Consider the following 41,931-nt stretch of genomic DNA (forward strand, 5'->3'; position numbering starts at 1 on the left):
ACCCCGTCCGTCGGGGGGGGGGGGCGGGGGGCCCCCCCCCCCGCCGCTCTCTCTTCGCCCGGACTCCCGGCTCAGAACTCCCGCAGCCGCCGCTCCAGCCGCCCGATGGCCGCGCGGACCCCGCCCCCGTAGCCGTCGTCGGCCCCGTCGTCCGCGAGAACGCCGGAGGCGTCCCTCGCCCGGTCCAGATGGACGCGGGCCGCCGCGGGACGCTGGAGCTTGACGTAGTCCGCCGCGAGGTTGAGGTGGAGCGACGGGTAGAAGGCACGCACCGCGAGGGCGTCGCGGTGTTCCGCCACCCGCTCGTCGGTGAGCGCCTGAGCGGCGGTCAGCGCCCGCAGGTCCCAGGCCAGCTCGTCCCCGGGATCGTCCTGCGTGTCCGCCATGTAGTGCGCGAGAGTGCACCGGTGCAGGGCGTCACCGTCCTCGCCGATCTCCGCCCAGAGCAGGCCGAAGCGGTTGCGGGCCTCCTCCCGGTCGCCGCCGTGCAGCAGCATGATCGCCTGGCCGATTCTGGTCATGACGACGTCCGGCGACGCCTCCTGCTGCTCCGTCACTGCGGTCTCCCTCGCACCCGTCCACCTGCGCCCGGCCGGATCCGACGGTTTCCGGACGGTTCCGGATGGTTCCGGCCGGTTCGACGCTAACCGCCGCGACGCCCAATCGCACTCAGGCTCCGGCGCGCCATCAGCCCAGGTCGGGGATGCGCCAGTCGATGGGCTGGTGCCCCTGCGCCGCGACGGCCTCGTTGATCCGGGTGAACGGGCGGGACCCGAAGAACTTCCTGGCCGAGAGGGGCGAGGGGTGCGCGCCCTTCACCACCACATGGCGTTCCTCGTCGATCAGCGGCAGCTTCTTCTGCGCGTAGTTGCCCCAGAGCACGAAGACCGCGGGATCCGGGCGGGCGGCGACCGCGCGGATCACCGCGTCGGTGACCTTCTCCCAGCCCATGCCCTTGTGCGAGTTGGCCTCACCGGCGCGCACCGTCAGCACGGCGTTGAGGAGCAGCACTCCCTGCTCGGCCCAGGGCATCAGATACCCGTTGTCCGGGACCGGCAGGCCGAGCTCCTCCTGCATCTCCTTGTAGATGTTCCGCAGGGAGGGAGGGGTCTTCACGCCCGGCCGGACGGAGAAGCACAGCCCGTGCCCCTGGCCCGCGCCGTGGTACGGGTCCTGCCCCAGCACCAGCACCTTCACCCGGTCGTACGGGGTGGCGTCGAGCGCGGCGAAGACCTCCTCGCGCGGCGGGTAGACCGGCCCGGCGGCCCGCTCCTCCTCGACGAACTCGGTGAGCTCCTTGAAGTACGGCTTCTGCAGCTCTTCGCCGAGGACGCCGCGCCAGGACTCGGGCAGCAGGTCGGTGTCGGTCACTTCAACAACCTCCGGTAAGCAATTGGTTCCTGACCTCAGAACCTACCGTCGGCCACTGACAGCGGGCCCGGGAGCCCGCTCCCTACCAGCTCGCCTTGCGGTACAGCTCCCACATCTGCATGACCGTCTGCGGGTCCAGCGCCCGCTCGCCGCCGCCGATGTCCTCGCCCGCCGCCACGTACAGCTTGCCCTGCCACAGCGGCAGCAGCCGGACGTCGTCGACGAGTGCCTTCTGCGCCACCTCGAACTGCTGGCTGACCGCGCCCCGGTCGCTCTCCTTGCGGGTCTGGGGCAGCACCTGCTTCGTGATCTCGTCCTTCACGTAGGGCATGCCCGTGATGCTGTCCTTGCCGACGAAGGGGGCGATGAAGTTGTCCGGGTCCGGGAAGTCCGGGAACCAGCCTCGGCCGAAGACGGGGTACTCCCCCTTGGTGAAGCCCTCCTGGAACTTGTTCCAGGGCCGGCTCTTCAGAGTGATCTTGAAGAGACCGGAGGCCTCCAGCTGGCGCTTGAGCTCGTCGAACTCGGGAGCCGTCGAGCTGCCGTACCGGTCGGTGGTGAACCAGAAGGTCATCGAAACGGGCTTGTTGATACCCGCGTCGGTCAGGATCTTCTGGGCCTTCTTCCTGCTCGGATCGCCGAAGGTGTCGAAGAAGCTGGTCGTGTGCCCGGCGATGCCCTTGGGCACCATGGAGTACAGCGGCTCGGAGGTGCCCCGGTAGACCTTGGCCACCAGCGCGTCCCGGTCCACGAGCTGGGCGATCGCCCGCCGCACGGCCGGGTTCCCCGCGGCCGGGTCCTTCGGGTTGAAGACCAGGAAGCGGATGTCGGCGCCGACCGTCTCGACGAGCTGGAGGTCGCTCTTCTTGTTCTGGTTGTCCTCCAGGCTGACGACCTCCTCGGCGGACAGGCCCCGGTAGGTGGCGTCGATCTCCTTCTTCTCCAGCGCCTTCACCATGGCGCCGGACTCCTTGAAGTACCGAATGGTCACGGCGTCGTTCTTGCGGTCGGCGAACCCCTTGTAGTCGGGGTTCTTCACCAGCACGGAGCGGTCGCCCTGCTTGTACGAGTCCAGCAGGTACGGACCGGAACCGGTGACCTTGCCGTCGTCGCGGATCTTGTGTTCCGAGTATTCGCTGGGCGCCACCAGTGACATGGCGGGGGTGGCCAGCACGAACGGGAAGGTGGCGTCCGGCTTGGTCAGATGGAAGATGACCTCGCTGTCCCCCTTGGTCTCCACCCGGTCGAGCGAGCCGAGCATGCCGTTGGGCCCGCCCTTGACCGCGATCGTCCTGATCCGGTCTATGGAGTACTTCACGGCCTCGGCGTCGAGCTTGTCGCCGTTGGAGAACTTCAGACCCTCGCGGAGCGTGCAGCGGTAGGCGGTGCTGGTGGTGTCGGTGAACTTGCAGTGGTCCGCGGCGTCGGGCTCGGGGGTCGTACTTCCGGTGGGGAAGCTGACCAGGGTCTGGAACACGTTGCGCATCAGTTCCCAGGAGCCGTCCCACGCCGCCGCCGGGTCGAGGGTGGAGGGTTCGCTGGTCGTCCCGACAGCTAGCTTCTGCTCCACATCCGAACCGCTGTCGGACAACAGACCGCAGCCGGCCAGCAGAGACAGGGAAGCAAGGGCTGCAGCAGCCTGCAGACTGGCCCGGTAGAACACGTGCACGCTCCTCGATCAGCCATGGGTCGGCAGACCATACCGCAGCGCCCCGCCGGGTCAATCCAGAGGCCCGACGGGGCACTTGACTCAATCAGGGCCAAACCGGCTCAGGCCGTTCTCAGCCCACGCCCGCGTTCAGGAAAATGCCGCCGTCGACGACGAGGGTCTGCCCGGTGATCCAGTCGGACTGGTTCGAGGTGAGGAAGGCGGCCGCGCCGCCGATGTCCTCGGGGACACCGAGCCGGCCGAGCGGGTAGGAGGCGGCGGCCTCCGCCTCGCGCCCCTCGTACAGGGCCTGGGCGAACCTGGTCTTCACGACCGCGGGAGCGATCGCGTTGACCCGTACGACCGGCGCGAACTCGTGCGCCAGCTGAAGGGTCAGGTTGATCATGGCGGCCTTGCTCATTCCGTACGCGCCGATGAACGGCGAGGCGGAGACGCCCGCGACGGAGGCGATGTTCACGATCGCCCCGCCGTTCTCCTTCTGCCAGGCCTTCCAGGTCTGCTGCGCGAAGCCGAGCGCCGAGACCACGTTCGTCTCGAAGACCTTGCGGGCGACGTTGAGGTCGAGTTCGGCGATCGGGCCGAAGACCGGGTTCGTACCGGCGTTGTTCACCAGGAAGTCGACCCGACCGAACGCCTCCATGGTCCGCTCGACGGCCGCGGCCTGGTGCGCCTCGTCGTGCGCCTTGCCCGCCACGCCGATGACCCGGTCGGACCCGAGCGCCTCGACGGCCTCCTTCAGCGCGTCCTCGCCGCGTCCGGTGATGCACACGCGGTCACCGCGGGCCACGAGCGCCTCGGCGATGCCGTAGCCGATGCCCCGGCTCGCGCCGGTGATCAGCGCGACCTTTCCACTGTCCTGCACAGTCATGATGTCCGCAGCCCTTCGGGTCAGTTGAGCGGTCCGCCGGCGACGTACATGACCTGGCCGGAGACGAAGCCGGCGTCGTCGCCCGAGAAGAAGGCGATGGCGTTGGCGATGTCCTCGGGGAAGCCGACGCGCTGCACCGGGATCTGGGTGGCGGCCGCGGCCTGGAACTCCTCGAAGCCCATGCCGACCCGGGCCGCGGTCTGCGCGGTCATCTCGGTGACGATGAACCCGGGCGCGACGGCGTTGGCGGTGATGCCGAACTTGCCGAGCTCCTTGGCGAGGGTCTTCGTGAAGCCCTGCAGACCCGCCTTGACCGCGGCGTAGTTGGCCTGGCCTCGGTTGCCCAGCGCGGAGGACGAGGACAGCGAGACGATCCGGCCGAACTTCGCGTCCACCATGTGCTTCTGGACGGCCTTCGCCATCAGGAACGCGCCCTTGAGGTGCACGTTCATCACGGTGTCCCAGTCGGACTCGCTCATCTTGAAGAGCAGGTTGTCGCGGAGCACACCCGCGTTGTTGACGAGGATCGTCGGGGCGCCGAGTTCGGCGGCGACCCGCGCGACGGCGGCTTCCACCTGAGCGCTGTCCGACACGTCACAGCCGACGGCGAGGGCCTTGCCCCCGGCGGCGGTGATCTTCTCGACGGTGTCCTTGCAGGCCGCCTCGTCCAGGTCGAGTACGGCTACGGCGCGGCCCTCGGCCGCCAGACGTACCGCGGTGGCGGCACCGATGCCCCGTGCCGCTCCCGTCACGATGGCTACGCGCTGCTCGGTGGTGGACATGCTTGGTTCTCCTCGCCCTTGGATCGCGGCTCAGCGGACGTCAGGCACATTCCCTGCGAATGATCCCCGATAACTGAGCAACCGCTTAGTACCTTCAGCAGTCGAGACGCTAGAAGGCCTGGCACCCGGTGTCAACGGCCCACGGACGCAGCGTCGCATGTCACACCCGGCGCCGCCGCCGCCGGAGACACGGCGGCAACGGCACACGGGCCGCGATCAGCGCACCAGCAGGTCGAGCAGCCGCTCCACCTCGGCGGCCGGGTCGGTCGTGAGGCCGCTGTGCACGGGGCTCGGCTGGATGACGGTCGAGCGCGGGGCGATCAGCCAGCGGAAGCGCCGTCCGGCGTCGTCGCCCGCGGCCTGGCCCGCGTCGCGGCCGCCGAGACAGATCCCCTCGACGGCGTGCAGCGCGGCCCGTACGCCGGTCACGTCGGCGGCCGGGTCCAGCGCCTTCAGCTTTCCCTCGTCCAGGTCGGTACGGGCGGCGACGAATCCCTTCGCGCGGCAGTAGACCACCACGCCGGCGTTGAAGAACTCGCCGCGCTGGACCCTCGGCACCACGCGCAGCAGGGCGTACTCGAAGACAACACGTTCACTCACGGCCGGCCACCCTTGTCGCTGTTCTCGGTGTCGTGCCGCGGGGCGAGGCGCTCGACGAGCCAGCCCGGGGCCTGGGACGGCTTGTCCGCGGTGGGGGCGTCCAGGGTGATCCGCTCGTGGATGGTGGCCGCCCGCGGCAGCAGCGCCTCCACGTAGGCACGCCGGAGCTGATCGGTCGAGTCGAAGCCGGGCTCGTCCACCAGCCACTCGTCCGGCACGTCGGCCGCCACCTCGGTGAGCAGCTCCTCGGTGACGAGCGGAGCGAGTTCGGCGGCGGCCGCCGCGACATCGGGGGCGAACGGGGCCAGTGCGTGGTCCGACGCGTTGTACGGCTTGGCGGCGGAAGCCCGGGCGCCCGGCCAGTTGTGGTGCCAGATCATCGTGGCCCCGTGGTCGATGAGCCAGAGGTCGCCGTGCCAGATCAGCATGTTCGGGTTGCGCCAGGACCGGTCGACGTTGTTGATCAGCGCGTCGAACCAGACGACACGTCCGGCCTCGCGCGGATCCACCCGGTAGGCGAGCGCGTCGAAGCCGAGGGAGCCGGGCAGGAAGTCCATCCCGAGATTGAGGCCGCCACTGGCCTTGAGGAGCTCCTGCACCTCCTGGTCGGGCTCGGAAAGACCGATGACCGGATCCAGCTGCATCTGCACGAGTTCGGGGACGCGCAGCCCGAGCCGACGGCCGAGCTGCCCGCAGATCACCTCCGCGACCAGCGTCTTGCGGCCTTGCCCGGCACCGGTGAATTTCATGACGTACGTACCCAGATCGTCGGCCTCGACGATCCCGGGGAGTGAGCCGCCCTCACGCAAAGGCGTGACATAGCGAGTCGCTACGACCTCTTTCAACACTTTCCTAGGCCACCGATCTATTCAGCCTTGCAATCCATGGACGACCGCTATGGGGCGTAGAGACAGGGATCACCGGTCAACCGCGCTGGGGAGAACCTGGGGAGTTCCGGCCAGCGAGTCGGCACCCGCCCTCCGAGCAGACCGTCGATGACGCCGCGCACCTTGCTACCGGCTTCCGGCATGAAGTGAGCATAGTAACCGAGGGTGATCACCGGCGAGGAATGTCCGAGCCACCGAGCCAGTCACGAGCATGGAGCCCCGGGGCGTGCTCTCGCGTCACGGCAACGACCGTGTGAGCCAGACCACTTCACCGTTGTCTTCCGTGGAAACGTGATCCCGCTCGAACCCGAGCTTCTCAAGGACACGGAGGGACGGTGTGTTCCACGCACGGACGGTCGACCAGAGCCGTTTCCGCCCGGTTGCGATAGCGGCACCGAGCACCGCGCCGGCCGCCTCGGTGGCGTAACCACGCCCATGCACCCGCTGGAACAGCTCATACGCGATTTCAGGCTCCTCCACGGTGGAGCGGCCGATGATCAGCCCGCAGTAGCCGATGAAGTCGCCTTCGTCACGGCGCTGGATGGGCAACAGGGCGATGCCCGTAGTCGCCGTCGCAGTGAGCAGCTCCGCGATGGACGTCCGGATGTGCTCAACCGTGGGGGTCCCCTTGCCGCGTTCGGAGAGGAGGGCGCAGAACTCAGCAGCGTCCGACTCGTCCCACGGCCGCAGCATCAGCCGCTCGGTCTCAAGGTGGAACGACATCGTCTCGTACGTAGCCATGCCCCCACTTTGCCCCACGGACCATCGCGACTACAGCTGGAGTATTCGGACACCAGTGGCCAATCGGCTTGGGCCAGGCAGGAAGCCGCAGCCGGAGAAGGCGGCCCGCATCCTGGCGAAGGCAGCATCGCCAGGCGTTCCTTCTCCGACGCCCCCGCGCGGGGCTGATCAGCCGGTTCGCCATCAGCACCGCGAACAGGTCCAGCGCGTCGTTGACGGGCTGAGATCACGTTTCCCCCCGCGGGTGGTCCCGTTCTCCCGGCGTTCCCGCGAACTCGGGCGCCAGGTCTGGTCGAACGACTCTCAGGGACGACAGATGTCGGGTTCGAGGAGGGGCTATGAGGCAGCAGCGTGTCCCGCTGCGGAGAGGAGCTGGGCGGAGTAGGGGTTGAGTTCGATGGGTTCGTCCTCACCGACGAGGACGGTGCCGCCGAGGTGGGCGAGGTGGCGGTTGTAGGCGTAGTTCGGCTCGAAGGCGAAGCTCATGCCCGATACGAGCGTCATCTCGGCGAGGAACGCGGGGTAGTCGAAAACGCGCGGGTATCCCTCGGTGCCGGGGAGGGTACTGAAGACTCCTCGGCCCTTGCCTACCGAGAGGCCCGGGTTGAGCGAGTGGACGGCGATGAGGAAGGGCCATCCGTCGGCAGCGTCGATGGGCTCGTGCATGGCCTCGACGACGTCGCCGAAGGTACGGCCCGGTCGCAGGGCGCTCAGCCCTGCGTCGTAGGCGGCGCGGGCGACGTGGCCGGCGTGGTGGAAGTCCTCGTGCACCTCGCCGACGGTGATGGTGACCTGGCTCTGGGCGTGACGCCCGCCGAAGTTGGAGAACACCTCGGCGTAGATGACGTCGCCCTCGGCCAGGACGCGCGGCGTCTCGGGCCGTTGTCCCCACGACGGGATCCCGGCGGCAATCACATCCGGACCGGACCACAGGTGCATCGCCGGTGGCATCGAGCCTTTCCGGTAGCCCTCGGCCATGCCCGCCGCATAGACGTGGCTCTCCGGGACGCCGGGCGCCGCAGTTGCGACCATGGCCCGCACCATGGCGTCACCGATCTGGGCGGAGTGCCGGAGCACGGCGATCTCCTCTTCGCCCAGGGGCATGATGAGCTGCCCGAAGGCGAGGTCGATTGGCCGGAACTCCGCTTCGGGGAACCGATCGAGGACCCGGCTCCACTGACCGTGCGGGATGATCCCCTCCGGGTTCCACGGCAGGTGCGCGCCGAGGCCGACGACTCCGATGACAGCCTTTTGCAGGCCCAGTTCGGACAGCGTCTCGATAATGGTGGAGGAATGGCGGGTGCCACGCAGGTTGCGTGGCGGGATCCACATCTTCTCGCCGCGCCGGGAGGCTTCGAGATGGTCCATCATGAACATGGGACCTGGCATGAGCGCGATCGGCTCACCGGCTTGCGGGAGGATGACGAGTGATCCCGGCCGGCTGTTGGTGAACCATGTGTCGTAGGCGACCGGCGCGGGGCCGGCGTCCTCGTGTTCTCCGTAGATCAGCAGTGCATCCAGCCCCTCGTCGGCCATGAAGGACCTCGCGAGTGCGTAGCGGCGGTCGCGCTCGGCCATGGAGAAGGCCGGTACCCCGGTGGTGGTCATACCTCTCGTGCCTCCTGGGTGGATGTGTCCGACACGGTGGTGGGGGGCGATGTGTGTCCGGGCGGCTGATCGTGGAGGAGACCGATCAGGAACCGCAGTCCTGCCCGGACATCGGTCCAGCCGGACCGGGATCGCAGTCGGCCGCTCGCATCGGCATCGATCAGGCCGTGGGCCGTCGCGAAAATGATGATCCCGAGGTTGTTGCTGGAGGACGATGGAAGGGCGCCGGCCTTCTGGCAGTCGACGACGATGTCGGAGAACACCTGCAGCGCCGTCTCGGCGGCCTCACCCAGGGTTCCGCCCTGCGCGGCGACGTCGGGCGTGCCGAAGAGCAGCCGGTAGCGCGCTGGATGCTCCGTGCTGAACCGGATGACGACATCAAGCGCGTCGAGCAGGCGCTCCACCGGGTTCAGGGACGATTCCCCAATCGTTCTCCAGGACTCTGTGATCGCGGTGAAGTCGGCCGCGGCGACAGCGGCGAGCAGGTCGTCGCGGCTCGTGAAGTGTTTATAGGGTGCGTTGTGCGAGACCCCGGTCGCGGAGCCGACCGCGCGCAGCGTCACAGCCGCCTGCCCGCCCTCGTCGAGAAGTTCCGCCGCTGCCGCCACCAGCCGTTGCGCGGTGCTCATCGGACTCGGGCGGTTTCGTCGTCGTCCGCCGTTTGCGCGACGAGCCGCTCCGAGTCCTCCCACAGCTTCTTCGCACGCCGCCTGTCATAGGTCAGATGGGCGGAGCGGACGGAGGACAAGGCTCCGTCGTTGGCTTGGAAGTACTCACCGGAGCGGTCTCCGTACTCCGGTGAGCATGCAAGCTCGGCCAGGGACGCGCCGGAGAACTCGACGTCGGAGACGACACCACCGATGCGCTTGGTCAGCCACGAGAACACCGAGGTGGCAGCGAACCACTGGACGGCCTTGGGCATGCCACGCAGGAACCCGGTCGTCGGCACGGAACCCGGGTCGTAGGCGATCGAGACCACCGTGCTCCCGGCACTGCGGAGACGGCGGTCCAGCTCGTAGGCGTACATGATCGTGCACAGCTTCGAGGTGGCATAGCGCTTACCGGCGCTGAGCGCCTTGCGGCCGCCCTTGCCGTCATTGGCCAGCAGGGCGGCGTCCGGCTCGACTGCGGCACCCACCATCCTGCCGTCCATCGAGTCCCGGTCGTGCGTGCCACTGGCGGTGAACACGATCCGGGCCGCCTCTCCCAGATACGGCAGCAGTAGATCGACGAGCAGGAAGTTCCCGAGGTAGTTCGTGGCGAACGTGGTCTCGTAGCCCTCGGGACTGTAGGTGACTTCGCCGTCGAAACGGCCCCCGGCGTTGCAGACGAGCGCGTCGAGCGATCCGACCTCGCCTGCCTTCCAGAGCTTGGCCACCTCGGCGGCGGCACCGCGAACCGACGCCAGCGACGAGGTGTCGAGCGCCAGCAAGGTCACCGATACCCCGTACTTCGCCGTGAGGTCGTCCTTGACCGGCTGCATTCGCTGCGCACTGCGTCCGGCCAGCACAAGGTCAGTTCCCTTGGCTGCGAGCTCACGGGCCGCAGCCAGACCGATGCCTGAGTGTCCGCCCGTAATGAGGATCGTGGACATGATCAATACCTCCTGGTTGACAATGTCAACCTACCGAGCGAGGTGTACACCGTCAACCAAAGCGGGTGCGGCTTGGCCGCGACGCGTTGGATGCGAACCGTCGCCCCCGTCGGGGGCGGAGGAGATCGAAGATCACCGCAGCGGCTTCTGGCCCGACCTGTGAACTCATGGTGGCGACGTGCGTACAGCTGCGGTGTCGTGCAGGGGAAGGCTGCGCAGGCCGGTGGCGCGGGCGGCCCGGATGCGGTCCTCGGTCCGGGCCCGCACCCGGTGGCGGAGCTCGGCGATCGGCCGGTCCGGGGTGTGGGGGGGCGAAACAGGTCAGCCGCCGCCCGCCCCCGCGCCAGTGATCCTCAACTGGGCTCCTGGATGGGGGCGTTCCCCGCGGATGATCAGCCATATGCCCATGGGCCGGCCGTCCTGGACGTCGCCGGGGAGTTCGACCACGCAGGCGCCGTCGCGGACCTCGCGGCTGCACTTCATGAGCCAACTCCCAAAGTCACGGCGAGTGCAACGAGTACAGCGAGGAGGGCGGCGTTGACCGTTCGGTGTTCCCAGAAGACCGCGACGAACTCCCGGATAGTGGCGCTCGGCCAGAAGTACGAAGCGGTGGGAGAGCCCAGCACCTGACCGCGCACGCCCTCCCGGCGAGCGGTCATGGCCGCGCGAAACGCATGGAAGTTGTTCGTCACCACCACGCACGCGTAGCGTTCGTCGGCCGCCGCCATCATCCTGCGGCTGAAGCGCAAGTTCTCCGACGTCGTACGGGAGCGGGGCTCCTCCAGCACGAGGTCCGGATCGGCGCCTTCGGTGATCAGCCAGTGGCGCATCGCCTCGGCCTCCGGCAGGTGTTCGTCGGGCCCTTGACCACCGGAGACCAGCAGCACCGGAGGAGCCGCGCCACGCGCCACCTGCTGCTTGTGGATGCTCAGCCCGGTCCGTAGCCGCGAGGCGAGCAGCGGGGGCACGCGTTCACCGCCGATGAGGCCCGAACCCAGCATGACCACGTAGTCCACGTCGCCGCGCACCCGGACACGCCCGTACAAGAACGCGTAGGCGAGAAAGCAGAGGAAGAGGAACGCGATGTAGCCGGTGACCAGCACGACGGCCAGGATGAAGGACCGATACGCCTTCGAGTCGCCGAAGTAGTCGGCTGTGGCAACCAGCGTGAGGATGGCGAAAATGCCCACCCCTGCCAGGCCGGACAGGAGGTTGGCGGGCCTGCGGCCTTCTTTGCGGATCATGGTGAGGGCGTTGGCGATGAGGAACCCGCCGAGGATCAGGATGGCGAAGGCGGGGACGAGGAAGACGAGCGAGTACACCAACAGGGCCAGTTTCTCCGGCAGCCGGTCCACCTGCGTGAGCAGGGCAAGGGAGAGGCTCAGCACGGTCAGGCCGAGCAGGACGGCGTTGCGGAACTGGCGGCGGTCCTGCCGTACGCCCCAGCAGAACGATAGGAGAAGGACGGCCGGCGGGGCGAAAGCGAGCACTGAGGACCTCGGGGGCGTCGGCCGCGTGGTGGCGGCGCGGTGCGGACGGGGTGGAGTTGAGGCTGCGGCGAGTGTGGCGCAGGCGACGGCTACTGCCCGGACTGGCGGTTGTCTTCGATCCAGTCCTTGTTCGTCTGCCAGGCGTACAGGATGTCGTTCTCCAGCGAGACGTAGTAGGAGCCGCAGTGGCTTGTCGCACGGTTCGCGGCGTCCGAGGGGAACCACGAGGCGCTGATCTCCGGGGCCGGGGCTGCTGAGCCGTTGAGTGGCTTGCACTGCGCAGGCAGTCGACTGTTGCCGAGTTCGACCTTCAGGATGCGTTCACCGCCGGTGGTCCGCATCGCGTATTTCACGGATGCAGCGTCGTCCGGCAGCCAGCGCGGCACGGATTCACGATCTTCCTTTGCCTCTTTCCCTGTGTCGTAGGAAGACGTCTGCCCATGTCGTCCGTCGTACCACTGTTCGGCCTCGGGTACGGCCACTGCGGCTGCGACTCCGACCACTGCCACGGCACCTACGACGCCTATCAGAACGGCACGCATGTTCTCTCCTTTTCGCATTCGCCTTCGCGTGGTGACACACGAGGGGATTGGTTCTTTACCCCTTCCATCCTTCCGCCCAACCAACGCACGATCGTCATACTCCAAGACGTTTATTCGTAAGCCTTTGGTCGCACGCACCCCTAAGGGGCGTACGCAACCAGTAGAGGCTGACAATACCCTCGCGTGAAAGAAGGTGCTCTCGAACCGATAGTCGCGCCGTGAATGCCACGGATAGCACGCCTTGATTTTGGATGATCACCCATCTGGGCACACCGCGGCTATCCGTCTGGGCATCTCAATGGGTGGTTACAGTCGAGTAGTGGCGCGACACGCCGATTCACGGCAGCCACACCCGACCGGGACGCCTCGTGAGCAGCGCCCTGTTGAAGGTCCCGCCCATTGTGCGAGTACGTGCGGTAAGGATGATGGCGCCGTCCGGCCCGCTGTCACCTTCTGACCCGGCGGGTCCTACAGAGCCAGGTTCGCCTTCGTCGCCCTTGGCTCCAGGATCACCCTTTCCCCCTTCTCACCAGAGAGGCCGTTCACGGTCCTACCCGGCAAGCCCTGCTTGCCGGGCTCCCCACGATCACCGTCAGGAGGCCACGTTCGGGTGGGGCGATGCGGCCGCGAAGTGGAACCGCTCCTGCGTCAGTCGCGTCTGCTGGTGTACGCGACGAAGGGCCTGAGATGGATCCAGCCTTACGCAATACGCGCCCTCCACCCCCTCCCTATCCTCCCCGGCCACCGGGGCGACCAGTCAACCCGCGCCCGTATGCACCGTTGCGGCGCGTGCTGCGTGAAGATGAGTGGCCCAGGTTGTCCGAACTGCTCCCGGGCCCTCGTCCCGGAAGCCTGCGTCCCACCGCTCTGGTGCTGTTGGTGCCGTGCATGTGGGGGGTGACCGTGGCTCTCGTAGTCTTCTACGAGGTTGCCAAGTCCGCCCGCCGGACAGCCCACCGCTTCTTTCCCCGGCGCCCGCGAGGACGCGTCCAGGAGGACACACTGCTGAGGGCACAGCGCCTTCGGGCATGGTCCGCCATCGCCGTATCGGGTGGACTACTGGCGGTCTACGGAGGAGTGTCGGATGCGCTGGACCAATTCGTACAACGGCTCTACCTCGCCCCGTGGTTGGCCCTGCTGAGCGCGGTACTGGTGGCGGGAGCACTGTACGGGGCCGCCCGGCGCCACAAGCGTCTGCTCATGCGGACACATTTCAAGAACGCAGGGCTGACCATCCTGGCGTACATCGGCGCCTGGATTCTCTTGCCGACGGTTTTCATCGGGACGCTCATGACCATGAGCATCATGCCGGACGCGATCTCCCACACGTCATTGCTTCTCGCTTACCTGGTCGGGCTGGCCCTCTGGACACCGTTCTGGTGGATAGTCCACTTCCTGTGTTTCGCCTCGGGACCTGCGGTACGCAACGCTTTCAGCCTCTCTGCCCTCCATCCCGCTCTGCCGGCCCTGACGACAAGTGTCGCGGTCTGGGTATTCACCCTCGTCAGCCAATACACAGGCAGTTTGCCCCCGTTCCCGGAACCGATAGCGGTCTGCGCAGTTTTCAGCGGACCGGCAACGGTAACCGCACTGGCCTGGTGGGAGATCCATCGTCTACGCCAACGCCATGGCATGCGCTGGCGTGGCTGAGCCGCCGATCCCACACCATCCGCCGCCCGCCCGAGGAGGAAAACTCGATGGTTGTCCTGTGTGCCATAGCCGGTTACATCGCCGTCTATTTCGCCTACCGCGAGGCCCGGGTACAGCGCGATCTGAAACGCAACGGAACCCTCGCCAGAGGAAGCGTGGTGCGCCACCACGCCGACTCTGTCGGGAGGGACAGCACGGCGGTCTTCGCCATCATCGAGTTCGCCGACGCAGATGGCGTCCTGCATACGTTCCAGGCCCAGTCATCAGGCGTCAAGCAACTCCCCGTGGGCGACGAGGTCCCCGTGCGCTACCGGGCCGACTACCCCACTATCGCCCGAATCGACCTTGCTGGGAAGAAGCTGGCAAATATCGCGATCCCCTTGCTCGTTGGCGCCCTGTTCTTCGGTGGCGCCGTGGCCGTATCCCTGGACCACGGAGGCAGCACCGCAGGGCACGGCCGTTGAGTGACGGTGGTGACGTCGCTGGTCGAGGACGCCGTGACAGCGCCGTCCACGCACAACACCCAGCCCTGGCACACGCAGGCGGGCTGCGCCTCGAGGAAGAGGGCCGGGTCCGGCTTGGCGGGCAGGCCCAGTCGTGCGGCCTCCCCGCCGTCGACGACCGCTTCGAAGAGACCGTGGATGCCGGCGTCGTACTGCGGCCCGCCCGACGCCACCCGTGCTGATCGGGTGTCCGCCGTGCGCCCGTACCGCTCCGGCCGCCCGGCCCCGAGTTCCGGAGGGCCGGGAAAGTCGCTGCTCATGGGTTCTCCTCGGTAGTGACCCAGGACTACCCGTCCACGGTCGCACCGAGTGACGGCCCACGAGGATGGGCCCTATGGTCCCGATCGAGGCCTGACGGCCCTCCCCGTGCGAGCGGCTGACGATTCCCGGATCAGGATCCGGCGCGCGTCCGGACTTCAGCGTTCGGATTTCCTCAGGGCCGCGGCGAGCGAGGTGATGGCTGCCGGATTACGCGGGCTCTCCACGAGATCCACGTAGTCGAGGACGACGATTCGGTCGTTCTTGATCGCTGAGACGTTGGCCAGCGGCGGATAGGACTTCAGGAACTTCCGCTTCTGTTCCGCACTCGTGTCGCCGTAGTTGTTGATGACGATCACCTCGGGGTCGCGATCCACGACCGTTTCCCAGCCCACCGTCGTCCAGGTGTCCTCGAGGTCCTTCATGACGTGATCGCCGCCGGCCCTGGTGATGATGTCGTGCGGGCCGGCATAGGCACCCGAGGTCAGAGGCTTGTCCCGGCCGTCGTCGTAGAGGAACACCCTGGGCCGGTCAGCTCCCTTCAGGGCAGCCGCTTGTGCCTGGGACACTTCCTTCCGGAACCGGGCGATGAGGGAGTCGGCGCGCTTCTCGACGTCGAATATCCTCCCCAGGTTCCGGAGATCGGTGTAGAGCGCTTCGAGAGGCGCCATCACCCCTCGTGCCTTGCCTCGCCCGTTGCGGCACGACTCGCTCAACAGGTACGAGTCGATGCCCACCTTCTTCAGGGCTGCCGGGGTGAAACCGTCCCCCTCGTTGAAGCCGTAGTTCCAGCCCGCGAACACCAGATCGGCGCGTGCGTCGAGGACGAGTTCCTTGCTTATCGTCTTCTTCGAGAGCCAGGTGGCTTTCTCGTAACCGCCCTTCCAGGGGACGGACGTCAGATCGCCCTTGTCGTCGGGCATCACGTAGCCCGCCATGTGGTCCTCGAGTTCCAGGGCGAACATGATCTCGGTGATGCCGACGTCGTTGGTGACCACGCGCTGTGGGGCTCTGTCGTAGGTCCTCTTCTCACCGCAGTTCTCCACGGTCACCGGGTAGTGGCCCCCGGCCGCGTGTGCCTTCGCTCCCTCTTCTCCGCTCTGTGGGGCGACGTTCGCTCCACAGGCGCTGAGGGCCATGACGGCGGTGAGCGCGAGGCCGAGTGCGGCGGGACGTATCAGGTTGGGCATGGTGGCAGTTGTTCCTCAGGAAGGGGTGACGGGGAGGAGACGGTCGAAGATCAGCTGTACCGCGCCGGTCTCCGGGTGCGGTACTCGATGCGCCCGTACGCCGAAGACCTCGGCCAGCAACTCGGGGGTGAGTACGTCGTGCGGAGCGCCCGAGGCGACAATCCGGCCACGGTCGATCACATGGAGGAGGTCGCAGTGGAGCGCGGCGAGATTGAGGTCGTGCAGAGCGGTGAGCACGGTCAGCCCGCTGGCACGGACCAGGGCCAGCACCTCCAACTGCTGCGCGATGTCCAGATGGTTGGTGGGCTCGTCGAGTATCAGAACCCGCGGCTGCTGGGCCATGGCTCGGGCGATCAGCACCCGCTGTTTCTCGCCTCCGGACAGGGTCAGGAAACCCCGGTCGGCCAGGTGCGCGGCCCCGACCTCAGCCAGTGCCTCCTCGCACCTCCGCCGGTCCTCGTCGGACACGCGTGCTGTCGGCCCCTGGTGCGGCATCCTTCCCATCGCCACGATCTCGGCGACGGTGAAGTCGAACTCGTACGTCGACTCCTGGGGAAGCGCGGCCAGCCTGCGGGCACCTTCACGCGGGCTCATCGCGTGCAGGTCCTCGCCACCGATCCGGACCGTTCCGGCCGAGGGGCTCAGGGCCCGGTACACACAGCGCAACAGGGTGGACTTGCCACTGCCGTTGGGCCCCACGAGGCCGACAAGCTGGGCCTCCCCCGCTCGCAGCGTGATCTCCTCGACGAGACGCACACCGGCGATCTCGACGGTGAGGTCATCGATCTCGATCTGCATCATGCGCTCCCGAAGGTGTAGGAGCGGCGGCGCATGAGCAGGACGAAGCACGGCACGCCGATCATCGCGGTCAGCACGCCGACCGGCAGTTCGGCCGGGGCGAGCAGCACACGCGAGAGGATGTCCACCCAGACCAGCAGCACGGCGCCCGCCGGCGGTGCGACAGCCAGCAGCCTGCGGTGGTCCGCGCCGACCATCATCCGTGCGGCATGCGGGACCATCAGACCGACGAAGCCGATCGCGCCGCTCACCGCGACCAGCGCCCCGGTGACCGCGGCGGAGACCAGGAACAGCTCCTTGCGCAGCCTTCCCGCGTCCACGCCGAGGGCGGCGGCGGTCTCGTCGCCCATCGCCAGGGCGTTGAGGCGGCGGGCCGACCACGCGAGGTGTGCCAGGCCACCCGCCGTGACGCCCGCGGCAATCGGCACGGAGGACCAGGTGGCGCCTCCGAGACTGCCGAGCATCCACATCATGGCCGAACGGGCGGCCTCACCCCGTTCTGCGGCGAACACCATGAACGTCGTGACGGCCGAGAAGCCGTAGTACATGGCCGTGCCCGTCAGGACCAGTCGCAGCGGGGTGAGGCCACGAGCGCTGCGGGCGATCGCGTAGACGAGCATCATCGCGAGAAGCGCGGAGAGGAAGGCTGCCGTGGACAGGGCCCAGACGCCGAGCGCGCCGAACACTCCGAAGATGAGTACGGCGTTCGCACCGACAGCCGCACCGGAGGAGATGCCGAGGACGAACGGGTCGGCCAGGGCGTTACGGACCATGGCCTGCACCGCGACGCCGATGGCCGACAGGCCTGCTCCGACGACCGCGGCCAGCACGGCACGCGGAAAACGCAGTTCCCACACGATGGTGTACCCGGGGACGTCGCCGGGAGAGATCGACCCTCCCGTCAGACCGGCCCACAGGTAGCGCACCACCTCTCCCCAGGAGATCCCGGAGGCCCCGATACCCGCGCCGCAGACAAGAGAGAGCGGCAGCAGAGCACCGAGAGTGATCACCAGAAGTGGCAGGGGCGCACGCCGGGGAGGGGCGGGTCCGCCACCGGTGCGTGCCGCGCGCGAGGGTGCGGCAGGTATGCGTTCGAGGGGAGTGACCACGATCGGATCGCTTTCACCTCAGGCCGTGCACCCTACGATCGAAGGAACGGCCCGGACGCGAAGCGCCTACGCAGCGCCTCTCGCAGTCCACGGCGAATTGACGGGAGCTATCACCGCCACGGGTAATCGGGCTTGCGGAGCCATGGGGCGGGCTCCGCCTACCGTTGCGGGTCAGCGCCGGAATTCGACCGGACTTCCCCCGCGGGGCGATTGCAGCTTAGCGGGTACCGGATGACACAGGTGCACGCCCCGGACCTGGGGCCGGCCGCCCGCACGGTGGCCTCTCCCAGTCCCAGCCGCAGTCGAGTGCGACGAGCTGACGGGCTGACGGGCTGACGGGCTACTGATACTCCCCGTACTGCGGGAGGTACTGAGCCGATGGCCTGGGAAGGATCCAGCAGCGGTTCGACGTGACCCTCCTGAAGTGTTCCGCCGGGCGATACGGCCCGATGCCTCGCGATCGGCGGAACCCCTCCAGTCGTCGTCACACCGCGGCGCCGGCGTCCTCACGCGGTCCCGCCGATGCGGCGTCGGGGGCCCGGCCCGCCGGCGGCACGGCGGGCCGGAGGTCCGGGGCGTCGGCGGTGCTCCCGGCCGCCGCGCGGCGACGTGCAGCGAAGGTGATGGCGATGAGGGTGAGCGCGACGGTCCCGGAGAGCGCGGGCCAGTACACGTAACGGTAGTTGGACTCGGGAGCGGTGGGCAGGTAGGCCAGGATGTACAGGAGCGAGCTGGCCCCGAGGAGCCGCAGTTCCCGGGAGTACGGGCCGGGCCACCGGCGGCGCAGCACGAGCACCAGCGAGACGGCCAGCCAGAACCAGCCCTGGAACAGCAGAGGCAGGTCGCGGGCGGCGCCGGTCACGTAGTTGCGCAGCGCGCCCCTCAGGGTGTCGTTCAGTGGCTCCTTGCGCACCTCCGGGTGGAGCCGGGCGCCGGCGTTGACGTGGGTGCCGTTCCAGAAGACCTGATTGCTCTGGAAGAGCAGCTTGGTGAAGACCTGGATCCGGTATTCGGCGTAGCCCTTCCAGTGCTTCGGCATCTGCTGCGTCCACATCCGGACGACGACGTCGGCGCGCCGGTCCAGATACGTCACGTCGAACGGCTGCTCCTGCGGGAAGCACTGCAGGTACGCGTCGGAGGTGATGTGCCGCTTCTGGCAGTTGACGGCGGCGGTGACCAGGCGGTCGCGGAGATCCGCGCCGGCGCCGGCGCGCTCGGCGGCGGTGCGCACCTGCGCCGGGGTGAGCACGTGGACGAGGTCGTCCACCGGGATCACCGCGTACACCCGGGTGGCCGACGGTGCGGTGGCCGCTGACACCGCGGCGCTGCCTGCCAGCACGGCCGCGACGAAGACTCCGGTGGCGGCCAGCCAGCGGCGACGCCCGGGGGCGGGCCACGCCGTGAGGACCAGCAGGGCGAAGACCGGGATCGCGGCAGGGATTCCGTTCTTCCGGACGAGGGCGGCGTACACGAGGAACAGCAGCCCCAGCACCAACAGGGCCCAGCGGGTCCGAACCCGGTCCTGTGGCAGCTCACGCACGGTGAGCGCGATGGCGAGGACGGCGAGGAGCGCGTAGGCCAGGTGCACGTCCTTCCAGACCACCCCCGTCAGGTTCATGATGTGCGGGGCGAGTCCTACGGCCAGCACCGCGAGGGAGAGCCCGCGGCTGCCGGTCCTCCTCCACGCCAGGCGGGCGAGGACCCACAGCGTTCCCCAGAGCAGGGCTGCCTGCAGGGCGGCCATCGACGAGAAGTCCCCCGTGATCCGGATGATGATCCGCCACGCGAGCGCCATCACGGGTGGATGCCAGTCGTTCATCGGCTGGTCCCCCAGCGCCTGCCACAGCTGGGTGTTGCTGTCCGCGCTGAGGTATCCGGGGTGGAAGACGGTGGCCACGGCGTAGCCGCAGGCCGCGGCGACTGCCGCCAGGCACCACGGCCACAGCGTTCCCGCGCTCCAGGCTCTGCGCACTGCGATGGTCCACCGGTCGACGGTTGCGGACATGTGGGCGGGTCCTCCCAGCCGATGACGAGGGGTGCGGTGTCGCTCAACTGCGAGCTGAGAGGAAACAGTTCGCCGATAGCACGGCAGGAATGTACGCGTACCGGACCCCATAGGACAAACCGGAATGATTATTCGCCCGCACCCCAGTCGCGCCACACAGCGCGTACGGCGTCAGCGCGCCCCGTACACCGGTTGGGGCGTCTCGGCCGAGGCGAGCAGTTCGGAGGCGGCCGCCCCGGCCTCGGCCGGACTCCACCGGGCCCCCTTGTCGGCGGTGGGGCCGGGGCGCCAGCCCTCCATCACTGTGATCCGTCCGGCCTCGGCCTCGAAGACCCGGCCGCTGACCCCGGCGCAGGCGGCGGAGCCCAGCCACACGACGAGCGGCGAGACGTTCTCCGGGGCCATCGCGTCGAAGGCCCCTTCTCCGGGCGCGGTCATGGTCGCCGCGAAGGTCTCCTCCGTCATCCTGGTCCGGGCGGCCGGGGCGATCGCGTTCACCTGCACTCCGTAGCGGCCCATCTCCGCGGCGGCCACCAGGGTCAGGGCGATGATCCCGGCCTTGGCGGCGGAGTAGCCGCCCTGGCCGACGCTGCCCAGCAGCCCGGCTCCGGAGCTGGTGTTGACGACCCTGGCCTCGGGGGCCCGGCCCGCCTTCGCCTCGGCACGCCAGTGCGCCGCCGCGTGCTTGAGCGGCAGGAAGTGACCCCTGAGATGGACGCGCGTCACCGCGTCCCAGTCGCCCTCGTCCAGGTTGACGAGCATCCGGTCGCGGAGGAACCCGGCGTTGTTGACGAGGGTGTCCAGCCTGCCGAAGGTGTCGAGCGCGGTCGAGACCAGGGATGCGGCGCCGTCGGCGGTGGCTATGTCGCCGTCGTGCGCGACCGCCTCGCCGCCCGCCGCGCGGATCTCCTCGACCACCCGCTGGGCGGGGCCGGTGGCGGCGCCCGAGCCGTCGAGCCCCACACCGAGGTCGTTGACGACGACCCTCGCACCCTCGGCGGCGAACGCCAGCGCGTGGGCGCGGCCGAGCCCACGGCCGGCGCCGGTGACGACGGCGACGCGTCCGGAACACAGAGCGGTCGATGAGGTCATGACGAGTGTCCTTTCGATGGGAGGTGGGAGGTGAGCGATGGGAGGTGGGAGGTGTGCGAGGAGATGTGGGCGAGGGGCGTGGAGACGGGCCGCTTACGGGGGCGGGGCGCCGGGGTTGCCGAGTGGAGAGACGCCCTCCCGTGGAGTTCGTATCGCTGCTACGTTGAATCTAACAAACGTTAGGTGGAAAGGTAGCTGATCCGCTCATGGGTGTCTCCACCTCCGCCCCGCAAGAGGGCGTCGCCGTCGTCGGCGTGGACTTCCCCCCGGTCAACGCCCTGCCCGTGCGGGGCTGGTACGACCTCGCCGCCGCGGTGCGCGCCGCCGGGGCCGACCCCGGGGTCCGGTGCGTGGTCCTCACCGCCGAGGGCCGCGGGTTCAACGCGGGCGTGGACATCAAGGAGATGCAGCGCACGGACGGGCCCGAGGCGCTGATCGGCGCCAACCGGGGGTGTTTCGAGGCCTTCGCCGCGGTCTACGAGTGCGAGGTCCCGGTGGTCGCGGCCGTTCAGGGCTTCTGCCTGGGCGGCGGCATCGGCCTGGTGGGCAACGCGGACGCGATCGTGGCCAGTGACGACGCCACCTTCGGACTCCCGGAGCTGGACCGGGGAGCGCTCGGCGCGGCCACGCATCTGGCCCGGCTGGTCCCACAGCATCTGATGCGGACCCTGTACTACACCTCGCGCACCGTCACGGCCCAGGAGTTGCACGGGCACGGCTCGGTGTGGAGCGTCGTCCCGCGTGACCGGCTGGCCGGCTCCGCCTTGGAGCTGGCCCGGGAGATCGCCGCCAAGGACGGGTACCTCATCCGGCTGGCCAAGGCCGCCATCAACGGCATCGACCCCGTGGATGTGCGCCGCAGCTACCGCTTCGAGCAGGGCTTCACCTTCGAGGCCAACCTCAGTGGCGTCGCCGGCCGCGTGCGCGACACCTTCGGCACGGACAAGGAGCAGCAGACGTGACACAGGACAAGACCATGACGGCCGACGACGTCGTCGGCCGCCTGGAGAGCGGCATGACGGTCGGCATCGGCGGCTGGGGCTCGCGCCGCAAACCGATGGCCCTGGTCCGGGCGCTGCTGCGCTCGGACGTCACCGATCTGACCGTGGTGTCGTACGGCGGACCGGACGTCGGCCTGCTCGCCGCCGCGGGGCGGATCCGCAAACTGGTCGCGGCGTTCGCGACGCTGGACTCCATACCCCTGGAGCCGCACTTCACCGCGGCCCGGCAGCGCGGCGCGTTCGAGATGGTCGAACTCGACGAGGCGATGATGATGTGGAGCCTGACGGCGGGTGCGCAGCGTCTGCCGTTCATGCCGGTGCGGGCCGGGCTCGGTTCGGATCTGATGGAGGTCAACCCGGCCCTCCGTACGGTTACTTCTCCCTACGAGGACGGGGAGAGGCTGATCGCGGCCCCGGCTCTGCGTCTGGACGCGGCACTGGTCCATCTGAACCGTGCGGACGCCCAGGGCAACGGCCAGTACCTGGGCCCGGACCCGTACTTCGACGATCTGTTCTGCGAGGCCGCCGATCACGCCTACGTCTCCTGCGAACGGATCGTGGAGACGGCGGATCTACTGAAGGAGCACGGCCCGCAGACCCTGCTGGTCAAGCGGCTGTTCGTGGACGGGGTCGTCGAGACGCCGAACGGCGCGCACTTCACGTCCTGCGTGCCCGAGCACGACCGGGACGAGGCCTTCCAGCGCGCCTACGTCCGGGCCGCCCGGGACCCCGGGGCTTGGCCCGCCTTCGCCGAACGGTTCCTGTCCGGGGACGAAGCCGCCTACCAGGCCGCCGTCGCCGCGTTCCACCAGGAGGAAGCATGAGCGGCACCGAGAGCACCGGCCTCGCGCCGGCGAGCCGCGCCGAGTACTGCGTGGTGGCCTGCGCCGAGGCGTGGCGGAACGCGGGCGAGATCCTGGCCAGCCCGATGGGCACCGTCCCGGCGATCGGGGCGCGCCTGGCGAGGCTCACCTTCTCCCCCGATCTGCTCCTGACCGACGGGGAGGCACTGCTGATGGCGGACACGGCCGCCCTGGGGTGCGAGCCGGGGATCATCGAGGGGTGGCTGCCGTTCCGTCAGCACCTGACGCTGACCGCGACCGGCCGCCGGCACGTGATGATGGGAGCCAGCCAGATCGACCGGCACGGCAACCAGAACATCTCCTGCATCGGAGACTGGGCCAGGCCCTCCCGGCAGCTGCTCGGGGTGCGCGGCGCACCCGTCAACACCCTCAACAATCCTACGAGTTACTGGGTGCCCAAGCATTCGACCCGGGTGTTCGTGGAGCAGGTCGACATGGTCAGCGGCGTCGGGTACGAGCGCGCGGCGGCGGCCGGGGCGTCGGCGACCCGCTACCACCGCGTCCCCGAAGTCATCAGCGATCTGGGCGTCTTCGACTTCGAGACGCCCGACCGGACGATGCGGCTGCGATCCGTGCACCCCGGGGTGAGTGTCCAACAGGTGGCCGAGGCAACCGGGTTCGCCCTCACCGTGCCCGATGAGGTGCCGCTGACCCGGGACCCCACGGAGACGGAACTCCGGCTGGTCCGCGAGGTCATCGACCCGAAGCGGCTCCGCGCGCGCGAGGTCCCGGCATGACGGGCACCGCGCTGTTGCCGACCGCGCTCACCGAGCTGACCGGGGTGCGGCACCCGATCGTGCAGACCGGGATGGGCTGGGTGGCCGGTCCCCGGCTGGTGTCCGCCTCCGCGAACGCCGGAGCGCTGGGCATCCTGGCCTCGGCGACGATGACCGTGGAGCAGCTGCGGGCGGCGGTCCGCGAGGTCAAGTCCCGTACGGACGCGCCGTTCGGGGTCAATCTGCGGGCGGACGCCGGGGACGCGGACGAGCGGGTGCGGATCATGATCGACGAGGGCGTGCGGGTGGCATCGTTCGCCCTCGCCCCGTCGAAGGAGCTGATCGCACGGCTCAAGGACGCGGGTGTCGTCGTCATCCCGTCCGTGGGCGCCCGGCGGCACGCGGAGAAGGTCGCCGCGTGGGGCGCCGACGCGGTGATGGTGCAGGGTGGTGAAGGCGGCGGACACACGGGCGACGTGGCCACCACCGTGCTCCTCCCCCAGGTGGTAGACGCCGTCGGCATTCCGGTCATCGCGGCGGGCGGCTTCCAGGACGGCCGCGGCCTGGTGGCCGCGCTCGCCTTCGGGGCAGCGGGCATCGGGATGGGGACGCGTTTCCTGCTCACATCCGACAGCACGGTCCCGACGGCGGTGAAGGCGAAGTACCTGGCCGCGACCGTCAAGGACATCACGGTCACCGACCGGGTGGACGGCCTGCCGCACCGCATGCTCCGCACCGGCATGGTCGATTCCCTGGAGCGGTCCGGCCGTGCGGCCTCCCTGCTGAGGGCGGTACGGCATGCCTCGGCGTTCCGCAAGGAGTCCGGTGCGAGCTGGCCGCAGCTGATCCGCGACGGCCTGGCGATGAAGCACGGGCGGGAACTGTCCTGGAGTCAGGTGCTGCTGGCCGCCAACACTCCGATGCTTCTCAGGGCCTCCCTGGTCGAGGGACGTACGGACATCGGGGTGATGGCGTCGGGGCAGGTGGCGGGTCTGATCGACGATCTGCCGTCCTGCGCGGAACTGGTCGAGAGGATCATGGCCGACGCGCGAGCGGCACTGAAGGCCCTGCCGGGGGTGGGCTGACCCCCTCCCGCAGGTACGGAGTCACGTCCCGGACCGTCCGACGGCGCGGTGGATCCGCGCCGTCGGACACGAGCTCAAGCGGGCGGCGCGACCGGGGTCCACATGCCGAACCACTGCTCTGCGCCGAAGTCCTCGTACCGTTCCACCTCGATGAACCCAAGCTTTGCCGCGAGGCGCATCGAGCGCTGGTTGGCGGTCTGGGTGCGGAGCACCACCGCTTCGCCGGGAAGGGCTCCGGCGAACCAGTCGAGGGCAGCCGCGCACGCCTCGGTGGCGTACCCGAACCCCCACGCCCGTGGCAGAAAGAGGTAGCCGAGCTCGGTCTTCCCCAGGTCTGGACGGATGTGTCCTGGACCCTCCGCGTGCGGATCGAGCATGATCGTGCCGATCGGCGTCCCGTCGAGATCGATCACGAAGAAGCCGGGACGCCGCCCGGGTACCTCGGGCAACGTGCGTTCGAGCTCGGCACGCGGTCGAGGACCACCGAGGTAAGTACCCACTTCCGGCGAGGCGTTCAGCTCGATGACCGCCGCACGGTCCCGGGCTTCGGACGCGCGGAGTACGAGCCGGTCGGTCCTGACCGGGGCAGGTGGCCAGTCGAGGGCTCTGGGGTCGGTCACGCGGCCCAACCTACTCGGCGGGCTCGGAGGGGATCAAGAGAAAGGCGGACGACGGAAGCCCCCGCGGGCCCCTCTGCCGTTCACTGTTGTTGCCACACCTGCGCCCGCCCCTGTTGCCCGTCCCTTTTACTCACCGTGCCGATGTGAGAGTTGACTCTCACATATTGTGAGAGGAGACTCTCACACCATGGACTCCAGCAATCGCCTGGGCGATATCGAGATCAGTGATCCGCAAGCGATGCGGGCGTTGGCGCACCCGGTGCGGCTGGCGATCCTCGACCACCTGCGTCGGCACGGGCCCGCCACCGCGACGCAGCTCGCGCCCGACGTGGGGGCGACGCCGTCGGTGACCAGCTGGCACCTGCGTCATCTGGCCGGCTTCGGGCTGGTTCGCGACAGCGAACCCGGCCCCGACCGTCGCCAGCGGCGGTGGGAGGCGGTGGCACGCGGCTTCCGGTTCGAGATGCCGCGGGATCCGGCTGACGAGGAGGGCCGGTCGGCCGCGCGCGTCCTGTCGCAGCAGATGTTCCTGCACCATGCGGAGCTGCCGAGCCGGTGGGCGGCGGAGGTGGAGCCCGCGCTCGAACCGGAATGGCAGAGGCTGGCGGGGCTGGCAGGCACCCGCGTCGTCGTCTCCCCCGAGGAACTCGCCGCCATCGAGGACGGGATCGAGCGCCTCCTCGCCCCGTACGTCACACGCGAGGAGACCGAGCGGCCGTCCGACGGCCGTGGCGTCCAGCTGCTGCGTTACGTTCTGCCGGAAAGTGCCCAGGAGCAGCCCGGGCAGGCGCCGTGAAACCGGGGCCCAGCGCTGCGATATCGCTGTGGCGGGACCGGGGGTTCCGACGGTTCTGGGCGGGCCACACCGTCTCGCAGTTCGGCGACCGGATCACCGAACTGGCACTGCCGTTGATCGCCCTCGGCGCCCTGAACGCCTCTGCCAACCAGGTGGCGTGGCTGACAGCCCTCATCTGGACCCCGAACCTGCTCGCGATGTTCCTGGGCGCATGGGTCGACCAGCGGGCCGGCAAGCGCCGGCTGATGATCCTCGCCGATCTGGTGCGCGCCGCGGCGCTGCTCAGCGTTCCGGCGGCCTACCTGCTGGAGGCGGTGACGCTCGGCCAGCTCTATGTCGTCGCCCTGCTCATGGGCGCGGCAGGAGTGCTGTTCAACACCGCCTATCCCCCGTTCTTCGTGGGCCTCGTGCCGCGCGCCTCCTACGTGGAGGCGAACAGCAGGCTCAGCGCGAGCCGCTCCGCGTCGTATGTCGCCGGTCCCGCCGTCGGTGGCGCGCTGATCCAGATCTTCACCGCTCCCGTGACCCTCGTCGTCGATGCCCTGACCTTCCTGGCATCGGCGGCCCTGATCCGCCGCGTCCCGGTCGACGAACCGCCGGTCGCGGCCGATGCCACGGCGACCACGATGGTGCGGCGTGCCAGGGAAGGGCTGGCGCTCGTGGTCCGCCACCCGGTGCTGCGCGCCGGTCTCGGCTGTGCGGCGACCGTCAACTTCTTCACCTTCATCGCGGGCAGCGGACTGATCGTGCTGTTCGCCAGCCGGGACCTCGGACTGTCCCCGGGAGTCATCGGTCTCGCCTTCGGCGTCGGCGCGACGGGTTCGCTCCTCGGCGCCCTGGCCGCTCCGAGCCTCTCCCGACGCTTCGGGGTGGGGCGCAGCATCGTCGTGGGCGCGGTCCTCTTTCCCGCGCCGATCGCCATCGCCGCCCTCGCGCACGGCCCGGCCGGGTTCGGCGCCGGGGCCCTGGCCGCGTACCAGTTCCTGTCCGGCTTCGGTGTGATGCTGTTCGACGTCAACCTCAACGCCCTCCAGACCACCGTGATCCCGGACGGACTGCGCAGTCGTGTGGCCGGCGCGTACAGCACGGTCAACTACGGGATACGCCCCGTCGGTGCCGTCGTCGGCGGCCTCCTGGCCACCGTCGTCGGGCTGAGGGCCACGCTCCTCGTCGCTGCTGTCGGCGGAGCGCTCTCGTTGCTGTGGCTGCTGCCCTCGCCCATACCTCGCATCCACTCCCTGACCCCGGAAAAGGCCACGGACGCGGCCAGTTGATGCGGTTCGGCAAGGGGCGAGGGAGTGCCGTGGACAGCCCTCAGGGCAGGAGCCGCACGATGTGCCTCAGGGGAGGAGCCGCATGACGTGGCCCACCGCCGTGAGCCTCTCATCGACCGTGGCATCGCCGGGAGCCTGGATCTTCGCCCCCGCATAGGAGAACGCGCCTTCGGCCGCCCGCAGGCAACGGCGTACCGCCTCGGCGTCCATGAGGGAGGTGGGCTCGTCCTCGGTGAGGGGCAGGTGCGCGTCCGCCCACGGTCCTCCGAAGCCGTTCGCGGTCGGGCCTGCGCCGGAGAACATGACGCCCTCCAACAGCCCCTCGGCGGCGAGCCGGCCGATCTGGGCGAGCGGCCGGCCGGGGTCCTGCGCCTCGATCGCCGAACGGCCCCAGTTGATGGTGATGCCGATCCCTCCTTCGCGGGCGAGGGGGATCTCGTCCTCCAGCGGAAGGAACCGCTTCTCGCCCGGGACGGTCGGCGCGTACGCGTCGCAGTGCTCCAGGACGAGCCGGGTGGACCAGGCACCCGCGGCGGGTGCGCTCGCCGCGATCTCACCGAGAGAGCGGGCGAACATCCCGGCCACCGCCGTCGTCGAGGGCGCGGTGTGGATGTGGATGGCGGAGACCGACTGCTCGCCCGTGAGCTGGTTCAGCTCCTCGGCGGCGATGCGAGCCGCACCGAGGAAGTCGAGCGCCGCCCGTCGGCCGTCCTGGTCCCCGGAGGCGAGTCCGAAGGTGCCCGAGGCCCCCACACGCGCCATCGTGCCGGGGATGAGGGTGATCACCGAGCGGGTGAAACGGCCACGCACCTGGGCGGCCAGCCAACGGATGTCCGCACCGAGGTCGTCGCGGAACGGGATCTCCAGCCCGTCGGCGAGTCCCCGGTCGGCGAGCCCGTCGTAGAAGTGTTCCTGGTCGGCACGGAGTGAGGGCAGCGCCGCGTACGCGCCCACCAGAGCGACGGGCCGTTCTGAGTTCATGGTGTCGGGTCTCCAGTGCTGATGTCTGTCGGGCGGTGCCGCGGTGCCGCGTCCGGCGGGACGCCGAGCGCCTTGCCGATCGGGTCGTAGTGGGAGGTGACCGCAGCATGGAAGGCACGGGCGTCGCCCGCCTCGGCGGCGTCGAGCATGAGCCCGTGCGCTCGCGCCGTCTGATCCATGTCGGCCGCGACGGAGAGCCCCAGGGTGGGTACCACCACGGTGTGCACCTCCCAGAACGCGCTGACCAGCTGCCCGACCAGCGCGTTGTCCAGCCGCGCCAGCAGTCCGGTGTGGAACGCGCGGTCCTGCTCCGGGAAGGTCCGTCCTTCGGCGGCCACGGCGACCATCTCGTCCACCAGCGCGTGCAGACCGGGGTTGGACGTGCCCGCCAGGCTCGCCACGATGCGCTCCGCCATGCCGTGGTCGAGCACCTGGCGGATCTCGACCACGTCGCGCAGTGCGCGCAGGTCGTCACCCGGACTCAGCACCCCGCGGAAGACGAGCATCTCGACGAGGGCGTCGAGCGACATGGCGCCCACATACGTGCCGTGACCGTGGCGCACGTCGACGATGCCGAGCGTCGACAGGGTACGAACCGCTTCCCGCACGCTGGAGCGGGAGACACCCAGGCGTTCGCAGAGCTCGGTCTCGGTGGGCAGCAGATCTCCGGGGCGCAGGCCCTCGGCCAGGATGAAGTCCTTGATCTGGCCGGTGGTGGTCGCCCGCCTGGAGGCGCTCCTCCCGGGCGACGCGTCGGGCGTGAGCGCTCTGACGCTCCGCTGCGCAGCAGCCATCTTGTCCCCCTCGGTTCGCCGTCCTGGGGGTGACCCTACCTAAGATCAGACATCAGATGTTCCGATCCGAGACGTTCTGAGCCGCTCAGTGGTGGTCGGCGACGTTCAGTGGTGCCCAAAGGTGTTCAAAAGGTGTTCAGAGGCGTTCAGAGGCGCTCGATGACGGTGACGTTGGCCTGGCCGCCGCCCTCGCACATGGTCTGGAGACCGTAGCGGCCGCCGGTGCGCTCCAGTTCGTGCAGCAATGTCGTCATCAGCTTGGCACCGGTGGCGCCGAGCGGGTGGCCGAGCGCGATGGCGCCGCCGTTGACGTTGACCCTGTCCGGGTCGGCCCCGGTCTCCTTCAGCCAGGCCAGTACGACCGGCGCGAAGGCCTCGTTGATCTCCACCAGGTCGATGTCCCCGATGGACATACCCGCCTTCTTCAGCGCGTACGCCGTCGCCGGGATGGGCGCGGAGAGCATCCGGATCGGGTCCTCGCCCCGCACCGAGAGGTGGTGGATACGGGCGCGGGGCGTCAGGCCGTGTTCCGCGACGGCCCGCTCGGAGGCGATGAGCAGGGCCGCGGCGCCGTCGGAGACCTGCGAGGAGACCGCGGCGGTCAGCCGGCCGCCCTCGACCACCGGTGCGAGACCGGCCATCTTCTCCAGCGAGGTGTCGCGGCGCGGCCCCTCGTCCGCCGTCACACCGCCGTAGGAGACGGTTTCGCGGGCGAAGCGGCCCTCGTCGATGGCGCGCAGGGCCCGCCGGTGCGAGCGCAGGGCGAACTCCTCCATGTCCTCGCGGGTGATGTCCCACTTCTCCGCGATGAGTTCGGCGCCGTGGAACTGGTTGACGGGCGCGTCACCGTAGCGGGCGCGCCAGCCCTCCGAGCCCGCGTACGGGCCCTCGGTCAGCCCGAGCGGTTCGGCGGCCTGACGGCTGGCGAAGGCGATGGGGATCATCGACATGTTCTGGGTGCCGCCCGCGACGACCAGGTCCTGGGTGCCGGACAGCACGCCCTGGGCGGCGAAGTGGACGGCTTGCTGGGAGGAGCCGCACTGGCGGTCGACGGTGGTGCCCGGCACCTCCTCGGGGAGGCCGGCGGCGAGCCACGCCGTACGGGCGATGTCGCCGGCCTGGGGGCCGACCGTGTCAAGGCAGCCGAAGACGACGTCCTCCACGGCCGCGGGGTCGACGCCGGTGCGTTCGACCAGCGCCTTGAGGACGTGGGCCCCGAGGTCGGCGGGGTGGACGGCGGCGAGCCCGCCCTTGCGCCGGCCGACCGGGGTGCGTACCGCTTCGACGATGTAGGCCTCGGTCATGACTGCTCCTCCGTACGAGAAATGACGCTCGGTCAGGTCCGGGTGTGATGTCTTCGAGGGTCATGGGACAGGTACTGGCGGGCGCTCTCCGGGCTGTGGGTGCCATCGGGGCGGTAGCAGGAGGCGGCGGGCCGGACGGTGTCGCGGATGAACCGGTGGGCGAGCCGGACGTCCGGGTCGCCGCGGAACGCCCGCTCGGCACCGGCGGTGACACTCACGCCCTCTGGCTGCTGACGGAGACGGTCTCCCCCGTCATGTACGAGGAATAGCCGCTGGCCAGGAAGACGATCACGTTGGCGATCTCCCAGGGCTCCGCATACCGGCCGAAGGCCTCGCGTTCGGTGAGCTCGGCCAGCAGGTCGGGGGTGGTGACCTTCACCAGATGCGGGTGCATGGCGAGGCTGGGCGCGACGGCGTTGACCCGGACGCCGAAGTCGGCGGCCTCCAGGGCCGCGCACCGGGTCAGGGCCATGACGCCGGCCTTCGCGGCGGCGTAGTGGGCCTGGCCGCGCTGGGCGCGCCAGCCGACGACGGATGCGTTGTTGACGACGACGCCCCCGGTGTCGCCGTCCTTGAGGTGGCGCAGGGCGGTTCGGGTGCAGCGGAAGGTGCCGGTCAGGGTGACGTCGAGGACCTTCGACCACTCCTCGTCGGTCATGTCGAGGAGGTCGCACGTGCCGCCGAGGCCCGCGTTGTTGACGATGATGTCCAGACCGCCGTGGCTCGCGGCGGCGAACGCGAAGAGTGCGTCGACCTGTTCCTGGTCGGTGACGTCGCAGGGCAGTGCGGCCACGTTCTCCGCGCCGAACTCCTCGGCGAGTGCGGCGGCGCTCTCCCCCAGCCGGCGTGCGTGGGCGTCACCGATGACGATCCGGGCACCTTCCTCCAGGAACCTGCGGGCCGTCGCCCCGCCGATCCCGGAGCCGGCTGCCGCGGTGATCACCGCGGTGCGCCCGCGGAGGAGGAAGTGCCCTGCTACGTAGGCCGGCTGGGTGCTCACGGGCGGATCTCCTTGGGCAGGCCGAGGACGCGCTCGGCGATGATGTTGCGCTGGATCTCGTTGGACCCGGCGTAGATGGTGTCTGCGCGGGAGAAGAGGAACAGCCGCTGCCAGTCGTCGAGTTTGTACGGTTCGCCGGGCGCGGTCATGCCGCCGGCGCCGAGGACGCTCATGGCGAGTTCACCCAGTTCCCGGTGCCAGGTGGCCCAGAAGATCTTGCCGATGGACGCCTCGGGGCCGGGTGCGCCGGCGGCGGCGCCGTCGAGCATCCGCAGGGCGTTGCAGCGGATGGTCTCCAGACCGGTCCAGGCGCGGGCGAGCCGGTCCCGGATCAGCGGGTCGTCGGCGGCGCCGTTGCGCCGGGCCAGGGCGATGAGGGACTCCAGTTCGCGCCGGAAGCCGACCTGCTGGCCGAGGGTGGAGACGCCGCGTTCGAAACCCAGGGTGGCCATCGCCACGCGCCAGCCGTCGCCCGGTCCACCGACGATGTGCTCGGCGCGGGTGCGGGCCCCGTCGAAGAAGACCTCGTTGAACTCGCAGGTGCCGGTCAGCTGGGTGATGGGGCGGATCTCCACGCCGGCCCCGTCCAGCGGCACCAGAAGATAGGACAGGCCCCGGTGGCGGGAGGCGCCGGGCTCGGTGCGGGCGATCACGAAGCACCACTGCGACTCGTGGGCGAGTGAGGTCCAGGTCTTCTGCCCGGTGACCACCCACTCCTCGCCGTCGCGCTCGGCCCTGGTCCGCACGCCGGCCAGGTCGGACCCGGCGTCGGGCTCGCTGTAGCCCTGGCACCACAGCTCCTCGACGGCCACGATCGGCGGCAGGAACCTGGCCCGCTGCACGGGCGTGCCGAAGGCCAGCAGCGTCGGGCCGAGCAGTTGTTCCCCGATGTGGTTGACGCGCGCGGGGGCGTCGGCGAGGGCGTACTCCTCGTGGAAGGCGACCTGCTGTTCGAGGGTGGCGCCGCGCCCTCCGTGCTCCTCGGGCCAGCCCACGCACGTCCAGCCATCGGCCGCCATGTGCCGCTCCCAGCCGAGCCGTTCGGCGAAGGCCTCGTGCTCGCGCCCCGGGCCGCCCCGGCCGCGCAGACCCGCGAAGGAACCGGTGAGGTTGGCGGCCAGCCAGCCCCGGATCTCGGCGCGGAACTCCTCGACGCTGCTCATGGGGGTACGTTAATCTACCAAACACTTGTTAGGGAAGGAGTGGCCGATGCCCGCTGCCCACGACGAACCGGTGCGCTACGAGAAGAGCGGCCCGGTCGCGACGGTCACCATGAACCGGCCCGACTACCGCAACGCGCAGAACTCGGCGATGACGTACGCCCTGGACAGCGCGTTCTACCGCGCGGCGGACGACAGCGGGGTGAAGGCCGTGGTGCTGGCCGGCGCCGGCGAGCACTTCTCCGCCGGCCACGACATCGGCACCCCGGAGCGGGACGCCCATCTGCCGTTCGACCGCCGGGCGGGGCTCTGGTGGGACCACTCGGACAAGAAGGGGGCGGAGAGCCGCTTCGCCCGCGAGTCCGAGGTGTATCTCGGGATGTGCCGCCGGTGGCGGGAGCTGCCCAAGCCGGTTATCGCTTCCGTGCAGGGCGCGTGCGTGGCCGGCGGGCTGATGCTCGCCTGGGTGTGCGACCTGATCGTCGCCTCGGAGGACGCGTTCTTCGCCGATCCGGTGGTCCGCATGGGCATCCCCGGCGTCGAGTACTTCGCGCACCCCTGGGTGATGCCCCCACGGATCGCCAAGGAGTTCCTCTACACGGGCGACCGGATGAGCGCACGGCGCGCCTACGAGGTCGGCATGGTCAACCGGGTCGTGCCCCGGGTGGAACTGCCCGAGCGCACGCGCGAACTGGCGCTGCGCATCGCCGAGATGCCGCGCCTGGGCCTCGCCCTGACGAAGCGCGCCGTCAACCAGGCCGAGGACCTGCAAGGGCTGCACACCGGCATGGACTCGGTGTTCGGCCTGCACCACCTGGCGCACGCGCACAACGCCGAGACCGCGTCCGACCCGCTCGGCGGCATGGACATCCAGGCCATGAAGGAGGCCGGCGCCTGATGGACCTCGACTTCGACGCGGCCGACGAGGCGTTCCGTACCGAGGCGCGCGAATGGCTGGCCGCCCACGTCCCGGCCACCGCACTGCCGTCCCTGGAGACCGCCGCGGGGTTCGCCGCCCACCGCGAGTGGGAGGCCACCCTCGCCGCCGACCGCTGGTCGGTGGTGTCCTGGCCCGAGGAGTTCGGCGGGCGCGGCGTCTCCCTGCTGCGCTGGCTGGTCTTCGAGGAGGAGTACTACGCCGCCGGGGCGCCCGGCCGGGTCAGCCAGAACGGCATCAGTCTGCTGGCCCCCACCCTCTTCGAGCACGGCACGGCCGGGCAGCGAGCCCGGATCCTGCCCGCGATGGCGAGCGGCGAGGTCATCTGGGCGCAGGCCTGGTCGGAGCCGGAGGCCGGTTCCGACCTTGCCTCGCTGAAGTCGGTGGCCGTGCGGACCGAGGGCGGCTGGCTTCTCAACGGCCAGAAGACCTGGTCCTCCCGGGCCGCCTTCGCCGACCGGGCCTTCGGCCTGTTCCGCAGCGATCCGGACGCGGACCGGCCGCACCGGGGCCTGACGTATCTGATGTTCCCGCTGGACGCGGACGGGGTCACCGTACGGCCCGTCGGACGGCTCGACGGGAAGCCCGCCTTCGCCGAACTCTTCCTGGACGAGGTGTTCGTCCCGGACGAGGACGTCATCGGCGAGCCCGGACAGGGCTGGCGGGTCGCGATGAGCACGACGGGCAACGAGCGCGGACTCACCCTGCGCAGTCCGGGCCGGTTCACCGCCGCCGCCGACCGGCTGGCCGCTCTGTGGCGTGAACACGGTGACCCGGCGGACACGGCGCTGCGCGACCGGGTCGCCGACGCGGTGACCGGCGCCCGCGCCTACCGGCTGTACTCCTACGCGGGCGCCTCCCGGATCCTGCACGACGAGGGCGGACCCGCCGGGGCGGCCTCCAGCCTCAACAAGGTCTACTGGTCGGAGCTGGACATCGCCCTGCACGAGACGGCGCTCGATCTGCTCGGCCCGTGCGGCGAACTCGCCGACCACGCCGGCGACTCCCCCGCCGGCGGCGGCTGGGCGGAGGGCTACACCTTCGCCCTGGCCGGGCCCGTCTACGCGGGCACCAACGAGATCCAGCGCGACATCATCGCCGAGCGGCTGCTCGGACTGCCGAAGGGACGCCGGTGATGCGCTTCTTCCCCGACGCCGAACAGCGCGAGTTCACCCGCTCACTGGACGGCCTGCTCACCTCCTGCGATGTCCCGGCCGCGATCCGGTCCTGGGCCGGCGGCGACCACGGCCCGGGACTGACCGTCTGGGCCCGGCTCGCCAAGGCCGGGGTGTTCGGGCTCGCGGTACCGGAGAGGCACGAGGGACTCGGGCCGCTGCCCCTCGAACTCGCCCTCTCCTTCGAGGTACTGGGCAGGCACGCCGTGCCCGGGCCGCTCGTCGAGACGGTCGCGGCGGCGGCCCTGCTGGACCGCCTCGGCGACGAGCGCGTCGCCGCCGAGCGGCTGCCCGGCATCGCATCGGGCAAGTCGGCCGCCTCCCTCTGCCTGACCTCGCTCGGCCCGTACGCGCTCGATGCCGACATGGCCGATCCGGTGTTCGTGGTGGACGGGGACATCCTGCGCATCGCCGCCGGGGCGGGCCCCGTCCAGCCGTCGGCCGATCCGGCGCGGCGGCTGTCGCGGCCGTCGGACGGCACAGTCCTCGCGCGCGGCGCCTCGGTGACGGCCGCCGCCGGGTACGCGGCCGATGTGGCCGCGCTGGCCACGGCGGCCCAGTCGCTCGGCGTCGGCCGGACCCTGCTCGCCCGTACGGTCGCCCACGTCGGGCAGCGCACCCAGTTCGGGGGGGCGATCGGCTCGTTCCAGGCGGTCAAGCACCGGCTGGCGGACACCCTGCTGGCACTGGAGTTCGCCGAACCGCTGGTGCACGGCGCCGCGCTGGCGCTCGCCGCCGGTGACGAGGCGGCGGGCAGCGACATCGCCGCGGCCAAGGTCACGGCGGGCGAGGCCGCGTACGGGGCGGCGCGCACCGCCCTCCAACTGCACGGCGCGGTGGGCTACACCGATGAGCTCGACCTGTCCCTGTGGATCCGCAAGGCGCGCCCGCTGCGCGACGCGTGGGGAACCCCGGCCGCGTGCCGGGCCCGGGTCCTGGCCGGCTGAGCGCACACCGAGGGGAGCGGCCCGGATGAGGCTGACCGAGGAGCAGGAAGAGCTGCGTTCGGCCGTGCGGTCGTCGCTGGAACGGCATCGGTCCGCGGACGCCTGGGGCCCGCTGACCCGACAGATCGGGGCAGCCGCCCTCGCCGTACCCGAAGAGTACGGCGGGGCGGGCGGCGGCGCACGGGATGTCCATGTGCTGATGGAGGAGCTGGGACGGAGCCTGAGCCCGCTGCCGTGCCTGGGGTCGGCGGTGCTCACGGTGGGGGCGTTGCTGTCCTGCGGTGACGAGGCGGCCTGCGGGCGGCTGTTGCCGGGACTCGCCGACGGCAGCTCGGTGGGCGCACTGGCCTGGGCCGAGCAGGGGTCCTGGGACGTGGCGGCGGTCCGTGCCTGGGCCGTGCCCGGCCCCGGTGGCGGCTGGCTGATCACCGGCGTCAAGGAACACGTACTGGACTGGCCGGACATCGGCGTTCTGCTCGTCGCCGCCCGCACGGCCGCCGGACCGTCGCTCTTCGAGGTGGCGCCCGGCGCCGCCGGGGTGCGCAGGGAACCCGTCGTGACCATGGACACCACGCGGGCGCAGGCCCGTTGGGTGCTGGAGGCCGCCGAGGCCCGTCTCCTGGGCGAGGAGGGCGACGGCGCGCGGAGCCTGGAGCGCGTACGGGATCTGGCGTGCACGGCTCTCGCCGCCGAACAGGCGGGCGCGGCCGGCCGCTGCCTGGAGATCACCGTCGCCCATGCCCGGGACCGGGTGCAGTTCGGGCGGCCCATCGGCTCGTTCCAGGCCGTCAAGCACCGGCTGGCGGACGCCTACGTGCTGGTGGAGTCGGCGCGTTCGGCGGCGCTCGGGGCCGCGTTCGCGGCCGACGAGGACCCGGACGCGCTCCCCCGGGCCGCGGCCGTCGCCAAGTCCGTCTGCTCCGAGGCGTTCTCGGCGGTGGCCGGGGAGATGATCCAGCTGCACGGCGGGATCGGGATCACCTGGGAGCACGACGCGCACCGCTACTTCAAGCGGGCGCACGGGGCGGGCGAGTTGTTCGGGCCGCCCGCGCACCACCGGGCCCGGCTCGCCGCCGGGCTCGGCCTGACCGTGCGATGAACGGTTTCCGAGAGCCGGCGAAGGGGCGTACAACACATGGACACCGACAGCCCGTTGGACTTCTCGGGGCGCGTGGTGCTGGTCACCGGCGGCACCAGGGGCATCGGTGCCGCCATCGCCGTGGCGTTCCTCGGCGCCGGGGCGGACGTGGTGGTCTGCGGGCGCACCGCCCCGGACGCCGCGCCGGCGGCCGCGGGCCGGGAGGCGGTCTTCGTCCCCGCCGATGTGCGGGATCCCGCGGCGGCGGCCGCGTTGGTGGACGCCACGGTGGAGCGCTTCGGCCGGCTCGACGTACTCGTCAACAACGCGGGCGGCTCGCCGGACGCCGACGCGGCCACCGTCTCGCCACGCTTCGTCGAGAGGGTCGTCGCGCTCAATCTGCTCGCGCCGTTCTATGTGGCACAGGCGGCCCACCGCGCCATGCGCGCCCGGGAGGGCGGTGGCTCGATCGTCAACATCGGCAGTGTCTCCGCCCATGACCCGCAGCCAGGCACCGCCGCCTACACGGCCGCCAAGGCTGGACTGCTGGCCCTGACGAAGGCGCTGGCCCTGGAGTGGGCACCCGCGGTCCGCGTCAACCACATCACCACGGGGCTGATCCGCACCGCGAGCGCGGCGTCGGTCTACGGCGCGGACGGCGGGACGGCGGTGGCGGGGGTCGTCCCGATGCGGCGGATGGCGGTACCCGACGATGTCGCGCGGGCCTGTCTGTTCCTGGCGAGCGGACTGTCCGGGTACGTCAACGGGGCGGATCTCGCGGTGCACGGCGGCGGTGAGTTCCCCGCCCGCTACCTCGCCGCGAAGGCTGCCGGCGGACCGGGGTGAGGGCGGCGGGGCGGTACGCGAGGGCTCGCTCCCCGGAGCCCGAAAGGGGGCGCCGGTCGCGACAACGGTCCCCGTCCCGCGCGGCCCCCTTGACCTCAAGCGCAGTTGAGCCAGAAGGGTGAGCGTCATGACACGCTTCATCGACCTCGTGCAGCCCACCGCCCGTACCGCCCTGCTGAGTGAGTGGCTCACGGGTACCTCCGAGCGTTCGCGCGCCGCCGCCGCCGCGGTGACCGAGGAATGGGCGGCTGCCGAAACGCCGCCCGGACGCCTGGCCCAACACGTCTTCCTCTCCACGGACGGCACGGGCCTGCTCTTCTACGCCCAGTGGACCAGCGATGAAGAGCATCTGGCGTGGGCCCGCGCGCATCGCGCCGACTCGGTCGGCCGGGTCGACACCCTCGTTCCGGGCATCGAACGCCCGGGGCTCGACCGGACCCGCCTGCACCGCAGTGTCGTTCACGACGCGGTGCGCCCGGCCGGGGTCTTCGTGGTCACCACCGTGGCGGCCGTCGACGCGGAGAGCGTTGTGGGGCCGGCGCCGGGTCTGCTCGCGGCGCATGTCCACCTGACGTCCGACGGGGCACGCGCGATCGTGATCACCGAGTGGTCCGATGCCGCGTCCCACGACGTGGCCGGCGCGGGCGACGCCCCATTCAGGCGCTACACGCTCCACGGCCCGGCGAAGTCGGCACACGATGTGTCCCGGCCGCCGGGCGCGCACACGTACAACGGCACCACTCCGCGTTGGTGTGCCGGCGGGGGCCGATCGGCGATGAACCGCCATGAACCGGGATATCCCCGGGTGCTCCGTACGTGACGCAGACCATCTCGTGTGTCCGGGATCTCTGGGTAGGTCTCCGGTACGGTGTCGAACGCTTCGGGCCCCGGAAGCCACGGAGCACTGCGCCACCGCCGAGTGACCACGGGACGCCGACCGGCGTATCCGTGCGACATCGCCCGTCCTGACGCCACGCGCTCGTGACACGACTGGGGAGTTTGATGTTCGACAAGGTATTGGTCGCCAACCGTGGGGAGATCGCGATCCGCGCGTTTCGCGCGGCGTTCGAGCTCGGAATCTCCACAGTGGCCGTGTATCCCCACGAGGACCGCAACTCACTGCACCGGGCCAAGGCCGACGAGGCCTACCGGATCGGGGAGCCCGGTCACCCCGTGCGGGCCTATCTCTCGGTCGACGAGGTCGTCGAGGCCGCCCGGAAGGCGGGCGCGGACGCGATCTACCCGGGCTACGGCTTCCTCTCGGAGAACCCGGACCTGGCGGCCGCGTGCTCCGCGGCCGGCATCACCTTCGTAGGACCGCCGGCAGAGGTGCTGAACCTGACCGGGAACAAGTCCCGTGCGGTCGCGGCCGCCCGCGATGCCGGCGTACCGGTGCTGAAGTCCTCCGCCCCCTCGGAGGACGTCGACGCTCTCGTCGCCGCGTCCGAGGACATCGGCTTCCCGGTCTTCGTCAAGGCCGTCGCGGGTGGCGGCGGCCGCGGTATGCGGCGGGTCGCCGAGCCGGGTGAGCTGCGCGAGGCGATCGACGCGGCGATGCGCGAGGCCCGGTCCGCGTTCGGTGACGCCACCGTCTTCCTGGAGCAGGCGGTGATCAACCCCCGCCACATCGAGGTGCAGATCCTCGCCGACGCCGACGGCAACGTCGTGCACCTGTACGAGCGGGACTGTTCGTTGCAGCGCCGCCACCAGAAGGTCGTCGAGATCGCGCCCGCCCCGAACCTCGAACCGGCCCTGCGGGAGCGGATCTGCGCCGACGCCGTCGCCTTCGCACGCCACATCGGCTATGTGAACGCGGGCACCGTCGAGTTCCTCGTCGACGAGCGCGGCAACCACGTCTTCATCGAGATGAACCCGCGCATCCAGGTCGAGCACACCGTGACCGAACAGGTCACAGGCCGCGACCTGGTGATCGCGCAGCTGCGCATCGCCGCGGGCATGACCCTGCCCGAACTGCACCTCTCCCAGGACGACATCACGCTCAACGGCACCGCCATGCAGTGCCGCATCACCACGGAGGACCCGGCCAACGGCTTCCGGCCGGACACCGGCACCATCTCCGCCTACCGCTCCCCCGGCGGACCCGGCGTCCGGCTGGACGGCGGCACCGTCCACACCGGCGCGGAGGTGTCCGCCCACTTCGACTCGATGCTCGTCAAGCTCACCTGCCACGGACACGACTTCACCAACGCGGCCCGCCGGGCCCGCCGGGCCATCGCGGAGTTCCGCATCCGCGGCGTGGCGACCAACCTGCCCTTCCTGGGCGCCGTGCTGGACCAGCCCGACTTCCGGGCGGGACACATCACGACGAGTTTCATCGAGGAGCACCCGGAGCTGATCCGGGCCCGCCCGTCCGCCGACCGGGGCAGCCGGATGCTCGGCTACCTCGCCGAGACCACCGTCAACCGGCCCTACGGTTCCCGCCCCGCCGTCATCGATCCGGCGGACAAGCTGCCCGCGCTTCCGACCGGAACACCGCCGGCCGGTTCGCGACAGCGTCTCGCGGCCCTCGGTCCGGAGGCCTTCGCCGCGGAGCTGCGCGCCCAGTCGGCCGTCGCGGTCACCGACACGACGTTCCGTGACGCCCACCAGTCGCTGCTGGCGACCCGGGTACGGACCCGTGACCTGCTGACCGTCGCGCCGCATGTCGCCCGGACCACTCCGGAGCTGCTGAGCCTGGAGTGCTGGGGAGGCGCCACCTACGACGTGGCACTGCGCTTCCTGGCCGAGGACCCGTGGGAGCGCCTGGTGAAGCTCCGCGAGGCGGTCCCCAACATCTGCACGCAGATGCTGCTGCGCGGCCGTAACACCGTCGGCTACACGCCCTACCCGACCGAGGTCACCGAGGCGTTCGTCGCCGAGGCCGCGAGCGCCGGGATGGACATCTTCCGGATCTTCGACGCCCTCAACGACGTGTCCCAGATGCGCCCGGCGATCGACGCCGTGCGCGCGACGGGCACCTCGGTCGCCGAAGTGGCACTCTGCTACACCGCCGACCTCTCCGACCCCGGAGAGAGGCTGTACACGCTGGACTACTACCTGCGGCTGGCCGAACAGATCGTGGACGCCGGAGCCCATGTCCTCGCCATCAAGGACATGGCCGGGCTGCTTCGCCCGCCCGCCGCGCGCACCCTGGTCACCGCGTTGCGCGAGCGGTTCGACCTGCCCGTCCACCTGCACACCCACGACACCGCCGGCGGGCAGCTGGGCACGCTGATCGCCGCCATCGACGCGGGCGTGGACGCGGTGGACGCGGCGGTCGCCTCCATGGCCGGTACGACCAGCCAGCCCCCGCTCTCCGCGCTGGTGGCCGCCACCGACCACACCGACCGTGCGACGGGCCTCTCCCTCCAGGCAGTCGGAGATCTGGAGCCGTACTGGGAGGCGACCCGCAAGGTCTACGCCCCGTTCGAGTCGGGGCTCGCCTCGCCGACCGGCCGGATCTACCACCACGAGATCCCCGGCGGGCAGCTGTCCAACCTGCGACAGCAGGCCATCGCGCTCGGTCTGGGCGACCGCTTCGAGCTCATCGAGGACTGCTACGCGGCAGCCGACCGGATGCTCGGCCGGCTGGTGAAGGTGACTCCCTCGTCCAAGGTGGTCGGCGACCTGGCGCTGCACCTGGTGGGCGCGGGGGTCGGGGCGGCGGACTTCGAGGCCGATCCGGGCAGGTTCGACGTTCCGGACTCCGTGATCGGCTTCCTGCGCGGTGAGCTGGGCGACCCGCCGGGCGGCTGGCCCGAGCCGTTCCGCACCCGTGCGCTGAAGGGCCGCCCGGAGAAGGCGCGGACACCGCAGTTGTCGGACGAGGACCGCGAAGGGCTGGAGAAGTCGCCCCGGGCGACCCTGAACCGACTGCTCTTCCCCGGTCCGACCAAGGAGTTCGAGGCCCACCGCGAGGCGTACGGCGACACCTCGGTCCTGCCCACCCAGGACTTCCTGTACGGGCTGGAGACGGAGACCGAACACACCGTCACGCTCGATCCCGGGGTCACCCTGCTCATCGAACTGGAGGCCATCTCGGAGGCGGACGAGCGCGGGTTCCGCAGCGTACTGGCCACCCTCAACGGGCAGTTGAGGCCGGTGTCGGTGCGGGACAAGTCCGTCGCCACGGAGGTCAAGGCCGCCGAGAAGGCGGACCGCGCCGACGAGGGCCATGTCGCGGCGCCGTTCGCCGGGGTCGTCACCCTCCAGGTCGAGGAGGGCGCATCGGTGACGGCCGGTCAGACCGTGGCCACCATCGAGGCGATGAAGATGGAGGCCTCGATCACCGCACAGGCCGCCGGGGTGGTGCGACGCCTCGCGATCGGCCGGGTCCAGCAGGTCGAGGCCGGCGATCTGCTCATCGAGATCGCCTGAGCAACCGGACGGACTCCGGCCCCAAAAGCGCGGGGCCGGACGTCCGGCGGCCGGAGACGGCCGGGGCGTGCTTCGAAAGCGGCGCCGTCCGCCCGCGGGGCAGGCGGGGCTTTCGGAACACGTCCTACGCGTCGTCGTCGTTGACCCAGCTCATGAGCTTGCGCAGCTCACGGCCGGTGGTCTCCAGCAGGTGGTCGCTGTCGGCCTTCTTGTACTCGTT

General features: G+C 70.2%; 40 protein-coding genes, 2 pseudogenes and 1 riboswitch. Of the genes and pseudogenes, 15 read left to right on the top strand and 27 right to left on the bottom strand.

Going from position 1 to position 41,931, the window contains the following annotated elements:
- Window positions 1–71: 71 nt before the first annotated feature.
- The 14 genes and pseudogenes from ACFVJX_RS10940 to ACFVJX_RS11005 form a co-directional block, all read right to left on the bottom strand.
- The gene (locus tag ACFVJX_RS10940) at window positions 72–557 is read right to left on the bottom strand and encodes a hypothetical protein (protein ID WP_384131800.1); all 486 of its coding nucleotides are present in this window, start codon (window positions 555–557) and stop codon (window positions 72–74) included.
- Between the two features lie 130 nt (window positions 558–687).
- Entirely contained in the window at window positions 688–1,371 is a 684-nt protein-coding gene (locus ACFVJX_RS10945; protein ID WP_384131798.1) for a uracil-DNA glycosylase, read from the bottom strand.
- A gap of 82 nt (window positions 1,372–1,453) precedes the next feature.
- Window positions 1,454–3,034 (bottom strand): ABC transporter substrate-binding protein, encoded by a 1,581-nt coding sequence (locus ACFVJX_RS10950; RefSeq protein WP_384131795.1) that lies wholly within the window; start codon window positions 3,032–3,034, stop codon window positions 1,454–1,456.
- 118 nt (window positions 3,035–3,152) lie between these two features.
- Window positions 3,153–3,908, bottom strand: coding sequence for an SDR family oxidoreductase (locus tag ACFVJX_RS10955; RefSeq protein WP_384131792.1), 756 nt, complete (start codon window positions 3,906–3,908; stop codon window positions 3,153–3,155).
- Window positions 3,909–3,928: 20 nt separating this feature from the next.
- On the bottom strand, window positions 3,929–4,690 hold the full coding sequence (gene fabG, locus ACFVJX_RS10960) for a 3-oxoacyl-ACP reductase FabG (RefSeq protein WP_384131789.1): 762 nt from the start codon (window positions 4,688–4,690) through the stop codon (window positions 3,929–3,931).
- Window positions 4,691–4,906: 216 nt separating this feature from the next.
- Complete coding sequence (locus tag ACFVJX_RS10965; RefSeq protein ID WP_384131787.1) at window positions 4,907–5,290, bottom strand: DUF3037 domain-containing protein; 384 nt, start codon at window positions 5,288–5,290, stop codon at window positions 4,907–4,909.
- Complete coding sequence (locus tag ACFVJX_RS10970) at window positions 5,287–6,138, bottom strand: HipA family kinase (protein ID WP_384131785.1); 852 nt, start codon at window positions 6,136–6,138, stop codon at window positions 5,287–5,289. The genes ACFVJX_RS10965 and ACFVJX_RS10970 overlap by 4 nt, the downstream gene beginning before the upstream one ends.
- Window positions 6,139–6,414: 276 nt before the next feature.
- Window positions 6,415–6,918 (bottom strand): GNAT family N-acetyltransferase, encoded by a 504-nt coding sequence (locus ACFVJX_RS10975; RefSeq protein WP_384131782.1) that lies wholly within the window; start codon window positions 6,916–6,918, stop codon window positions 6,415–6,417.
- 336 nt (window positions 6,919–7,254) lie between these two features.
- Complete coding sequence (locus ACFVJX_RS10980) at window positions 7,255–8,526, bottom strand: M24 family metallopeptidase (RefSeq protein ID WP_384131779.1); 1,272 nt, start codon at window positions 8,524–8,526, stop codon at window positions 7,255–7,257.
- Window positions 8,523–9,134 carry a TetR/AcrR family transcriptional regulator gene (locus ACFVJX_RS10985; RefSeq protein WP_384131776.1) on the bottom strand — a complete coding sequence of 204 codons (612 nt, stop codon included), beginning with the start codon at window positions 9,132–9,134 and terminating at the stop codon, window positions 8,523–8,525. Before ACFVJX_RS10985 ends, ACFVJX_RS10980 begins: the two co-directional genes overlap by 4 nt.
- A gap of 17 nt (window positions 9,135–9,151) precedes the next feature.
- Window positions 9,152–10,120, bottom strand: coding sequence for an SDR family NAD(P)-dependent oxidoreductase (locus tag ACFVJX_RS10990; protein ID WP_384131773.1), 969 nt, complete (start codon window positions 10,118–10,120; stop codon window positions 9,152–9,154).
- Window positions 10,121–10,309: 189 nt separating this feature from the next.
- Window positions 10,310–10,588 (bottom strand): annotated as a pseudogene (locus tag ACFVJX_RS10995) (IS1380 family transposase); the annotation flags it as partial.
- An 11-nt stretch (window positions 10,589–10,599) separates the two neighbouring features.
- Window positions 10,600–11,610, bottom strand: a complete 1,011-nt coding sequence (locus tag ACFVJX_RS11000; protein ID WP_384131770.1) for an ElyC/SanA/YdcF family protein — start codon at window positions 11,608–11,610, stop codon at window positions 10,600–10,602.
- A gap of 89 nt (window positions 11,611–11,699) precedes the next feature.
- Window positions 11,700–12,152, bottom strand: a complete 453-nt coding sequence (locus ACFVJX_RS11005) for a hypothetical protein (protein ID WP_384131767.1) — start codon at window positions 12,150–12,152, stop codon at window positions 11,700–11,702.
- Between the two features lie 1,077 nt (window positions 12,153–13,229).
- Between ACFVJX_RS11005 and ACFVJX_RS11010 the strand changes: the two genes are divergently transcribed.
- Both ACFVJX_RS11010 and ACFVJX_RS11015 read left to right on the top strand, forming a co-directional pair.
- A complete protein-coding gene (locus ACFVJX_RS11010) occupies window positions 13,230–13,802 on the top strand; it encodes a hypothetical protein (protein ID WP_384131765.1) in 573 nt (190 codons plus the stop codon).
- A gap of 47 nt (window positions 13,803–13,849) precedes the next feature.
- On the top strand, window positions 13,850–14,266 hold the full coding sequence (locus ACFVJX_RS11015; protein WP_384131762.1) for a DUF3592 domain-containing protein: 417 nt from the start codon (window positions 13,850–13,852) through the stop codon (window positions 14,264–14,266).
- 86 nt (window positions 14,267–14,352) lie between these two features.
- Here ACFVJX_RS11015 and ACFVJX_RS11020 read toward each other — a convergent pair.
- The 6 genes and pseudogenes from ACFVJX_RS11020 to ACFVJX_RS11045 form a co-directional block, all read right to left on the bottom strand.
- Window positions 14,353–14,451: pseudogene (locus ACFVJX_RS11020) on the bottom strand (hydrolase); the annotation flags it as partial.
- Window positions 14,452–14,721: 270 nt separating this feature from the next.
- Window positions 14,722–15,753 (bottom strand): ABC transporter substrate-binding protein, encoded by a 1,032-nt coding sequence (locus ACFVJX_RS11025; protein WP_384131759.1) that lies wholly within the window; start codon window positions 15,751–15,753, stop codon window positions 14,722–14,724.
- A gap of 15 nt (window positions 15,754–15,768) precedes the next feature.
- A complete protein-coding gene (locus ACFVJX_RS11030) occupies window positions 15,769–16,551 on the bottom strand; it encodes an ABC transporter ATP-binding protein (RefSeq protein ID WP_384131832.1) in 783 nt (260 codons plus the stop codon).
- On the bottom strand, window positions 16,551–17,660 hold the full coding sequence (locus ACFVJX_RS11035) for a FecCD family ABC transporter permease (protein WP_384131756.1): 1,110 nt from the start codon (window positions 17,658–17,660) through the stop codon (window positions 16,551–16,553). The genes ACFVJX_RS11030 and ACFVJX_RS11035 overlap by 1 nt, the downstream gene beginning before the upstream one ends.
- Before the next feature lie 99 nt (window positions 17,661–17,759).
- Window positions 17,760–17,890, bottom strand: a riboswitch (cobalamin riboswitch).
- Window positions 17,891–18,144: 254 nt separating this feature from the next.
- Window positions 18,145–19,665, bottom strand: coding sequence for a hypothetical protein (locus tag ACFVJX_RS11040; protein ID WP_384131753.1), 1,521 nt, complete (start codon window positions 19,663–19,665; stop codon window positions 18,145–18,147).
- 171 nt (window positions 19,666–19,836) lie between these two features.
- Window positions 19,837–20,757 (bottom strand): SDR family oxidoreductase, encoded by a 921-nt coding sequence (locus ACFVJX_RS11045; protein WP_384131750.1) that lies wholly within the window; start codon window positions 20,755–20,757, stop codon window positions 19,837–19,839.
- 206 nt (window positions 20,758–20,963) lie between these two features.
- On the opposite strand from ACFVJX_RS11045, the gene ACFVJX_RS11050 reads away from it, so the two are divergent.
- The 4 genes from ACFVJX_RS11050 to ACFVJX_RS11065 are packed head-to-tail and all read left to right on the top strand — an operon-like array spanning window position 20,964 to window position 24,422.
- On the top strand, window positions 20,964–21,719 hold the full coding sequence (locus ACFVJX_RS11050) for an enoyl-CoA hydratase family protein (RefSeq protein ID WP_384131747.1): 756 nt from the start codon (window positions 20,964–20,966) through the stop codon (window positions 21,717–21,719).
- A 14-nt stretch (window positions 21,720–21,733) separates the two neighbouring features.
- The gene (locus ACFVJX_RS11055; protein WP_384131829.1) at window positions 21,734–22,582 is read left to right on the top strand and encodes a CoA transferase subunit A; all 849 of its coding nucleotides are present in this window, start codon (window positions 21,734–21,736) and stop codon (window positions 22,580–22,582) included.
- Complete coding sequence (locus tag ACFVJX_RS11060; RefSeq protein WP_384131744.1) at window positions 22,579–23,358, top strand: CoA-transferase subunit beta; 780 nt, start codon at window positions 22,579–22,581, stop codon at window positions 23,356–23,358. The genes ACFVJX_RS11055 and ACFVJX_RS11060 overlap by 4 nt, the downstream gene beginning before the upstream one ends.
- A 14-nt stretch (window positions 23,359–23,372) precedes the next feature.
- The gene (locus ACFVJX_RS11065) at window positions 23,373–24,422 is read left to right on the top strand and encodes an NAD(P)H-dependent flavin oxidoreductase (protein WP_384131826.1); all 1,050 of its coding nucleotides are present in this window, start codon (window positions 23,373–23,375) and stop codon (window positions 24,420–24,422) included.
- 74 nt (window positions 24,423–24,496) lie between these two features.
- Here ACFVJX_RS11065 and ACFVJX_RS11070 read toward each other — a convergent pair whose 3' ends face one another.
- Window positions 24,497–25,042 carry a GNAT family N-acetyltransferase gene (locus ACFVJX_RS11070; RefSeq protein WP_384131742.1) on the bottom strand — a complete coding sequence of 182 codons (546 nt, stop codon included), beginning with the start codon at window positions 25,040–25,042 and terminating at the stop codon, window positions 24,497–24,499.
- 187 nt (window positions 25,043–25,229) lie between these two features.
- On the opposite strand from ACFVJX_RS11070, the gene ACFVJX_RS11075 reads away from it, so the two are divergent.
- Together ACFVJX_RS11075 and ACFVJX_RS11080 are read left to right on the top strand one after the other, a co-directional pair.
- On the top strand, window positions 25,230–25,838 hold the full coding sequence (locus ACFVJX_RS11075) for an ArsR/SmtB family transcription factor (protein WP_384131739.1): 609 nt from the start codon (window positions 25,230–25,232) through the stop codon (window positions 25,836–25,838).
- Window positions 25,835–27,112, top strand: a complete 1,278-nt coding sequence (locus ACFVJX_RS11080) for an MFS transporter (RefSeq protein WP_384131736.1) — start codon at window positions 25,835–25,837, stop codon at window positions 27,110–27,112. Before ACFVJX_RS11075 ends, ACFVJX_RS11080 begins: the two co-directional genes overlap by 4 nt.
- Before the next feature lie 66 nt (window positions 27,113–27,178).
- Here the strand turns inward: ACFVJX_RS11080 and ACFVJX_RS11085 are convergent, their stop codons facing one another.
- The 6 genes from ACFVJX_RS11085 to ACFVJX_RS11110 all read right to left on the bottom strand — a co-directional run bounded on the left by ACFVJX_RS11085 (window position 27,179) and on the right by ACFVJX_RS11110 (window position 32,354).
- On the bottom strand, window positions 27,179–28,093 hold the full coding sequence (locus tag ACFVJX_RS11085; protein WP_384131734.1) for a DUF4862 family protein: 915 nt from the start codon (window positions 28,091–28,093) through the stop codon (window positions 27,179–27,181).
- Entirely contained in the window at window positions 28,090–28,887 is a 798-nt protein-coding gene (locus ACFVJX_RS11090) for a FadR/GntR family transcriptional regulator (protein ID WP_384131732.1), read from the bottom strand. Before ACFVJX_RS11090 ends, ACFVJX_RS11085 begins: the two co-directional genes overlap by 4 nt.
- A gap of 146 nt (window positions 28,888–29,033) precedes the next feature.
- Window positions 29,034–30,191 (bottom strand): acetyl-CoA C-acetyltransferase, encoded by a 1,158-nt coding sequence (locus ACFVJX_RS11095; protein WP_384131729.1) that lies wholly within the window; start codon window positions 30,189–30,191, stop codon window positions 29,034–29,036.
- 32 nt (window positions 30,192–30,223) lie between these two features.
- Window positions 30,224–30,409 carry a hypothetical protein gene (locus ACFVJX_RS11100; RefSeq protein ID WP_384131839.1) on the bottom strand — a complete coding sequence of 62 codons (186 nt, stop codon included), beginning with the start codon at window positions 30,407–30,409 and terminating at the stop codon, window positions 30,224–30,226.
- Window positions 30,406–31,191 carry an SDR family oxidoreductase gene (locus ACFVJX_RS11105; RefSeq protein WP_384131726.1) on the bottom strand — a complete coding sequence of 262 codons (786 nt, stop codon included), beginning with the start codon at window positions 31,189–31,191 and terminating at the stop codon, window positions 30,406–30,408. Before ACFVJX_RS11105 ends, ACFVJX_RS11100 begins: the two co-directional genes overlap by 4 nt.
- Entirely contained in the window at window positions 31,188–32,354 is a 1,167-nt protein-coding gene (locus tag ACFVJX_RS11110) for an acyl-CoA dehydrogenase family protein (protein ID WP_384131723.1), read from the bottom strand. The genes ACFVJX_RS11105 and ACFVJX_RS11110 overlap by 4 nt, the downstream gene beginning before the upstream one ends.
- 46 nt (window positions 32,355–32,400) lie before the next feature.
- On the opposite strand from ACFVJX_RS11110, the gene ACFVJX_RS11115 reads away from it, so the two are divergent.
- The 7 genes from ACFVJX_RS11115 (at window position 32,401) to ACFVJX_RS11145 (ending at window position 41,711) form a co-directional block, all read left to right on the top strand.
- Window positions 32,401–33,249 carry an enoyl-CoA hydratase gene (locus ACFVJX_RS11115; RefSeq protein WP_384131721.1) on the top strand — a complete coding sequence of 283 codons (849 nt, stop codon included), beginning with the start codon at window positions 32,401–32,403 and terminating at the stop codon, window positions 33,247–33,249.
- The gene (locus ACFVJX_RS11120; RefSeq protein ID WP_384131719.1) at window positions 33,249–34,424 is read left to right on the top strand and encodes an acyl-CoA dehydrogenase family protein; all 1,176 of its coding nucleotides are present in this window, start codon (window positions 33,249–33,251) and stop codon (window positions 34,422–34,424) included. Before ACFVJX_RS11115 ends, ACFVJX_RS11120 begins: the two co-directional genes overlap by 1 nt.
- Window positions 34,424–35,410, top strand: a complete 987-nt coding sequence (locus ACFVJX_RS11125) for an acyl-CoA dehydrogenase family protein (RefSeq protein ID WP_384131716.1) — start codon at window positions 34,424–34,426, stop codon at window positions 35,408–35,410. Before ACFVJX_RS11120 ends, ACFVJX_RS11125 begins: the two co-directional genes overlap by 1 nt.
- A gap of 25 nt (window positions 35,411–35,435) precedes the next feature.
- The gene (locus ACFVJX_RS11130; RefSeq protein ID WP_384131713.1) at window positions 35,436–36,509 is read left to right on the top strand and encodes an acyl-CoA dehydrogenase family protein; all 1,074 of its coding nucleotides are present in this window, start codon (window positions 35,436–35,438) and stop codon (window positions 36,507–36,509) included.
- A gap of 36 nt (window positions 36,510–36,545) precedes the next feature.
- Window positions 36,546–37,334 (top strand): SDR family oxidoreductase, encoded by a 789-nt coding sequence (locus ACFVJX_RS11135; protein ID WP_384131710.1) that lies wholly within the window; start codon window positions 36,546–36,548, stop codon window positions 37,332–37,334.
- A 127-nt stretch (window positions 37,335–37,461) separates the two neighbouring features.
- A complete protein-coding gene (locus tag ACFVJX_RS11140; protein ID WP_384131707.1) occupies window positions 37,462–38,154 on the top strand; it encodes a hypothetical protein in 693 nt (230 codons plus the stop codon).
- Window positions 38,155–38,336: 182 nt separating this feature from the next.
- Window positions 38,337–41,711: a pyruvate carboxylase gene (locus tag ACFVJX_RS11145; protein WP_384131704.1), complete on the top strand. Its 3,375-nt coding sequence runs from the start codon at window positions 38,337–38,339 to the stop codon at window positions 41,709–41,711.
- The last annotated feature ends 220 nt before the right edge of the window (window positions 41,712–41,931 follow it).

It is taken from the genome of Streptomyces sp. NPDC127177, from assembly GCF_042672475.1.
Classification (GTDB): domain Bacteria; phylum Actinomycetota; class Actinomycetes; order Streptomycetales; family Streptomycetaceae; genus Streptomyces.

What these genes read in the sequence shown, in the direction of transcription:
- ACFVJX_RS11030 (WP_384131832.1), bottom strand. Translation starts at nt 16,551, where the DNA reads ATGCAGATCGAGATCGATGACCTCACCGTCGAGATCGCCGGTGTGCGT.
- ACFVJX_RS10955 (WP_384131792.1), bottom strand. Translation starts at nt 3,908, where the DNA reads ATGACTGTGCAGGACAGTGGAAAGGTCGCGCTGATCACCGGCGCGAGC.
- ACFVJX_RS11015 (WP_384131762.1), top strand. Translation starts at nt 13,850, where the DNA reads ATGGTTGTCCTGTGTGCCATAGCCGGTTACATCGCCGTCTATTTCGCC.
- ACFVJX_RS11145 (WP_384131704.1), top strand. Translation starts at nt 38,337, where the DNA reads ATGTTCGACAAGGTATTGGTCGCCAACCGTGGGGAGATCGCGATCCGC.
- ACFVJX_RS11050 (WP_384131747.1), top strand. Translation starts at nt 20,964, where the DNA reads ATGGGTGTCTCCACCTCCGCCCCGCAAGAGGGCGTCGCCGTCGTCGGC.
- ACFVJX_RS11055 (WP_384131829.1), top strand. Translation starts at nt 21,734, where the DNA reads ATGACGGCCGACGACGTCGTCGGCCGCCTGGAGAGCGGCATGACGGTC.
- ACFVJX_RS11085 (WP_384131734.1), bottom strand. Translation starts at nt 28,093, where the DNA reads ATGAACTCAGAACGGCCCGTCGCTCTGGTGGGCGCGTACGCGGCGCTG.
- ACFVJX_RS11005 (WP_384131767.1), bottom strand. Translation starts at nt 12,152, where the DNA reads ATGCGTGCCGTTCTGATAGGCGTCGTAGGTGCCGTGGCAGTGGTCGGA.
- ACFVJX_RS11140 (WP_384131707.1), top strand. Translation starts at nt 37,462, where the DNA reads ATGACACGCTTCATCGACCTCGTGCAGCCCACCGCCCGTACCGCCCTG.
- ACFVJX_RS11110 (WP_384131723.1), bottom strand. Translation starts at nt 32,354, where the DNA reads ATGAGCAGCGTCGAGGAGTTCCGCGCCGAGATCCGGGGCTGGCTGGCC.
- ACFVJX_RS10975 (WP_384131782.1), bottom strand. Translation starts at nt 6,918, where the DNA reads ATGGCTACGTACGAGACGATGTCGTTCCACCTTGAGACCGAGCGGCTG.
- ACFVJX_RS11125 (WP_384131716.1), top strand. Translation starts at nt 34,424, where the DNA reads ATGCGCTTCTTCCCCGACGCCGAACAGCGCGAGTTCACCCGCTCACTG.
- ACFVJX_RS11130 (WP_384131713.1), top strand. Translation starts at nt 35,436, where the DNA reads ATGAGGCTGACCGAGGAGCAGGAAGAGCTGCGTTCGGCCGTGCGGTCG.
- ACFVJX_RS11135 (WP_384131710.1), top strand. Translation starts at nt 36,546, where the DNA reads ATGGACACCGACAGCCCGTTGGACTTCTCGGGGCGCGTGGTGCTGGTC.
- ACFVJX_RS10980 (WP_384131779.1), bottom strand. Translation starts at nt 8,526, where the DNA reads ATGACCACCACCGGGGTACCGGCCTTCTCCATGGCCGAGCGCGACCGC.
- ACFVJX_RS11045 (WP_384131750.1), bottom strand. Translation starts at nt 20,757, where the DNA reads ATGACCTCATCGACCGCTCTGTGTTCCGGACGCGTCGCCGTCGTCACC.
- ACFVJX_RS11025 (WP_384131759.1), bottom strand. Translation starts at nt 15,753, where the DNA reads ATGCCCAACCTGATACGTCCCGCCGCACTCGGCCTCGCGCTCACCGCC.
- ACFVJX_RS11115 (WP_384131721.1), top strand. Translation starts at nt 32,401, where the DNA reads ATGCCCGCTGCCCACGACGAACCGGTGCGCTACGAGAAGAGCGGCCCG.
- fabG (WP_384131789.1), bottom strand. Translation starts at nt 4,690, where the DNA reads ATGTCCACCACCGAGCAGCGCGTAGCCATCGTGACGGGAGCGGCACGG.
- ACFVJX_RS11120 (WP_384131719.1), top strand. Translation starts at nt 33,249, where the DNA reads ATGGACCTCGACTTCGACGCGGCCGACGAGGCGTTCCGTACCGAGGCG.
- ACFVJX_RS11060 (WP_384131744.1), top strand. Translation starts at nt 22,579, where the DNA reads ATGAGCGGCACCGAGAGCACCGGCCTCGCGCCGGCGAGCCGCGCCGAG.
- ACFVJX_RS11095 (WP_384131729.1), bottom strand. Translation starts at nt 30,191, where the DNA reads ATGACCGAGGCCTACATCGTCGAAGCGGTACGCACCCCGGTCGGCCGG.
- ACFVJX_RS11090 (WP_384131732.1), bottom strand. Translation starts at nt 28,887, where the DNA reads ATGGCTGCTGCGCAGCGGAGCGTCAGAGCGCTCACGCCCGACGCGTCG.
- ACFVJX_RS11040 (WP_384131753.1), bottom strand. Translation starts at nt 19,665, where the DNA reads ATGTCCGCAACCGTCGACCGGTGGACCATCGCAGTGCGCAGAGCCTGG.
- ACFVJX_RS10990 (WP_384131773.1), bottom strand. Translation starts at nt 10,120, where the DNA reads ATGTCCACGATCCTCATTACGGGCGGACACTCAGGCATCGGTCTGGCT.
- ACFVJX_RS11075 (WP_384131739.1), top strand. Translation starts at nt 25,230, where the DNA reads ATGGACTCCAGCAATCGCCTGGGCGATATCGAGATCAGTGATCCGCAA.